Annotated in this window: 50 protein-coding genes and 1 tRNA gene; 23 read left to right on the top strand and 28 right to left on the bottom strand. The window is 64.4% G+C overall.

The annotated features are described in order from the left end of the window. Positions 1–300: 300 nt before the first annotated feature. From G404_RS20190 to G404_RS0115840, 4 genes are all read right to left on the bottom strand, one after another. The gene (locus tag G404_RS20190; RefSeq protein ID WP_084601399.1) at positions 301–966 is read right to left on the bottom strand and encodes a transposase; all 666 of its coding nucleotides are present in this window, start codon (positions 964–966) and stop codon (positions 301–303) included. A gap of 118 nt (positions 967–1,084) precedes the next feature. Further along, positions 1,085–2,143, bottom strand: coding sequence for an acyltransferase family protein (locus G404_RS0115850; protein WP_169719723.1), 1,059 nt, complete (start codon positions 2,141–2,143; stop codon positions 1,085–1,087). 431 nt (positions 2,144–2,574) lie between these two features. Beyond that, on the bottom strand, positions 2,575–4,377 hold the full coding sequence (gene lepA / locus G404_RS0115845; protein ID WP_028641951.1) for a translation elongation factor 4: 1,803 nt from the start codon (positions 4,375–4,377) through the stop codon (positions 2,575–2,577). Between the two features lie 59 nt (positions 4,378–4,436). Next, positions 4,437–7,187 (bottom strand): EAL domain-containing protein, encoded by a 2,751-nt coding sequence (locus G404_RS0115840; protein WP_084601395.1) that lies wholly within the window; start codon positions 7,185–7,187, stop codon positions 4,437–4,439. A 258-nt stretch (positions 7,188–7,445) separates the two neighbouring features. Here G404_RS0115840 and G404_RS0115835 point away from each other — a divergent pair, with 258 nt between their 5' ends. Next, entirely contained in the window at positions 7,446–8,288 is an 843-nt protein-coding gene (locus tag G404_RS0115835) for an alpha/beta fold hydrolase (RefSeq protein WP_051280838.1), read from the top strand. 92 nt (positions 8,289–8,380) lie between these two features. Next, positions 8,381–10,129 (top strand): N-acyl-D-amino-acid deacylase family protein, encoded by a 1,749-nt coding sequence (locus G404_RS0115830; RefSeq protein WP_028641948.1) that lies wholly within the window; start codon positions 8,381–8,383, stop codon positions 10,127–10,129. 10 nt (positions 10,130–10,139) lie between these two features. On the opposite strand, the gene G404_RS0115825 is transcribed toward G404_RS0115830, so the two are convergent. From G404_RS0115825 to G404_RS0115800, 6 genes are all read right to left on the bottom strand, one after another. Then, on the bottom strand, positions 10,140–11,567 hold the full coding sequence (locus G404_RS0115825; RefSeq protein ID WP_028641947.1) for a globin-coupled sensor protein: 1,428 nt from the start codon (positions 11,565–11,567) through the stop codon (positions 10,140–10,142). A gap of 110 nt (positions 11,568–11,677) precedes the next feature. Continuing rightward, entirely contained in the window at positions 11,678–12,796 is a 1,119-nt protein-coding gene (gene dnaN, locus G404_RS0115820; protein WP_028641946.1) for a DNA polymerase III subunit beta, read from the bottom strand. Between the two features lie 210 nt (positions 12,797–13,006). Next, on the bottom strand, positions 13,007–13,531 hold the full coding sequence (locus G404_RS0115815) for a hypothetical protein (protein WP_156906332.1): 525 nt from the start codon (positions 13,529–13,531) through the stop codon (positions 13,007–13,009). After that, on the bottom strand, positions 13,531–14,295 hold the full coding sequence (gene fabG, locus G404_RS0115810; RefSeq protein ID WP_028641944.1) for a 3-oxoacyl-ACP reductase FabG: 765 nt from the start codon (positions 14,293–14,295) through the stop codon (positions 13,531–13,533). Before fabG ends, G404_RS0115815 begins: the two co-directional genes overlap by 1 nt. A gap of 5 nt (positions 14,296–14,300) precedes the next feature. Next, positions 14,301–15,236 (bottom strand): ACP S-malonyltransferase, encoded by a 936-nt coding sequence (gene fabD, locus G404_RS0115805; RefSeq protein ID WP_028641943.1) that lies wholly within the window; start codon positions 15,234–15,236, stop codon positions 14,301–14,303. A 37-nt stretch (positions 15,237–15,273) separates the two neighbouring features. After that, a complete protein-coding gene (locus tag G404_RS0115800) occupies positions 15,274–16,104 on the bottom strand; it encodes an LD-carboxypeptidase (RefSeq protein WP_028641942.1) in 831 nt (276 codons plus the stop codon). 73 nt (positions 16,105–16,177) lie between these two features. Here G404_RS0115800 and G404_RS0115795 point away from each other — a divergent pair, with 73 nt between their 5' ends. Together G404_RS0115795 and G404_RS0115790 are read left to right on the top strand one after the other, a co-directional pair. Beyond that, the gene (locus tag G404_RS0115795; RefSeq protein WP_028641941.1) at positions 16,178–17,608 is read left to right on the top strand and encodes a glutamate ligase domain-containing protein; all 1,431 of its coding nucleotides are present in this window, start codon (positions 16,178–16,180) and stop codon (positions 17,606–17,608) included. A 139-nt stretch (positions 17,609–17,747) separates the two neighbouring features. After that, positions 17,748–20,582 (top strand): M16 family metallopeptidase, encoded by a 2,835-nt coding sequence (locus G404_RS0115790; protein ID WP_028641940.1) that lies wholly within the window; start codon positions 17,748–17,750, stop codon positions 20,580–20,582. Positions 20,583–20,633: 51 nt separating this feature from the next. Here the strand turns inward: G404_RS0115790 and gatB are convergent, their stop codons facing one another. The 5 genes from gatB to rpsU all read right to left on the bottom strand — a co-directional run bounded on the left by gatB (position 20,634) and on the right by rpsU (position 24,945). Then, positions 20,634–22,127 carry an Asp-tRNA(Asn)/Glu-tRNA(Gln) amidotransferase subunit GatB gene (gene gatB, locus G404_RS0115785; RefSeq protein ID WP_028641939.1) on the bottom strand — a complete coding sequence of 498 codons (1,494 nt, stop codon included), beginning with the start codon at positions 22,125–22,127 and terminating at the stop codon, positions 20,634–20,636. Position 22,128: 1 nt separating this feature from the next. Then, positions 22,129–23,613, bottom strand: a complete 1,485-nt coding sequence (gene gatA / locus G404_RS0115780; protein ID WP_028641938.1) for an Asp-tRNA(Asn)/Glu-tRNA(Gln) amidotransferase subunit GatA — start codon at positions 23,611–23,613, stop codon at positions 22,129–22,131. A gap of 1 nt (position 23,614) precedes the next feature. Continuing rightward, a complete protein-coding gene (gene gatC / locus G404_RS0115775; protein WP_028641937.1) occupies positions 23,615–23,917 on the bottom strand; it encodes an Asp-tRNA(Asn)/Glu-tRNA(Gln) amidotransferase subunit GatC in 303 nt (100 codons plus the stop codon). A gap of 74 nt (positions 23,918–23,991) precedes the next feature. Next, entirely contained in the window at positions 23,992–24,576 is a 585-nt protein-coding gene (locus tag G404_RS0115770) for an FKBP-type peptidyl-prolyl cis-trans isomerase (RefSeq protein ID WP_028641936.1), read from the bottom strand. Between the two features lie 162 nt (positions 24,577–24,738). Next, on the bottom strand, positions 24,739–24,945 hold the full coding sequence (gene rpsU, locus G404_RS0115765; protein ID WP_028641935.1) for a 30S ribosomal protein S21: 207 nt from the start codon (positions 24,943–24,945) through the stop codon (positions 24,739–24,741). A 250-nt stretch (positions 24,946–25,195) separates the two neighbouring features. Between rpsU and G404_RS0115760 the strand changes: the two genes are divergently transcribed. The 6 genes from G404_RS0115760 to G404_RS0115735 are packed head-to-tail and all read left to right on the top strand — an operon-like array spanning position 25,196 to position 29,176. Beyond that, entirely contained in the window at positions 25,196–25,606 is a 411-nt protein-coding gene (locus G404_RS0115760; protein WP_036521735.1) for a fluoride efflux transporter FluC, read from the top strand. After that, positions 25,603–26,934, top strand: a complete 1,332-nt coding sequence (locus G404_RS0115755; RefSeq protein WP_028641933.1) for an RluA family pseudouridine synthase — start codon at positions 25,603–25,605, stop codon at positions 26,932–26,934. Before G404_RS0115760 ends, G404_RS0115755 begins: the two co-directional genes overlap by 4 nt. 16 nt (positions 26,935–26,950) lie before the next feature. Next, on the top strand, positions 26,951–27,577 hold the full coding sequence (locus G404_RS0115750) for an FMN-binding negative transcriptional regulator (protein ID WP_028641932.1): 627 nt from the start codon (positions 26,951–26,953) through the stop codon (positions 27,575–27,577). Next, a complete protein-coding gene (locus G404_RS0115745; protein WP_028641931.1) occupies positions 27,577–28,242 on the top strand; it encodes an HAD-IA family hydrolase in 666 nt (221 codons plus the stop codon). The genes G404_RS0115750 and G404_RS0115745 overlap by 1 nt, the downstream gene beginning before the upstream one ends. Next, complete coding sequence (locus tag G404_RS0115740) at positions 28,239–28,457, top strand: hypothetical protein (protein ID WP_028641930.1); 219 nt, start codon at positions 28,239–28,241, stop codon at positions 28,455–28,457. The genes G404_RS0115745 and G404_RS0115740 overlap by 4 nt, the downstream gene beginning before the upstream one ends. Beyond that, entirely contained in the window at positions 28,454–29,176 is a 723-nt protein-coding gene (locus G404_RS0115735; protein WP_028641929.1) for an ATP12 family chaperone protein, read from the top strand. The genes G404_RS0115740 and G404_RS0115735 overlap by 4 nt, the downstream gene beginning before the upstream one ends. Here G404_RS0115735 and G404_RS0115730 read toward each other — a convergent pair. The 4 genes from G404_RS0115730 to G404_RS0115715 are packed head-to-tail and all read right to left on the bottom strand — an operon-like array spanning position 29,140 to position 32,655. Then, positions 29,140–29,739 (bottom strand): ABC-type transport auxiliary lipoprotein family protein, encoded by a 600-nt coding sequence (locus G404_RS0115730; RefSeq protein WP_036521724.1) that lies wholly within the window; start codon positions 29,737–29,739, stop codon positions 29,140–29,142. The two genes, G404_RS0115735 and G404_RS0115730, sit on opposite strands and share 37 nt — an antisense overlap. Before the next feature lie 14 nt (positions 29,740–29,753). Beyond that, positions 29,754–30,692, bottom strand: coding sequence for an MlaD family protein (locus tag G404_RS0115725; RefSeq protein ID WP_028641927.1), 939 nt, complete (start codon positions 30,690–30,692; stop codon positions 29,754–29,756). A 5-nt stretch (positions 30,693–30,697) separates the two neighbouring features. Continuing rightward, positions 30,698–31,546, bottom strand: coding sequence for an ABC transporter ATP-binding protein (locus G404_RS0115720; RefSeq protein WP_051280834.1), 849 nt, complete (start codon positions 31,544–31,546; stop codon positions 30,698–30,700). Continuing rightward, positions 31,543–32,655, bottom strand: coding sequence for an ABC transporter permease (locus tag G404_RS0115715; RefSeq protein WP_028641925.1), 1,113 nt, complete (start codon positions 32,653–32,655; stop codon positions 31,543–31,545). The genes G404_RS0115720 and G404_RS0115715 overlap by 4 nt, the downstream gene beginning before the upstream one ends. Positions 32,656–32,749: 94 nt before the next feature. Here G404_RS0115715 and G404_RS0115710 point away from each other — a divergent pair, with 94 nt between their 5' ends. From G404_RS0115710 to G404_RS20185, 5 genes are all read left to right on the top strand, one after another. Further along, complete coding sequence (locus tag G404_RS0115710) at positions 32,750–35,464, top strand: valine--tRNA ligase (protein ID WP_028641924.1); 2,715 nt, start codon at positions 32,750–32,752, stop codon at positions 35,462–35,464. Then, entirely contained in the window at positions 35,461–36,198 is a 738-nt protein-coding gene (locus tag G404_RS0115705; protein ID WP_028641923.1) for a 7-carboxy-7-deazaguanine synthase QueE, read from the top strand. Before G404_RS0115710 ends, G404_RS0115705 begins: the two co-directional genes overlap by 4 nt. Positions 36,199–36,371: 173 nt before the next feature. After that, on the top strand, positions 36,372–37,763 hold the full coding sequence (locus tag G404_RS0115700; RefSeq protein ID WP_028641922.1) for a cytochrome ubiquinol oxidase subunit I: 1,392 nt from the start codon (positions 36,372–36,374) through the stop codon (positions 37,761–37,763). Further along, positions 37,760–38,773 (top strand): cytochrome d ubiquinol oxidase subunit II, encoded by a 1,014-nt coding sequence (cydB, locus tag G404_RS0115695; RefSeq protein ID WP_036521721.1) that lies wholly within the window; start codon positions 37,760–37,762, stop codon positions 38,771–38,773. Before G404_RS0115700 ends, cydB begins: the two co-directional genes overlap by 4 nt. Then, on the top strand, positions 38,773–38,889 hold the full coding sequence (locus G404_RS20185) for a DUF2474 family protein (protein ID WP_084601393.1): 117 nt from the start codon (positions 38,773–38,775) through the stop codon (positions 38,887–38,889). The genes cydB and G404_RS20185 overlap by 1 nt, the downstream gene beginning before the upstream one ends. An 80-nt stretch (positions 38,890–38,969) precedes the next feature. Here G404_RS20185 and ssb read toward each other — a convergent pair whose 3' ends face one another. From ssb to G404_RS0115665, 5 genes are all read right to left on the bottom strand, one after another. Beyond that, the gene (gene ssb, locus G404_RS0115685) at positions 38,970–39,521 is read right to left on the bottom strand and encodes a single-stranded DNA-binding protein (protein ID WP_028641920.1); all 552 of its coding nucleotides are present in this window, start codon (positions 39,519–39,521) and stop codon (positions 38,970–38,972) included. 87 nt (positions 39,522–39,608) lie between these two features. Then, positions 39,609–41,465 carry a ferrous iron transporter B gene (feoB, locus tag G404_RS0115680; protein WP_028641919.1) on the bottom strand — a complete coding sequence of 619 codons (1,857 nt, stop codon included), beginning with the start codon at positions 41,463–41,465 and terminating at the stop codon, positions 39,609–39,611. Continuing rightward, positions 41,462–41,713, bottom strand: a complete 252-nt coding sequence (locus G404_RS0115675) for a FeoA family protein (RefSeq protein WP_028641918.1) — start codon at positions 41,711–41,713, stop codon at positions 41,462–41,464. The genes feoB and G404_RS0115675 overlap by 4 nt, the downstream gene beginning before the upstream one ends. A 64-nt stretch (positions 41,714–41,777) precedes the next feature. Beyond that, positions 41,778–42,434: a COQ9 family protein gene (locus G404_RS0115670; protein WP_028641917.1), complete on the bottom strand. Its 657-nt coding sequence runs from the start codon at positions 42,432–42,434 to the stop codon at positions 41,778–41,780. Between the two features lie 20 nt (positions 42,435–42,454). Beyond that, positions 42,455–43,051 (bottom strand): ankyrin repeat domain-containing protein, encoded by a 597-nt coding sequence (locus tag G404_RS0115665; RefSeq protein WP_036521733.1) that lies wholly within the window; start codon positions 43,049–43,051, stop codon positions 42,455–42,457. Between the two features lie 127 nt (positions 43,052–43,178). Here G404_RS0115665 and G404_RS0115660 point away from each other — a divergent pair, with 127 nt between their 5' ends. The 6 genes from G404_RS0115660 to G404_RS0115635 are packed head-to-tail and all read left to right on the top strand — an operon-like array spanning position 43,179 to position 47,236. Further along, positions 43,179–43,841 (top strand): SCO family protein, encoded by a 663-nt coding sequence (locus G404_RS0115660; protein ID WP_245584558.1) that lies wholly within the window; start codon positions 43,179–43,181, stop codon positions 43,839–43,841. Next, positions 43,829–44,326, top strand: a complete 498-nt coding sequence (locus G404_RS19385; protein ID WP_051280832.1) for a YcgN family cysteine cluster protein — start codon at positions 43,829–43,831, stop codon at positions 44,324–44,326. The genes G404_RS0115660 and G404_RS19385 overlap by 13 nt, the downstream gene beginning before the upstream one ends. Beyond that, positions 44,323–45,069 (top strand): M48 family metallopeptidase, encoded by a 747-nt coding sequence (locus G404_RS0115650; RefSeq protein ID WP_028641914.1) that lies wholly within the window; start codon positions 44,323–44,325, stop codon positions 45,067–45,069. The genes G404_RS19385 and G404_RS0115650 overlap by 4 nt, the downstream gene beginning before the upstream one ends. A gap of 32 nt (positions 45,070–45,101) precedes the next feature. Beyond that, complete coding sequence (locus G404_RS0115645) at positions 45,102–45,593, top strand: hypothetical protein (protein ID WP_028641913.1); 492 nt, start codon at positions 45,102–45,104, stop codon at positions 45,591–45,593. Between the two features lie 5 nt (positions 45,594–45,598). After that, entirely contained in the window at positions 45,599–46,564 is a 966-nt protein-coding gene (gene ribD, locus G404_RS0115640) for a bifunctional diaminohydroxyphosphoribosylaminopyrimidine deaminase/5-amino-6-(5-phosphoribosylamino)uracil reductase RibD (protein WP_028641912.1), read from the top strand. 36 nt (positions 46,565–46,600) lie between these two features. Continuing rightward, positions 46,601–47,236, top strand: coding sequence for a riboflavin synthase (locus tag G404_RS0115635; RefSeq protein ID WP_028641911.1), 636 nt, complete (start codon positions 46,601–46,603; stop codon positions 47,234–47,236). A gap of 90 nt (positions 47,237–47,326) precedes the next feature. Here the strand turns inward: G404_RS0115635 and G404_RS0115630 are convergent, their stop codons facing one another. Together G404_RS0115630 and G404_RS0115625 are read right to left on the bottom strand one after the other, a co-directional pair. Further along, positions 47,327–48,499, bottom strand: a complete 1,173-nt coding sequence (locus G404_RS0115630) for an amino acid aminotransferase (protein ID WP_028641910.1) — start codon at positions 48,497–48,499, stop codon at positions 47,327–47,329. Positions 48,500–48,626: 127 nt separating this feature from the next. Next, complete coding sequence (locus G404_RS0115625) at positions 48,627–49,418, bottom strand: DUF1134 domain-containing protein (RefSeq protein ID WP_028641909.1); 792 nt, start codon at positions 49,416–49,418, stop codon at positions 48,627–48,629. Between the two features lie 261 nt (positions 49,419–49,679). On the opposite strand from G404_RS0115625, the gene G404_RS0115620 reads away from it, so the two are divergent. Next, positions 49,680–49,771: transfer RNA gene (locus G404_RS0115620), tRNA-Ser, on the top strand. A 67-nt stretch (positions 49,772–49,838) separates the two neighbouring features. Here the strand turns inward: G404_RS0115620 and G404_RS0115615 are convergent. Together G404_RS0115615 and G404_RS19380 are read right to left on the bottom strand one after the other, a co-directional pair. Continuing rightward, positions 49,839–51,155 carry a PQQ-dependent sugar dehydrogenase gene (locus G404_RS0115615; protein WP_051280830.1) on the bottom strand — a complete coding sequence of 439 codons (1,317 nt, stop codon included), beginning with the start codon at positions 51,153–51,155 and terminating at the stop codon, positions 49,839–49,841. Beyond that, positions 51,152–51,577, bottom strand: a complete 426-nt coding sequence (locus tag G404_RS19380) for a DUF2231 domain-containing protein (RefSeq protein WP_036521718.1) — start codon at positions 51,575–51,577, stop codon at positions 51,152–51,154. The genes G404_RS0115615 and G404_RS19380 overlap by 4 nt, the downstream gene beginning before the upstream one ends. Before the next feature lie 376 nt (positions 51,578–51,953). On the opposite strand from G404_RS19380, the gene G404_RS19375 reads away from it, so the two are divergent. Continuing rightward, positions 51,954–52,457 carry an aspartyl/asparaginyl beta-hydroxylase domain-containing protein gene (locus G404_RS19375; RefSeq protein WP_245584557.1) on the top strand — a complete coding sequence of 168 codons (504 nt, stop codon included), beginning with the start codon at positions 51,954–51,956 and terminating at the stop codon, positions 52,455–52,457. Positions 52,458–52,479 lie beyond the last annotated feature (22 nt).

Genomic DNA, 52,479 nt, shown 5'->3' with positions numbered 1-52,479 from the left:
GCGGTGCCACGCGACCTATTCCGCCGTATTCTTGCCAACATCGCTGATCTGCGTTGTCGAGCACCGACCCAATGCTGACCGCAAGCTCTGAGCCCTGCATCGGCACCGACAGGCAAGTTGCGTCCGGCTTCCGTGAAAATCACGCTTTTTGCGCGGGCCGACCAGACCTATTGCCAGATTGGAGCGTCAAGGAGCGGCTGAAAGCGCCAGCACGCCAAAATCCGGTTGCGCAATGCCATCCCATACGGCAATCGTGCCCTCAATCGGCCTTCTCTTGGGGGCCATCTGGGAAATGTCGGCTTAATTATCCCTCGGTTTTGGCCCACGTTTTTGTGGTGTAGGATCGCGTCCAAGTATTGCTTCAACACGTTCAAGGAATGCGCTTGTTCCCAACGGACGACCGACCGATTCTGATCGCCGCAGCGCATCGGACAACTCCTGATCCTCGCCCGACGCCAGCAGCGCCGCAAAATTGGGAACCCGGTCCAGAACAGGACGAGTATCTGTCATGCCGTCACCACACTCGGGATCAAGCAAAGCGTGCACACTCGACCAGCGCCAGTCATTCGCGCGGGTAACCATCCCCGCCCGTACAGGGTTGAGCGCAACATAGCGCAACGCTGCCAGTAGATGCGGTTCATCCATCGCTACACAGCCAAAGCGCCCTCGCCAAAAATGTCCCGTCCGCTTTTCGCGCGCATGTATCCGGCCGGCATAAGTGCGATGCACTTTCGACAACGCACCGCGCAAGGCATCAACATGATCGGGAACCAGCACAAGATGCACATGATTTGGCATCAGCACCCAACTCCAAATCGCAACGCCGTGCGCAGCGCACTGCACCGCCAGCAAATCACGATAAGCCGCATAGTCCTCTGCCGTAAAGAAAGTCTGCTGCCGCCCATTGCCGCGCTGCGTCACATGGTGGGGTATGCCAGGAATTACATATCGAGCCAGTCGCGCCATGAACGCACCTTCTCACGCGCGAAACGACATGTCAATTAAGTGCAGCGTCACCGTAATTCGACATGTCAATTAAGTGCAGCGTCACCGTAATTCGTCACCGTAATTCGTGTTGAACTGATTACCTGCGGACCGGGCGTCCAAACCCGCCGACTGCAACCATATTTGTGCGTTCGGCGACCCAAAAAAGGAACAATGGCCCGCAAAAGCCGAATACCAGACAAACCGGAAACAGAACGAAGGGCGCGTAGACACCAATCATCCGCAAAATTGCGATCCTCGCAGCGGCGATGAAAAATATGTGGCTTATGTAGATCGGCATAGAATGGCGCCCAAGAAAGTTAAGTACTGTGTTTGAGCGAAAAGCCTGCGCCGCCGCAATCGTCGCAATCGTACCGGATATAGCGGCTCCCGTAGCTACGAACGAAAATGGATCAGGCTCTACTGACTTCGCCCACCAAGAAAGCGGAATAAGCAGGAGCGCCGCTCCAGCTCCAATAACACTAGGGACGGTGTATCGGACAAGCATTGGCCCGTAAGCGACCGCAATCGCATAAAAAATAAATAAATGAGCTAGTAGGTGGCAAAAAGGTGGCAGTGACAGGAGCGCGTCGCCGACCAATGTTATCAGGCCAAGTGCGATCATCACCAGCGGAAAACGGCCGATCATTGCGGCGATGAGGTGATAGGCTACCAACGCCCAAAGAAACCATAGCCAAGCAATGGGTGTCCACAACAGCGTGATGTCAACGACCGAGGTATCTACCGGATTGCGAACATTTTTTCCCAGCCACTCGGCAATCAAAATTAACGTGCCCCATAACAAATAGGGCCAGACAAGCGTCAACCCCATAGGCCTCAAAAACGCCACTACACCACGCTCAATTCGTGGCCTAACAAAGAGGCCGGCCAAAAACATAAATACCTGCATAGGAAATGATCGTAATATAAAAATTACAAATTGATAAAATTCTCCGCCATTTACAATTCTAGAATCTTGCAAATTCATCATAACGTGAACAAAAACTACTATGATTATGCCAATTCCACGCGAACTGTCAATCCACTCAAGTCTTATCGATTCGCTAGTGTTTTCTTTATTAAAACTATCGCCCATATTATCCCGTAAATAATCATGATGATTTGGCATAATATTACGTCCATATATCGGATAGGGCATGACGTGACCCCCAACCTTCATCCAGTTGCGATTAGAGCCTCTGCCTCGTTGTTGCGCGAGAGCGCGGGTGAAGCAAGGGGCTGCGTAGCGTAGCCTCCGGCTATGCGAAATTACCGTGACAGAAATTACCGTGACAGGTGCGAAAACCCCTAAATTTCTTTAGGTTTCGGTCCGCGTTGTTTGGGAATTCCGAGTACAGTATACGAAATAGATGCTCGAGCCCACTGTTGGGCTACACCTGCATGCCGGCGAGCGACGGGCTTGAGGGTGCGAAACTCCGGAAAGCTTAACAACTAGAATTGGGCGTTTTACGTCACCGACATCTCGTCATCGCGGACTGCAGTGTACGATCTGGCACCGCGCCCGGCCTCATTGCCCCTCCACCGCACTTCGGACGCTTCCCCGTTGCGGAGAGAACTGCCGGGCAATACCTATTCTTCGCCCATGCGCAGCGCCGCGATGAAGGCTTCCTGGGGGATCTGCACGCTGCCGTATTCGCGCATGCGTTTCTTGCCCTCTTTCTGCTTGTCGAGCAGCTTTTTCTTGCGGCTGATGTCGCCGCCATAGCATTTGGCGGTCACGTCCTTGCGCATCGCGGCGATCGTTTCGCGCGCGATCACCTTGGCGCCGATCGCGGCCTGGATCGGGATCTTGAACAGGTGGCGGGGGATCAGGTCTTTCAGCCGTTCGACCAGGCCGCGGCCGCGGGCATCGGCCTGGCTGCGGTGGACGATCATGCTCAGCGCGTCGACCGGTTCGTTGTTGACCAGGATGTTCATCTTGACCAGATCGCCTTCGCGCAGGCCGATCTGTTCGTAATCGAAACTGGCATAGCCGCGGCTGATCGATTTCAGCCGGTCATAGAAATCGAACACCACTTCGTTCAGCGGCAATTCGTAATTCACCTGCGCGCGGCCGCCCACATAGGTCAGCCCGGTCTGGATGCCGCGCCGGTCCTGGCACAGCTTCAGGATCGAGCCCAGGTATTCATCGGGGGTATAGATCGTTGCCTTGATCCACGGTTCGAACATCGTGTCGATCTTCACCGGGTCGGGCATGTCCGACGGGTTGTGCAGCGTCACTTCGCTGCCGTCGGTCATCGACAGGCGATAGACCACGCTGGGCGCGGTGGTGATCAGATCCAGATCGTATTCGCGGCTCAGCCGTTCCTGGATGATTTCCAGGTGCAGCAGGCCAAGGAACCCGCAGCGATAGCCAAAGCCAAGCGCCGCGCTGGTTTCCATTTCAAAGCTGAAGCTGGCGTCGTTCAGCCGCAATTTGCCGATCGAATCGCGCAGCTTTTCAAAATCGGCGGCATCGGTCGGAAACAGCCCGCAGAACACCACCGGTTGCACTTCTTTAAAGCCGGGCAATGCGTGCACCGCACCGCCTTTGACCGTGGTGATCGTGTCGCCCACGCGGGCCTGTGCCACCTCTTTGATCTGGGCGGTGATAAACCCGATTTCGCCGGGCCCCAGTTCGGGCAGCTGTTCGATCTTGGGCCGCATGCAGCCCACCCGATCGATCAGGTGTTCGGTGTCGCCCGCCATGAAACGCACCTGCAACCCCTTGCGGATCACGCCGTCGATGATGCGCACCAGGATGACCACGCCAAGGTATGGATCGTACCAGCTGTCGACCAGCATGGCCTTCAACGGGGCATTGCGATCGCCCTTTGGCGGGGGGATGCGGGTCACGATCGCTTCCAGCACTTCGGCAATGCCGATCCCCGCCTTGGCGCTGGTCATCACCGCCTGGCTGGCGTCAAGCCCGATCACGTCTTCGATCTGCGCCTTGACGCGTTCGGGTTCGGCGGCGGGCAGGTCGATCTTGTTGATCACCGGCACGATTTCGTGATCGTGTTCGATCGATTGATACACGTTGGCAAGCGTCTGCGCCTCGACCCCTTGCGCCGCATCCACCACCAGCAGCGCGCCTTCGCACGCGGCCAGGCTGCGGCTGACTTCATAGGCAAAGTCGACGTGGCCGGGCGTGTCCATCAGATTGAGCTGATAGGTCTTGCCGTCGTTGGCTGGATAATCCAGCCGCACGGTCTGCGCCTTGATCGTGATGCCGCGTTCGCGCTCGATATCCATGTTGTCGAGCACCTGCGCCGACATTTCGCGTTCGGACAGCCCTCCGGTAAACTGGATCAGGCGGTCGGCCAAAGTCGATTTGCCGTGGTCGATGTGGGCAATGATGGAAAAATTGCGGATCAGCGCGAGTTCGGTCATGCGCGCCCCGTTAGCAGGGCGTCGGGCAACTGTCATCCCGGCTCGACAGGCAAGTGCGATTACCCGGTACGGCGCTGGCCACTGTCGAGCGTTACCCCGGCTGCGGCGGCCGGCGCCCGGCGCGTGCGGCGCGCGCTGATCACCGCGATGCGCCCTTCTTCATCAAGTTCCAGCGGCTCGGAAAATTCGATGCCCATGCGATCCTCTTCGGACCAGCGCGCGGTGGCGCTGACCAGGTGACCATCGGCCATGTGGATGCGGAACACCGTGCCCGCCGGCACATTGCGCAGCCCTTCCAGCAGTGCGCCGGTCTGGCTGATGTTGCGCACGGTCACGTCATAGCGGTGCCCGCCGTGATCCAGCGACACCCGGCGCAGCAGCGATTGCCGCATCGCACGCGCCGCGCGCGGCCCGCGGGCAATCGCCACCAGCCCGCTGCCCAGCCGTTCGGCGGCGGCCTGTGCCGACAGCGGCCGTTCGTAGATATAACCCTGGACATGGCTGCACCCGAGCAGGCGCACCAGATCGAGCTCATCCAGCGTTTCGACACCTTCGGCGGTGGTTTCCATGTTCAACGCTTCGGCCAGGCTGACGATCGAGGCGATGATCGCGCCGTTGCGGCTGCCCGGCTGGGTGGCGCCGCGCACGAACGACTGGTCGATCTTGATCTTGTCGAACGGCGCTTTTTTCAGATAGCCGAGCGAGGAATAGCCGGTGCCGAAATCATCGAGCGCCAGCCGCACGCCGATGCGTTTGAGCGCGCGGAACATCGCCTCGTTGCCGTCATCGTCGTTGATGAACACGCTTTCGGTGATTTCCAGTTCAAGCCGGTCGGCATCGATCCCGGCCGAGGCCAGCGCGCTGGTCACAATGCCCGGCAGCGCGGGATTGGCAAATTGTAACGCGGACACATTGACCGCCACGCGCACATTGCCCGGCCAGTTTGCCACATCCTTGCACGCATGGCGCAGCGCCCATTCGCCGATCTGTGCGATCAGCCCGGCGTCTTCGGCAATCGGGATGAATTTGGCGGGCGAAATGAAACCGTGCTGCGGATGGTTCCAGCGCAGCAACGCTTCAAACCCGGTGATCTTCTCGGTCGTGGTCTGCACCACGGGCTGATAATACAGCTGCAACTGGCCATGCGCCAGGGCATCGCGCAAGTCTTCTTCCAGCTGGCGCCGTTCCTCGGCATCGCTGTGCAGATCGGGCGCATAGAAATGGAACCGCCCGCGCCCGGCATCCTTGGCCGCATACAGCGCCAGATCGGCATTGCGGATCAGCGCTTCGCTGGTCACCCCGTCATCGGGTGCGATCGCAATCCCGATCGAGGCGCCGATCATCACCCGGCTGCCATCAAGGTCGTACGATTGCGACAGGCTTTCGATGATATGCGCGGCAATCTGCGCCAGGATCGGCCGTTCGATGCGTCCGGGCAGGATGATCTGGAATTCGTCACCCCCCAGCCGGCCGACCCGGCCGGCCGAACCGACCCCGCGTTCAAGCCGCTGTGCCACCTGTTTGAGCAACTGGTCGCCGGCGGGATGCCCCAGCGTATCGTTGACCTGTTTGAACCGGTCGAGATCGATCAGGAACACCGCGCAGGCGCGCTGTCGCATTTGCGGCGCGATCAGGATCTTTTCGAGCGATTGCGACATGAAAAACCGGTTGGACAATCCGGTCAGCGAATCGAAATGGGCCAGGCGCGACACATGCTCCTGCGTGCGGCGTCGCTCGGTCAGATCGGCACCGGACCCGCGAAACCCCTGGAAATTGTCGAACGTGTCATAGATCGGCCGGCCGGTGATCGCCCACCAGCGTTCTTCGTTCTTGACCGCGGCGCGCACCACCAGATCGCTGAAGCTTGACCGGGCGGTCAGATGAAAGGTCAAGGTGCGCTCGCCGCGATTGCCCGACGCCGGGCCGCCATCGGCGGTAACCGCGTGCTGATCCTCGATCTGGAACAGGTCGGTCAGCGGACGGCCTTCAAGATCGTCGGGGCTGCGCCCCAGCAGTTCGGCGACGGGCGCCGAAATATACAGGATCAGGCCGCGGCGGTCGGTTTCCCAGAACCAGCCCTGCCCGGTCTCTTCATAATCGGCCAGGATTTCCTGCGCGCGGGTCTGTGCGCGCGCCTCGTCCTGCAGACGCCGGTATTCGGCCAGATCAATCTCGCGCTGGCGGCCATAGGCCATGGCCCCGATCGCGCCGCCGATGATCAGCGCCAGCACGCCGCCCAGCGGCGACACCACGCACGTGATCGCCGCCCACAGCGCCACCTGCCCGCACACCAGTCCGGCCAGCCGCGCCGACTGGATGATCGTGGCGAGCAAGGCAATGCTGACCAGCACCGCCATCGCCTGCAGCCACGGCACCTGGCCCGATTGGGCCCAGTGCGCGATGCCCCAGCCATAGCCGAACATGGGCAGGGCGATCATCATGCCGACCATCGCAGTGCGTTTGCCCGTGCCATGGCTGAAATGATCGAACCGCCCGATCGTCAGCGCGCTGAGCGACAGCAGCGCCGCCGCCGCCGCCACCAGCGGCGACAGCAGATCGCCAAAGGCCTGGTTGGCAAGGACCAGAATGGTCAGCCCCAACCCCATCGGCAGCGCAATCTGCCACCATTCGGGGGCGATCATGCTGCGGTGATGCGATGCGCCGAACAGGAACCCCGCCCCGGCCTGGTCGGGCGGAAACCCCGCCCCGCGTTCGCGACGCGGCCGGCTGCGCGCATAGGCATTTGCCCGCACGCCCGACGGTTCCCCCCCCGCCGGTGCTTCGATCCTGTCGCGTATGCCCTGATTCATCGCGCCACAAATGGGCCCGGCGGCTTTGAGAAAGCGTTAAGCCTGACCCCGGCAATGCGCGAAACTGCACGCGATGGTACGGTTTTCGCAGCAATTTGCGCAATCGGATCACATGGCGCCGCCCCGCCTTGGTCGCGCGTCCCGGAACGGCACATGCCCGCGCAGTCCGGCGATGACGGCGCGGCCTTGCAAAAACCGGTACCCGCAATCTGCTGCGGGGGGTATGAGCGCGATCAACCGCCCATTCCACAGGCCGCAATGACAGACCCCAACCACCACACGCAGCAATCCGCCAACCGCACCGGCACCGCCCAGTTCACGATGATCGGCGCTGCCGGACGGCGCCTGCGCGTGGGCCAGTGGCATGGCGATGCAGGCGGCACGCCGCTGGTCATGCTGGGCGGTATCGGCATGAACATGGAAATGCTGGAACCTGTCGCACAGCAATTGCCCGGTCGGCATCTGATCAGCATCGACATGCCAGGCATCGGCCAGTCGCCCGATCCGATCTTTCCCTATACCATCGCGCAGATGGCGCTGACTTTGGCCGCGCTGCTCGACAAGCTGCAGATCGATGTGGTCGACATGCTGGGGATCAGCTGGGGCGGTGCGCTGGCCCAGCAATTCGCGTTTCAGCATCGCGCGCGCATCGGCCGGCTGGTGCTGGCGGCAACCTCGGCCGGCAGCGTGATGGTGCCGGGCAATCCCGCGATGATCGGGCATTGGATGGATCCGCTGGAATACACCGTCGAGGCCGCGCTGCGCCGCAATCTGGCCACGCTCTACAACGGTGGCGGGTCGGGCAAAGTGTCGCTCAACGCCGCCACCGCCCCCACGCCTGTCGGCTGGGCCTGCCAGCTGTCGGCCTTTGGCACGTGGAGCAGCGCTGCGTTCCTGCCGTTGCTGTCGATGCCGGTGCTGGTCATGGCCGACAACGAAGACCAGCTGATCCCGGTATCCAACGCGCATTTTCTGGCCAGTGCGATCCCCGGCAGCACGCTTGTGCTGTTTGATGGCGGCGGACACCTGTTCATGCTGTCGCACCCGCAGGCGTTTGCGCGCGCACTGGTCGCATTTCTGGACGACACGCCTGGCGGTTGACCGGACCGGCGCGCTGTGACGTAATCGCACGCACAACGGCGATACCCGGCCGCATTGGCACGAGTCGGATACGCCCCCTGGGAGAGCGATCCATGGCCCATTATGACCTGATCCTGCGCGGCGGCACGATTGTCGATGGCACCGGCGCGCCGCGCCACACCGGCGATGTTGCCATCCGCGACGGGCTGATTGCCGCGGTCGGCACGGTAACGGGTACGGCGCTGCGCGAAATCGACGCCACCGGGCTGGTGGTGGCACCCGGCTGGGTCGACATTCACACCCATTACGACGGCCAGGCCACGTGGGATGCGGAAATGGCGCCGTCGTCGTGGCACGGCGTGACCACCGCGATCATGGGCAATTGCGGGGTCGGCTTTGCGCCCGCCGCGCGCGATCGCCACGACTGGCTGATCGGCCTGATGGAAGGGGTCGAGGATATTCCCGGCACCGCCCTGGCCGAAGGGCTGACGTGGGATTGGGAAACCTTTCCCGAATATCTCGATGCGCTTGAACGGCTGCCGCGCAGCATCGATGTCGGCACGCACGTGCCCCACGGCGCGGTGCGCGCCTATGTCATGGGCGATCGCGAACGCCCCGGCGCAGTGCCGACAGGCGACGACATCACGAAAATGGCCGCGATCGTCGAAGAAGGCGTGCGCGCAGGCGCGCTGGGCTTTTCCACCAGCCGCACCGTGATCCACAAATCGATCGAGGGCGAAGTCGTGCCCGGCACCACCGCCACCGCCGAAGAACTGGTGGCAATCGGCCGGGCGATGGGCCGCGCGGGCCACGGCGTGTTCGAACTGGCCAGCGACCTGCGACCCGAATGGCGCGAATTCGACTGGATGGGCGCGATCAGTCGTGAAACCGGCCTGCCGGTGGTGTTTGCCGCGCTGCAATCGATCGCGCGCGAAACCACGCTGGACGACCAGATCGCCGAAATGGCGCGCCAGAATGCCCGCGGCGCGCGGATCGTGGCGGCGATCGCGTTGCGCGGCAACGGCGTGATCATGGGCTGGCGCGGCACGGTGCATCCCTTCCGGTTTCGGCCGAGCTGGGCCGCGATCGAGGCGCTGCCCTGGGACGAACAGCGTGCCCGGCTGAAAGATGCGGATTTTCGCGCCCAACTGCTCGGCGAAGCCAATGTCTATCCCGAAAGCGACATCGTCCACCTGTTCCGCGCGCTGGCCGAAGGGTGGGGCCAGCTTTACGAAATGGACGACGATTTCGATTACGAACCGCAACGCCCCGCCAGCATCGCGGCGCGCGCCGCCGCGCGCGGCGTGACGCCTGCGGAATACGCCTATGACCTGATGACCCAGGGCGATGGCACCGGGTTCATCTATTTCCCCATTCTCAACTATGCCGACGGCAATCTCGACTTTCTCGAGCAACTGCAGGCGCGCGATGATTGCGTGAATTCGCTCAGCGACGGCGGTGCGCATTGCGGCACGATCTGCGATGCCGCCTCGCCCACGTTCATGTTGCAACACTGGGTGCGCGATCGCCCGCGCGGCGGCCGCCTGAAGCTTGAAACCGCGGTGAAACGGCAAAGCCATGACACCGCGCGGCTTTATGGCCTGGATGACCGCGGCGTGATCGCGCCGGGTGCGCTGGCCGATATCAACGTGATCGATTTCGACCACCTGACGCTCGAACGGCCGTGGCTGGCGTTCGATCTGCCCGCAGGTGGCAAACGCCTGCTGCAACGCGCAACGGGCTATCGCTACACGATCAAATCGGGCGTGGTTACCTTTGAAGACGGCACCTGGACCGGGGCCACCCCGGGCGGCGTGCTGCGCGGTCCGCAGCGCGCCGCCATCCTGGCCGCCGCGGAATAAGCCGCACCGGTCAGGCTGCGCGCCGCATGCCGCTGCCAATGCCGTCCGCCGCGGCATCGACGCGAAACATGTCAACCTGGCTGGTCAACTGGTCGGCGGTATCGGCCAGGCTTCGCGCGGCGGCGGTTGCCTGTTCGACCATGGCCGCGTTGTGCTGCGTCATGGTGTCAAGTTCCCTGACGGTTTCGCGCAATTCACCGATCTGGGTTGCCTGACCGCTGGCGGTGGCCGCAATCGTGCGCGCGAGATCGGCAATTTCGCCGACTTTGCCCACGATCCGGTCAAATGTGGCACCGGTCTGTCCGACCAGATCGACCCCGCGTTCAACCTGCAGTCCGCTTGCGCCGATCAGCGTCTTGATGTCGCGCGCGGCGTCGGCCGACCGTTGCGCCAACGCGCGGACTTCATTGGCAACAACCGCAAAGCCGCGCCCGGCATCACCCGCGCGGGCAGCCTCGACCCCGGCGTTGAGCGCCAGCAGATTGGTCTGAAAGGCGATCCCGTCGATTACCGTGATGATCTTGCCGATCTCTTGTGCCGAGCGATGGATGTCGGTCATCGCGGCCACCGCTTCGCCCACGACTTTGCCGCCTTCCATCGCATCGCCATGCGCCTGCTGCACCGAATCGTGCATATGCCCGGCATCGATGGCGGTCTGTCCGACACTGCCGGCAAGCGACGTCATGGCAGCCGAAGCCTCTTCCAGGCTGGCAGCCTGGTGCTCGGTGCGCATCGCCAGATCATCGGAGGCCTGACGGATTTCCTGCGCCCCGCTTTCAACCTGGCGCGCATTGTCGGCAACATAGCCCAGCGCGGTGCTGACCTTTGTCCGCATCGCTTCGAAATCGCGCTGCAAATCCTCGTAACCCGGCGGCAGGCGCTCCAGCCGCGTGACGAAATCGCCATCGGTCATCACGTGCAATGCATCGCCCAGCGAACTGATCACGCCTGCACGGCGTTCGGCTTCGACTTCAAAATACGTGGCCAGCGCGATTTCCATGTCGAACAGCGCCATCTTGACCAGGCTGCCGACCGTATGGCCAAGCCGCCTGCCCAGTGGACCGAAACTGTCGCGCACAATCGCCTTCAGCACATCGTCGAGCACCGCGGCATAGGCGCCGATGTACCAGCGCGGCTCAAGCCCGATGCGGGCATGCACGCGTCCGATCTTTTCCGCCGATGCAAAATAGGCCTGATCGGGCGCACCCGAAAACATGCGGTCCCAATGTTCGACCTGTTTGGCCCGGGCATGGTCGATAACCGCGCGCGAAGAAAACATGCGCGCCGTCTCGGGCGTCTGGCCGATCCGATGATACAGCCGATCCAGCGCATGCGCACCGTGCCTGCGCATGGCCTTTTCGATCCTGGCGAAGTGCCCGAAGTCTTTCGCAGCCAGGCCGAAAAAGGCGGCTTTGGCCGCGGTGTCCTGCTTATGCATCAGCGTGTGTTCCTATAACAGAATACACATGCGCTAGATGCAAGAGATGAAGTCGCGCAACCGGCGGTTATACGGGTCAACGCGTAACCGCCGTGCCACCGGCCCTGTCGTCAGACGCGCATCGGCATCAGCACGTACAAGGCTGCCGACTGATCATTCTTGCGGATCAGCGTGGGGGCACCCGCATCGGCCAGATGCAGTTCGACCAGATCACCGTCGATCTGGCTAAGAATATCCTTGAGATAGTTGGCGTTGAAGCCGATTTCGAAACCTTCCGCGCGATAATCGGCGGCGATCTCTTCGGCGGCGGTGCCGTTGTCCGGGCTGGTAACCGACAGCGTGACCCGGTCGTTGTCGAGCGCCATTTTCACCGCGCGGGTCTTTTCGGTGGCGATCGTCGCAACGCGGTCGACGCCCTCGAAAAACGCGCGCGGGTCAAGCCGCAGCAGCTTGTCGTTGCCGGTCGGGATCACCCGGTTGTAATCGGGAAATGTGCCGTCGATCAGCTTGCTGGTCAGCACCACGCCGAATTCGCCACCCAGCGTAAAGCGCACCTTGCTGGCCGACAGGTCGATCAGCACATTGGTGTCGAGCACGTCTTCCAGCAGTTTGCGCAACTCGGCCACGCATTTGCGCGGGATGATCACGTCGGGCATCGCCTCGGCTCCTTCGGGCCGCGCCAGCGTGTAGCGCGCCAGACGGTGACCGTCGGTGGCGGCCGCCTTCAGCACGTCATCGCTGACGTGAAAAAAGATGCCGTTGAGGTAATAGCGCGTTTCCTCGGTCGAAATCGCAAACCGCGTGCGGTCGATCAGTTCGGCCAGGGTGCGTGCAGGAATTTCAAAGCTGGTCGGCAGATCGCCTTCGACAATCACCGGAAAATCGTCGCGCGGCAGCGTGGGCAGCTGAAACCGGCTGCGCCCGGCCTTGACCACCATGCGGTTGTCGACCGTTTCCAGGCTGACTTGCGAACCGTCGGGCAGCTTGCGCGCGATGTCGAACAACAGGTGCGCCGACACGGTGATCGCGCCCGCGGCCTCGACACTTGCGGCGGGCATCGATTCGATCACCTGCAGGTCAAGGTCGGTCGCCATCAGCTTGACCGAGCCGCTGGCCGATGCATCGATCAGCACGTTGGACAGGATCGGGATGGTGTTGCGGCGCTCTACCACCGATTGCACATGGGACAGACAGCGCAGCAGTGTCGCGCGTTCGATGGTGGCCTTCATTCTCGTCTCGATCCCTCGGTCATGCCATCCCGGTCGCGTTCAGCCCCGCAGCGAAGCGGATTCGCGCAAGGTCTGTTGCGGTTTCGGACCACCTTCCATAACCACGCCGGGTGCCTTCGCAAGCACGGACCGTACCTTGGCGGTCGAAGTTGTGCATAAAATCGGTATCGCTGACGCGTGGCGCTGCCCGGGGCAGGCCTTGCGGCGCCGCTAATCGATATCGCGCAGGCCATCGAACATGTTGGCCGTGGCCACAATCCACGCCGCGATCAGGGCCCACCCGTCGGGCGTGATCGCCTTGGGGTCCTTGCCCGCATGCGCCATGGCATCGGCGACCATGCGCAGATCGCCCTGCGTCACTTTGTCGGCGGGGTTGTTGGCATTGCCCGGCCCGATATCGAGCGTGCGGTCGATCAGCGCAGACGACACGCCTGCCGCCGCCAGCCGCGCATCGATCACATCGCGACCCATCCGCCCCAGCACATAGCTGAAATAGGCATCGCGCTGCCTGGCATTGAGAAACTGGTCGGCAGCGCAACGGTCGGTCACCACGCGCAGATCATCGAGCACAGCCCGGCCTTGGGCAAAGTCATGGCTGACGATCACATCGGCAACGCGGGTATCAAGCCCCTGGGGTGCTGCCTGCAGCGCGCAGGCCAGCGCCTCTGGCGGGCGCGCCGCGGCCGGGCTGGCGCAGGCCAGCGCGGCGAACACGACGATCCCGCCACGCCGCATCAGGACAGCATCGCCATGCCGCCGTTCACATGCAGCGTCTGCCCGGTCACATAACCGGCCTCGCGGCTGGCGAGATAGGCCACCGCCGCGCCGATATCGCTGCCTTCGCCCATGCGGCCCATCGGAATGCGCGCATTCAGCGCATCCTTTTGCGCATCGGGCAGAACTTCGGTCATCGCGGTGCGGATGAACCCCGGCGCCACGCAGTTCACCGTGATGCCGCGGCTTGCCAGTTCCTGTCCAAGCGATTTCGACATGCCGACCAGCCCCGCCTTGGCCGCGGCATAGTTGGCCTGACCGGGGTTGCCGGTGGCGCCCACCACGCTGGTAACGGTAACGATGCGGCCATGGCGCGCCTTCATCATCGGGCGCGCGGCGGCGCGCATCAGGCGAAACGCGGCTTCCAGATTGACGCGGATCACCTGATCCCATTCGTCATCCTTCATCCGCATGATCAGGTTGTCGCGCGTGATCCCGGCGTTGTTGACCAGGATGTCGATCTTGCCCAGCGTGTCGATCGTGGCAGGCACCAGCTGTTCCACCGATTCCGCCTTCGACAGATCGCAGGTGATCTCGACATGGTCATGGCCATAGGTATCGTTCAGCTCTTCGCGAAACGCGCGCAGCTTGGCCGCGTTGGTGCCTGACAGCGCGATCCGCGCGCCCTGGCGTGCCAAGGCATGACAAATGGCCGAACCAATACCGCCGGCGGCCCCGGTGACCAGCGCGGTATGCCCGGTCAGATCGAAAAGACGGTGTTCCATATGCCTTACAGGTCCTTCAGCAATGCTTCGATATCGGCCATCGTCACCACGCTGGTCACCGACACATCGGCGACACTGCGCGAAATCATCGGGCCCAGCACTTTGCCGCCCAGTTCGACAAATTGCTCCACCCCGGCGGCGCCCATCGCGATCGCGCTTTCGCGCCAGCGCACGCGGCCCGTCACCTGTTCGACCAGCAGGCGCGCGATTTGCGCCGGATCGGTCACCGGCGCGGCGGTCACATTGGCATAAAGCGCCACCGACAGCGCGCGCGGCGCGGTGGCCGCAAACGCCGCAGCCATCGCATCGGCCGCGGGCTGCATCAGCGCGCAGTGGAACGGCGCCGATACCGGCAGCAGCACGCCGCGCTTGATGCCGAAATCCTTGACCAGCGCCACCGCGCGCTCGATCGCGGCCTTATGCCCCGACAGCACCACCTGGCCCGGATCGTTGTCATTGGCCACGGTGCACACGTCGCCCTCGGCCGCCGCCTCGGCCAGCGCGGTGGCCTTGGCAATGTCGGCGCCCAGCAGTGCGGCCATCGAACCCATTCCCACCGGCACCGCAGCCTGCATCGCCTGCCCGCGCAGCTTCAACAGGCGCGCAGTATCGGCCAGCGAAAATGCGCCCGCTGCACACAGCGCTGTGTATTCGCCCAGGCTGTGCCCCGCGACGAAATCGGCCTTGTCGGCAATCGCCATGCCGCCTTCCTTTTCCAGCACGCGCAGCACCGCGATGGCGTGCGCCATGATCGCAGGTTGCGCATTTTCGGTCAGGGTCAGCGCGTCTTCGGGCCCTTCGGCCATGATCTGGAACAGTTTCTGCCCCAGCGCTTCATCCACTTCTTCAAACACTTCGCGCGCAGCCGCACTGGCGGCGGCAAGCTCTGTGCCCATGCCGACCTTCTGACTGCCCTGCCCTGGAAAAACAAATGCTCGCATGGTCTGTGATATCTCTCGTTACACGTTGCCCGCGCGCTTATTGGCCTTGGTGCCGATGGGCAAGCCCGAACGGCACGATGCGGTTGTGCGCATCGTGGCCGATATCGGCCCGCCCAAGATAGGCGATGCCGGTGCGCGCGCACCAGTCGCGCACCATCTGATCCGGCTCTGCGCCAAACGGACGGTCGTTTTCAGGCACATCGCTGATCCGCCCCAGCCGGATGCCGGCAACCCCCATCGGCGCCAGCGCCGCGGTCACATGAAACAGCAGCCGGTCGACCGCATAAAGATATTCGGCCACTTCCTCGATCATCACCACATGCCCGCGAAGGTCGGGCATCAGCGGCGTGCCCGTCAGCATCGCCAGCGTCATCAGGTTGAACGCCGCCACCGGCGCCGTGCCGATGTCCGGTTCTTCGCCCGAACGATCCCCGGTCAACCAGCCCAGCACGCGTCGCACCGCCGCCTCGCCCCCCGCGCGGCGAATATCGGCAGGCATCGGCGCATGCACCGCGCGGCCGATCCCTGCACCATACAACGCGCCAAGCATCGTGCCGGCATCCGAATATCCCAGGTATGCCTTCGCGCGTGCTGCGGGGCCCAGCGCCGCGATGGCCGCGCCTGCAATCCGCACCGCGCCATAGCCGCCGCGCGCAAACCACACCGCATCGCCATCGGGATCGTTTGCACATTCCACAAACGCTGCCAGCCGCGCGGCATCGTCACCGGCGAAATGCCCGCAGGTTTCAAAACACTGCGGGTGGAAATCCAGCGTCAGGCCGGGATAGTCTGCGCCAATCGCCACGACGCGCGCGGCATCATCGCGGGAAAAAGGTGTGGATGGGGCGCACAGACGAACACGCATGATGCACGGCAATAGGCGAATGGCGCGGCCCTGCAAGTCTGGACTGTGCCACCATTTGCTGTAGGACCCTGCCGGCATGAGCCAGCCTGCCGACGCCTACGCCGCCACCCCCCAAGCCCACCCGTGGTTTTTCTGCGGCATCGGTGGGTCGGGCATGCTGCCGCTGGCGCTGATCCTGCGCGGGCTGGGCGCGCAGGTCGCGGGCTCGGACCGCAGCCGCGACCAGGGGCGCACGCCCGAAAAGTTTGCCTGGCTGGAATCGCTGGGCTTTGCGATGCACCCGCAGGACGGCAGCGGAATCACCTCGGCCGATCAGATCCTGGTCGCGTCTGCCGCGATCGAAGATACCGTGCCCGAAGTGGTGGCGGCACGCAGGCTGGGCACCGCGCGCCTGTCGCGCGCCGATCTGCTGGCCGCGCTGTTCAACCGCGCGGCGCTGCCGATTGCGGTGGCAGGCACCAGCGGCAAATCCACCGTGACCGGGATGATCGGCTGGATCATGACCGCCGCCGGCGGCGATCCCACGATCATGAACGGCGCGGTGATGAAGAATTTCGTGGCACCCGATGCCCCCTTTGCCGCGGCGCGCGTCGGCGCAGGCCCGGCATTCGTCGCCGAAGTCGATGAAAGCGATGGCTCGATCGCGCTCTATCGGCCGCGCATCGGCGTGCTGGGCAATGTCAGCCTCGATCACAAGAGCCTGGAGGAACTGCGCGATCTGTTTGGCAATTTCCTTGCCACCTGTCAGGCCGTGGCGATCAACGCGGACGACGCCGAAAGCATGGCGCTGGCGCACCGCGCCGGCCGGGTGCTGCCCTTCGGACTTGGCCCCGATGCAGTGATCGCAGCAGACCCGGCCACGATCGTTGAATCCGCCAGCGGGATCACCGCCGCGATCCACGACCGCCGCGACGGCAGCGCTTACCGTTTGACATTGCAAGTCCCCGGCCGCCACAACCTGATGAATGCGCTGGCGGCGCTGGCCGCCGCCACGCTGGCCGATGTGCCGCTGGCCACCGCCATCGCCGCGCTTGGCACGTTTGCCGGCCTGGCCCGCCGGTTCGACATTGTCGGCACCTCGCCCGGCGGCGTCACCGTGATCGACGACTTTGGCCACAACCCCGAAAAGGTCGCGGCCACGCTGAACACCTTGCGCGCGCACCCCGGCCGCGTGATCGCACTGTTCCAGCCGCACGGCTATGGCCCGCTGCGCCAGATGGGCATCGAGCTCGCACACGTCCTGGCCACGCACCTGACCCCGGATGATCGCGTGATCCTGACCGACCCGGTCTATTTCGGCGGCACCGTCGACCGCTCATATGGTTCGGACCGGATCGTTGCCCGGATCAATGCCGCCGGTGGCCACGCCGACCATATCGCCGCGCGCACCGACGCCGCCAAAACAATCGTGGGCATGGCACGGCAGGGCGACCGCGTGGTGATCATGGGGGCCCGCGACGATACCCTGTCGCAGTTTGCCGGGGAATTGCTTCGCCAGCTTGGCTGAACACAGACCGCCGCGCGCGCAAATCGACGATTGCACGACCCATTCGGGCACCAATCGACAGGTGGTTCATTTACCCCCTGTTCACGGATGCATTCCTTTGGAAAGAAAGGGGCATTGGAAACCACATCGGAACCCTTTCATGCGCCGCACCCTGCTTCTTGCCTCAGCCCTGCCCTGCATCGCCGCCATGCTGGTCCAGCCCGCCCACGCGCAGATGGCGCCGGCGCCGGTGGCCGATCTGGTGAAGACGGTGAACCTGCCCTACGACCGGTTCACGCTGCCCAACGGCTTGACCGTGCTGGTGCACACCGATCGCAAGGCGCCGGTGGTGGCGGTGTCGGTGTGGTATGCGGTGGGGTCAAAGAACGAGCCGCGCGGGCGCACCGGCTTTGCGCACTTGTTCGAACATCTGATGTTCTACGGGTCCGAACACAATCCGGGCAATTTCTTTGCACCGCTGACCGAAGTGGGCGCAACCGACGCCAATGGCACGACCTGGTTTGACCGCACCAATTACTTCGAAACCGTGCCGACCGGGGCATTGGACCGCGCGTTGATGATGGAAAGCGATCGCATGGGCTGGTTGTTGCCCGCGATGACGCAGGCGCGCGTCGATGCGCAACGGGCCGTGGTCAAAAATGAAAAGCGCCAGGACGACAACCAGCCCTATGGCCTGACCGAATACGCCCAGCAGGAAACGCTGTATCCCGCGGGCAATCCCTATCACCACGTCACGCTGGGATCGATGGACGATCTCAACGCCGCCTCGCTTGACGATGTCAAGGCGTGGTTCCGCGATCATTATGCGCCCGACAATGCCATCGTCGTGCTGGCCGGCGATATCGATCTGGCCACCGCCAGGGACAAAGTGACACGCTGGTTCGGCGCGATTGCACCCGGGCCCAAAGTCCAGCCGGTGTCGGTGCCGGTGGTGCCGCTGGCCCATCCGGTATCAATGACCATGAAGGACCAGGTTGCCACAACCCGCGTGATGCGGGTCTGGGCGATCCCCGGCCTCAACGATCCCGATTACCTGCCGTTGCAGATCGGTGCGACGATCCTGGGTGGCCTGTCGAGCTCGCGCCTGGCCGATCATCTGGTGCACGGGCAGGAAATTGCCACAGACGCCGGCGCATATGCGGGGATCTTTGCCCAAGGCGGACAATTCACCGCGCAGGCCGATGTCAAAACCGGGCAGGATGCAAAAGCGGTGGCGGCTGCACTCGATGCCGAAATCCACCGCCTGATCGAAGATGGTCCGACGGCCGACGAATTGCAGCGCGCCAGCGTCGCGGCGGTCGGCGGCACGATCCGGTCGCTCGAATCGGTCGGCGGCTTTGCCGGCCAGGCCCCGCAGCTGGCGCAAGGATTGCTGTATAACGGCGATCCCGACCATTATCGCACCGAGCTTGACCGCATTGCCCGCCTGACACCCGATGATGTGCGCGCGGCCATGCGCAAGTGGCTGCAAAGCCCGCCGTTGTCGCTGACGATCGAGCCGGGCACGCGCACCGAAGGCGGCGAAAACCACGGCGGCGACAATGCCCTGCCGCTGCCCGCCCCGCCGACCCCGGTGCCTGCCGGATTGAGGGCCTTGTCCACCGATGGCGATCGCAGCCATCTGCCCGCCGCGGCCGAGGTGGGCCCTCTGCCCTTTCCGGCGATCGAGCGCGCAATGCTGGCAAACGGCATCAAGGTCTATTTCGCGCGGCGCAGCGCGGTGCCGGTTGTGCAGGTGCGGATCGCGTTCGATGCGGGCTTTGCCGCCGATCCGGCGCAGGCGCGCGGTACCCAGGCGCTGTTGCTGAAACTGATGGACGAAGGCACGACCACGCTGTCGGCCACCGAGCTTGCGCGCGCGCGCGAACGGCTGGGCGCGGTGATCGGCGATTCATCGGGACCGGACCAGACCGCGTTCCAGCTGGATGCGCTGGCGGCCAATCTGCCCGCCAGCCTGGATCTGCTGCGCGATTTCGTGCGTCATCCCGGCCTGCGCCCGGCCGATCTGGAACGCGTGCGCGCCCAACAGCTGTCGGCGATCGATGCCGAAACGCAAGACCCCGATGGCGCGGCGCTGCGCATGCTCTATCCGGCGATCTATGGCGCGCAGCATCCTTATGGCACCGCACCCAGCGGGCTTGGCAGCAAAGCGGTCGTCGCGCATCTGACCCGTGCCGACCTGGAACAATGGCATCACGCCTGGTTGCGCCCCGACCGCGCCAGCATTTTCGTCACCGGCGACACCACGCTTGATGCGGTGCGCCCGCTGCTGGAAAAAAGCTTTGGCGACTGGCAGGCCCCTGCGGGCCCCGCCCCGCGCAAGGATTTTGCCCGCGCCCTGCCCGAAGGCCACGAACACATCCTGTTGATCGACCGGCCCGGCACGCCGCAGGCGCAGATTGCCGGGGGCGAAGTGCTCAACGCGCTGGGCACCGCCGATCTGCTTGCGCTGCGCACCGCCAACGAAGTGCTGGGCGGATCGTTCCTGGCGCGGTTCACGCAGAACCTGCGCGAAGACAAGGGCTGGTCCTATGGCACCTATACCGCGATCGGCGATCGGCAGGACCACGTGGCCTTGCGCATCTATGCCCCGGTGCAGACCGACCAGGCCGGCCCGGCGATTGCCGAATTGCGCAAGGAAATCGCCGGCTATCTGGGGGCCAAGGGCACCACGCCGGTTGAGCTGGGTCTGGCCGCCAAAGGTTCGGCGCGGCAATTGCCCGGTGCGTTCGAAACCTCGGGCGCGCTGCTCGACGGGATCGCCAAGATCGTCGAATTCCATCGCCCCGACGATTATTACACCCGCCTGCCCGAGCGGTATCGCGCCATGACCGCCGCCGATCTGGACGCCGCGGCGCGTGCCAATATCGATCCGTCGCGGATCGTGTGGGTGGTGGTGGGCGATGACGCCAAGATCCGGCCACAGCTGGCCAAACTGGGCCTGCCGGTGGAAGAGGTGAAGGCTGGGGATTGATCGCGATGCGTCACCCCGGATCACGTCCGGGGTGACGCATCGCGCAGGGATTTATCCCAGTTTTGCCTTGAGCACCTGGTTGACCAGCCCGGGATTGCCCTTGCCCTGCATCGCCTTCATCGTCTGGCCAACGAAGAAACCGAACAGCGCGTCCTTGCCGCCACGGTATTGGTCGACCTTGTCGGCATTGGTGGCCAGCACGGCATCGACCGCGGCTTCGATCGCGCCGGTGTCGCTGGTCTGTTTCAGGCCTTCGCGTTCGACGATCGCGCCCGGCGCATCACCGGTGTCGAGCATCTTTTCCAGCACCTGCTTGGCGATCGAGCCCGAAATCGTGCCGTCACCAACCAGCGCCAGCAGCTCTGCCCCCGCGTCGGGCGTAACCGGGCTGTCCAGCAGGGCCTTGCCCAGCTTGTTCAGCGCGCCGAACAGTTCGCTGGTCAGCCAGTTTGACGCGGCCCGCGCGACATCGCTTTCGCTTTTGCCCTGCAAGGCGGCGCTTTTGGTTACCAGCCGCTCGAACCAGCGCGCGGTTTCGGCATCGGCCGTCAGCACGCCCGCGTTATAGGCCGAAAGCCCCAGTTCGGTGGCATAGCGCAAGCGCTTTGCATCGGGCAGTTCGGGCAACGACGCGCGGCATTCTTCGATAAATGCAGCGTCAAGCACCAGCGGCAGCAGATCGGGATCGGGGAAATAGCGATAGTCGTGCGCATCTTCCTTGCTGCGCATCGACCGGGTGGTGCCGGTGTCGGGATCGAACAGCCGCGTTTCCTGGACGATCTTGCCGCCTGCTTCCAGCACGTCGACCTGGCGATTGGCCTCGTATTCGATCGTCGCCATCACGAAGCGCACCGAATTGACGTTCTTGGTCTCGGTGCGTGTGCCCAGCGGTTCGCCCGCGCGGCGCACCGACACGTTGACATCGGCGCGCATCGATCCCTGATCCATGTTGCCGTCGCACGATCCGACATAACGCAAAATGGTGCGCAATTTGGTCAGATAGGCGCCCGCTTCGGCCGGGCTGGTCATATCGGGGCGGCTGACGATTTCCATCAGCGCCACGCCCGACCGGTTGAGATCGACATAGCTCATCGTCGGGTGCTGATCGTGCATCAGCTTGCCCGCGTCCTGTTCGACATGGATGCGTTCCACGCCGATCACTTTGGTTTCGTCGGGCTTCTTGTCATCGGCCACGATCTCGATCGCGCCTTCGCCCACCAGCGGATGGTACAGCTGGCTGATCTGATAGCCCTGCGGCAGATCGGCGTAGAAGTAGTTCTTGCGATCGAACCGCGACCACGGATTGATCACCGCATTGATCGCAAGCCCGGTGCGCACCGCCTGGCGGATGCATTCGGCATTGGGCACGGGCAGCATGCCGGGCATCGCCGCGTCGACCAGGCTGACCTGGGTGTTGGGCTCTGCCCCGAAGGCCGTCGCCGCGCCCGAAAACAGCTTTGCCTGGGTGCTGATCTGCGCGTGGACTTCCAGCCCGATCACCACTTCCCATTCGCCGGTGGCGCCCTGGATACGATAGCTGCTCATCTTACCACCACTTTTCCGGACGCGCGGCAAACCCGGCGCGTCGCTCGATCGCGAGGCCGGCGTTCAGCACGCCCTGTTCGTCAAACGGCCGCCCGATCAGGTGCAGCCCCAGGGGCAGGCCGGACCGGTCAAGACCCGCAGGCACCGACATCGCCGGCAGCCCGGCCAGCGACGCGGGCACCGAAAACACGTCATTCAGATACATTTCCAACGGATCGGCGCTCTTTTGCCCCAGCACGAACGCCGAAGTCGGCGCGGTGGGGGTCAGGATCACGTCGACCCTCTGAAAGGCCTGTTCGAAATCGCGCGCAATCAGCGTCCGCACCTTCTGCGCCTGGGTGTAATAGGCATCGTAAAAGCCCGCCGACAGCACATAGGTGCCGATCATGATGCGGCGCTTCACTTCCGCGCCAAAGCCCGCGGCGCGGGTGGCGGCATACATGTCCTGCAATCCGGCGCCGTCGGGCAAGTCGCGCAAACCATAACGCACGCCGTCATAACGCGCGAGGTTTGACGAGGCTTCCGCAGGGGCGATGATGTAATATGTCGGCAGCGCGTATTTGGTGTGCGGCAGACTGATATCGACCACCTCGGCACCGGCATCGCTGAGCCAGGCGATCCCGTCGTCCCAGCTTTTGGCGACATCGGGGTCCATGCCGTCGAGCCGGTATTCGCGCGGAATGCCGACTTTGAGACCCTGAAGATTGTCGGACAATGCCGAGGACCAGGCGGGAACCGGCAGGTCAAGGCTGGTCGCATCCTTGGGATCGAACCCGGCCATCGCTTCGAGCATGATCGCGCAATCGGTGACATCGCGCGCCATCGGCCCGGCCTGATCGAGCGACGACGCAAACGCCACCACGCCCCAGCGGCTGCACCGGCCATACGTCGGCTTGATCCCGGAAATGCCGGTAAACGCCGCGGGCTGACGGATCGAACCCCCGGTGTCGGTGCCGGTGGCCGCGGCCACGATCCGCGCCGATACCGCCGCCGACGACCCGCCCGACGATCCGCCCGGCGCGCGCGCGGCGGTGTCGCCGGCCGCACGCCAGGGCGAGATCACATTGCCAAAGGCGCTGGTTTCGTTCGACGATCCCATCGCGAACTGGTCAAGGTTCAGTTTGCCCAGCATCCCCGCACCGGCGTTCCACAGCCGCTGGCTGACGGTCGATTCGTAGTGCGGGACAAAGCCTTCGAGAATGTGGCTGGCCGCGGTGGTCTGCACGCCCTGCGTTGCAAACAGGTCCTTCATGCCGATCGGCACGCCCGCCATGGCGCCCAGTGATTGGCCGGCAGCACGCGCCGCATCGACCGTGGCTGCCGCCGCCAGGGCATGATCGGGCGTGGTGACGATGAACGCATTGAGCGCCGGATTGGCCTCGGCCACCGCCGCGTTGAACGCGGTCGCCACTTCAACCGCGGTGAAATCGCCTTTGGCAACGCCGTCGCGGATCGCGGCGATGCCCAGATTGGTCAGGTCGGTCATGTTATTCGATCACCTTGGGCACGCCGAAAAAGCCGTGTTCGGCGGCGGGGGCATTGGCCAGAACTTTGTCGCGCACGTCGCCACCGGTCAGCGGGTCTGCGCCCACCACATCGGCGCGCAGGCGCAAAGTGTTGGGTATGACCGCGGTCATCGGCTCGATGCCGGTCACATCGACTTCGCCCAGTTGGTCGACCCAGGCAAGGATGCCGTTCAATTCGGGCACCATGGCATCAATTTCGGCCTGCGAAAGCTTGATACGGGCAAGCGAGGCGATTTTCGCCACGTCTGCGGGGGCGACTGACATGCCTTATGCCTTTCTGCAAAAACGTCTGGTGTGCGCACCCGGTCGCACCGCTGTGCAACCGGGTGCGGCTTCGATCACTGTGGCGGCGGCGCTGCGCCTTCGGCGCCGCCGGGGGCGGCCTCGGCGGCACCGGGCGCAGCCCCGCCGGGGGCCGCACCGCGCAACTGCTGTTGCAACTGCTGCATCATCAGGCGCTGGCGCATCAGTTCGGCAGCACTTTTGAAATCGATCAGTTCGATGTCGAACGTCAGGTCGGTGCCGCCGGGGATCAGCTGTTCACCCGTCTGCGGATTGGTCAGGCCATGTTCGCCATAGCCGAGCCGCGCCGGGATGCTGACGTGGTATTTGCCGCCCTTCTGCATCTTTTCCAGCGCCTGGGTGAAACCGGGCACCATTTCCTTCAGATTGAAGGCCGCGTGATCGTTGCGATCGAATTCCTTGCCATTGGCCAGGCGGCCGACATAGCTGACCAGCACCACATCGGTTGCCGAGGGCGAAGCTCCTGTGCCGGCCTTGACCGTTTCGACCTGCAACCCCTTTTGCCGCGTTTCGAACGCCACCGCACCGCCCAGCGCGACCAGCGCCACAACCGCGATCCACAGCTTGGTCAGCGCGCCTTTGGCAATCGGCTGCAAAGGAACGCGGGTGATTTCCGTCATGATGGGCCCTCTTGGGAAATATCAATGGTGCGAAGTCGATTCGCCGGGCCGCCGAAACAGCCGGACAAGCGAAAGGGCGCCGCATACACGGCGCCCTCTTGGCCCAGCGCGGGCTGGCTCGCAAGGGGGTAATGAGGAGGCCGGGTGACCTCCCCGGTTACCCTACTTGCCGCCGTCGCGTTCCACGCGCTTGCGTTCCAGCTTGCGGGCGCGGCGGACAGCCGCTGCCTTTTCGCGGGCGCGCTTTTCCGACGGCTTTTCAAAGTGACGGCGCAGCTTCATCTCGCGGTAGACGCCTTCACGCTGCAGCTTCTTCTTCAGCGCGCGAAGAGCCTGATCGACGTTGTTGTCGCGGACGAGAATCTGCATAAAAAACCACACCTCACGAATGATACAGGCCAGAACCCCGTATGCCGCACCCAGTTTTGACGGTGCAGACGAACCCGGGGGAACACCCGATAAAGAAAACAAAAATGGCCGATTCCCGAACGGGATCGGCTGAGAATGGAGGCCCATTATCACTTTGACCTGGGCTGCGCAAGCATCTGCCGAGGCTGTTGGACCCCGATGCAATAAAACCGCTTACCACTTTTGCGCGGCATGCTCTATGGACCGGCCCATGCAATCACCACCTTCTTTTCTCACGGCCTCGCTGCTGGTTACCGGCGGCGGCGCTTTCGGGTCATGGCTGCGCTTTGCGACGGCGCGTGCCTGGACCTTTTTCATCGGCCCCATCGCGGCCAGCGCCTTTCCCTGGGCAACGCTTACCGTCAATATTGCCGGATCGTTGCTGATGGGCATGCTGGTCGGGTGGATGGCGCGCCATTCAGCCGGCGGCGAAAGCTGGCGGCTGCTGCTCGGTGTGGGCGTGCTGGGCGGGTTCACCACCTTCTCCTCGTTCGCGCTGGAATTCGCGCTGTTTGTTGAACGGGATGCGCTGGGCATGGCCGCGCTGTATGTCGGCCTGTCGCTGCTCGCCGGGTTTGGCGCGCTGTTTGCCGGCCTTTCGCTGATGCGGGTGGCGGCATGAAGGCCCCCAAGACCACCGCCGCCGATGCGGTGCGCCAGTTCGTTGTCGGCCACGATGACGAAGGCGTGCGGCTGGACCGCTGGTTCAAACGGCACCTGACCGAAGTCGGCTTTGCCACGGTATCGCGCTGGGCGCGCACCGGGCAGATCCGCGTCGATGGCAAACGCGCCGATGTCGACACGCGGCTGGCCGCGGGCCAGACCTTGCGCGTACCGCCCGGAGGCGCGCTGCCCCCCGGCCCCAACACGCTGCGCGAGCGCGAGCCCCTGACCGAAGAGCAGATTGCCCAGGCCGAAGCGATGGTGCTGACCCAGGACCGTGCCGCAATCGTGCTGAACAAACCGCCGGGCCTGGCCACCCAGGGCGGCAGCGGCACGTTTGTCCATGTCGATGGCCTGCTCGATGCCTATGCCGCCGAAAAGGGACCGCGTCCGCGCCTGGTCCACCGGCTGGACAAGGACACCTCGGGCGTGTTGCTGGTGGCGCGTACGCCGGGCAGCGCTGCATATTTTTCACGTCACTTTGCCGGCCGTTCGGCGCGCAAGATCTACTGGGCGCTGGTGGTCGGTGTGCCCGCGGTTTATGACGGCCTGATCGAATTGCCGTTGTCCAAACAGCCCGGCACCGGCGGCGAAAAGATGATGGTCGATGAAAGCGGCGCGGGCCAGACCGCGCGCACGCGCTATCGCGTGATCGACCGTGCGGGCAACAGCGCCGCCTGGGTCGAACTGCAACCGCAGACCGGGCGCACGCACCAGTTGCGCGTGCACATGGCCGCCATCGGCCACCCGATCGTGGGCGATGGAAAATACGGCGGCCAGGCCGCATTCCTGACCGGCACCATCAGCCGCAAATTGCACCTGCACGCACGCCGTCTGGTCATCCCGCATCCCGAAGGCGACACGCTGGATGTAACAGCACCCTTGCCCGAACATTTTGCAACCGGGCTGGCGCAACTCGGCTTTACCGAATCCGAAGGCGACCTGCTGTTGCTGGCGCCACCGCCCAAGGACCCCAAAGTGGTCGAAAAGCGCGCGGCGCGAGCCCATTCAAAGGATGTGCGCCGCGAACGCAAAGGTGAACGGCGCAAACGCGGCGAAGACACCGGCGCCGAACGACCGGCGCGCAAACCGGTGCGCAAAGCTGGGGACAAACCTGTGGGCAAGGGTGGGAAACCCGGTGCAGCACCGCGTGGAAAACCTGCGGGCAAACCGGCAACGAGGGCTGCCGGGCCGTCGGCGCGCGCGCCATCGGGTCCGCCATCGCGTGCGCCTGCGGGCAAGCCGGTGCGGCGCGCGCCCGCACGTCCGCCGCGCCCGCCGCGTTGATCCGCGTTTTGCGCCGATGCATCCCAACCCCGCCTTTCGCGCCAAGGCCCCTGCGGACCAGACCGACGCACTCCATGCCAGCCTGATCGCCGAAGTCGGGTTCGGCATGGTGTTTGCCTCCACGCCCGATGGCCCGCGCGTCGCACACACCCCGTTGCTGCTGCGCGACGGCGGCCGGCTGGGGTTTCATCTGGCGCGCGGCAATGCCCTGACGCAGCACCTGGATGGCGCAAATGCGTTGATCGTGGTCAACGGTCCCGATGGCTATGTCTCGCCACGGTGGTACCAGGACGCCGACCAGGTGCCGACCTGGAACTATCTTGCGCTCGAATGCGAAGGTCGGGTGCGGCGGCTCGATCGCGACGGGCTGACCGACCTGCTGGCCGCCCTGTCGGCGCAGAACGAAGCGCGGATCGACGGGCCGGCCTGGACCATGGACAAAGTCACCCGGACAACGATGTCGCGATTGATGGATGCCATCGTCGGGTTCGACATCGACGTTGTCGCGTGGCGCCCCACGTTGAAGCTGTCGCAGAACAAGCGTGCCGAGGAACGGGCGCGGGTGATCGACGGGCTTGAAGCCAGTGGCCAGGCGGCGATTGCCGCGCTGATGCGTGGGCTGGTCAAGGACGGGGATCGCTGATGGTGCTGCGTCTTGCCATTTTCGATTGCGACGGCACACTGGTTGACAGCCAGGCCGACATCACTTTGGCAATGGAAGCGGCCTTTGCCGCCCATGCCCTGCCCGCGCCGCCGCGCGCGCAGATCCGCAGGATTGTCGGACTGTCGCTGGCCGAGGCGATCCGCAGGCTTAGCCCCGATTGCGACGCCGAAACCGGCGCCAGCCTGGTCCAGGCCTACAAGGATGCATTCCGCGCCCGCCGCGCCACGGGCGTGCTGGAAGAACCGTTGTACGATGGCATTGCCACCCTGATCGCCGATCTGGATGCTGCGGGCTGGTTGCTGGGCGTGGCCACGGGCAAAAGCGACCGCGGCCTGGCCCATTGCCTGGACCGCCATGGCCTGACCGGGCATTTCCTATCGCTGCAAACCGCCGACCGGCATCCGTCCAAACCCGATCCTTCGATGATCGAGGCCTGTCTTGCCGCAGCAGGCGCCGACCGCGCGGCCACGGTGATGATCGGTGACACCGCGTATGACATGGCGATGGCGATCAACGCCGGGGTCTGCGCGATCGGCGTGGACTGGGGTTATCACCCGCGCGACGAACTGTTTGCCGCAGGGGCACAGGCCGTGGCCGGATCGGTCGGGGAACTGCGCCTGTTGCTCAAGGCGCTGGAGGCATGAGCCGCGATCCGGCACTGCCGCGTTTCATGGCCTTGCAACTGGCCCGGCTGTGCGGCGCACTGATCGCGCTGGCCGGCGTGGTGATCCTGAGCCACGGCATCCGCGCCTTGGCCTTTGTGCCCGATGCGGTGGGTGACGGTATGATCGTGGCCGGCGCGGTGGTGTTCTTTGCGCTGCCGCGGCACCTCGCGCGAAAATGGAAAAGCAGGCAATGAAACGGTTTTATCGCGACGTAGCGGTGGCGCAGGCCGGCGCTGGCTGGCAGGTGCTGCTCGATGGCCGCGCCATCAGGACGCAAGGCGGGCGGGCCCAGATCGTGCCGACGCCCGCGCTGGCCAATGCCATGGCCGCGGAATGGGCCGATCAGGGCGAAGACATCGATACCGGCGCCTTCGTCATGCGCGATCTGGCCGACTATACGCTTGATGTGGTTGCGCCCGACCCCGAGGCGACGCGCACCACGCTTTGCGGCTTCGCGCAAACCGACACGCTGTGTTATCGCGCATTTCCCGACGAACCCTTTGCCGTGCGCCAACAGGCCGATTGGGAACCGCTGCTGGCCGCGGCCGAGACGCGGTTTGGCGTGCGTTTCATCCGCGTGGCAGGCGTGATGCACCGTGCGCAGCCCGATGCCACGCTGGCCGCGTTGTCGGCACACCTGGCCGGCTATGATCCGTTTGCGCTGGCCGCGCTGCACACGCTGACCAGCCTTGCCGCGTCACTGGTGATCGGCCTGACCGCCATCGCACCCGATGCGCCGCTCGACACTTTGTGGAACGCCGCCCATCTCGAGGAGCTGTGGCAGGCCGAACTATGGGGCAAAGAACCCGAAGCCGAAGCCCGCCGCGCCCGACGCCATGCCGATTTCCTGGCCGCGGCGCGGTTTGCGCGGTTGGTTCAGCCGATCCAGTCCGCAACCGCCTTGGCCACCTGATTGGCGGCTTGATTCAGCGCCGGGCCGACGTCTTCGACCCGCGCCCCGATATGCGGCACGCTCGCTTCGAACCGGCGGACATCGACGGTGCCGTCAGGATTGTGCCGCACGGCATCGAACCGGACCACGGCCGAGGCCGATCGCGCATCATACCCGCAATCGATCAGGCGGCCCGACAGGATCGGACCATGGGTCAGCCTGTCGCCCTCGGTGACCAGCTGTTTGCCCTGCGCGCGCAAGGTTTCTGCCAGAAGGTGCTGAAACAGCCGCGCGGGGCGTTCGACCCATTGCGCCTTTTTCAGATAGGCCACGCGCGAGGCATCGACATTGACCGCCACGCGCACCACCGCCAGTTCGGCAGCGCTTTCGGGTTCGATCACGCTCAGCGCGGATTGCGCCTGGCCGCTGGTGGTGCTGCCATCGACAGGTCTGGCCTGCGGCGTCAGGGTCAGCAGCGCCGGGGGCACTTTGGCATTGCCCAGCCCCAGGTTGATGCATCCGCCCAGCAGCGGGATCAGCAACAGGGGCAGCAAGGCGCGCGTTGGCATGGCGTGATACGACATTGGTGTCGGGCCCCTCATTGCTTGTAATCCGGCAATTGCGGGCCACCGATCAAGGTGCCGATGCCACGATCCTTCATCTGGTCGGTCAATTCGCGCAAGGCCTTTGTCGTCTGGGCCAGATCGCGGATCGCGTTTTCGGCCGCGGGCAGCGTGCGATCGTTCAGCTGGCGCATGCCGGGGCGCGTGTCGTCGGCCAGGGTTTTCAGCGAATCCGCTGCTGCCTTGGCCGATGTCAGCGTGTCGTGCATTTGCCTGATCAGGCCCTGGTGATCGTCGTTCAAAGCAAGGTTGGCCGAATCCGACAGCTTTTCAAAGCTGGCAAGCGTGTAGTTCGCCTGCCGGATCGTGCCCTGCAATTCGGTCAGCGTGGCTTTCACCTCGGGTCCTGCCGAAGCCAGGCTGTTGGTCAGCCGGTCGGTGTTGGCCAGAATGTTCGACAGTTCCTTCTGGTTCTTGTCCGACAGCACCGCGCTCAACCGGTTGGTGAGCTCGGTCAGGTGATCAAGCAGCACCGGCGCGCTCGACAGCAATTCACCAAGCCCGCTGGCCTTGGTCGGGATCTGCGGCACACCCAGCGGACCCGGCGCCGTGATCGGTGGCGCGTTCTTGATCGCACCGGCGAGCTGGATCGTGGTAACCCCGGTAAAGCTGCCCTGGAGGCTGGCGGTGGTGCCGATCAGGATCGGCACGCTGCGATTTACGCGGATCCGCACCCGCACATATTGCGGGTCTTTTTCCCACAGCGCGATTTCGGCCACCTGCCCCACCGGCACGCCCGAGAACGACACCGCAGAACCGCGCGCAACTCCGTCGACCGACTGCTTGAAAAAGATGTCGTACAAATTCTGCTCGGGATGGTTGATCCGCGCGATCCACACCACCAGCAGCACGACCCCTGCCATCAGCGCCAGCGTGACCGCCCCGACCCAGACGTGGTTTGCGCGCGTTTCCATCGTGTCTACGCCGTCCTTTCCGAAGCCCTGTGCCACGCCGCGGTTGCAGCGCGCCCGCGTGGTCCGTTGAAGTATTCCTGAATCCACGGATGGTCGAGCGCCAGCAATTCGGGGATCGTACCCACCGCAATCACCTGCCTGTCCGCCAGCACCGCCACCCGGTCGCAGATTTCGTGCAAAGTGTCGAGATCGTGCGTGATCAGAAACACGGTCAGCCCCAAAGTCTGCTGCAACCCCTTGATCAGCTGATCGAATGCCGCCGCGCCGATGGGATCGAGCCCCGCGGTGGGTTCATCCAGAAACAGCAGTTCCGGGTCAAGCGCCAGCGCGCGCGCAAGACCGGCGCGCTTGCGCATCCCGCCCGACAGTTCGGACGGATATTTCAACGTGGCATCACCCGGCAATCCGGTCAGCAGAACCTTGAAATGCGCAATTTCTGCCAGCAGCTCTTCGGATATCTCGGGATAGAATTCGCGCAACGGCACTTCGACGTTTTCCGCCACGGTCAATGTCGAAAACAGCGCCCCTCCCTGAAACAGCACGCCCCAATGCGAACGGATCGCGATATCGGCATCGTCGCGCACCGCGGTGATCGATTGGCCCAGCACCTCGATCGTGCCGGCGTCGGGGATCTGCAGTCCGATGATCGATCGCATCAGCACCGATTTGCCGGTACCCGAACCCCCGACCACGCCGATGATTTCGCCGCGCCGGACATCCAGATCAAGATTGTCGTGCACGACATAGGACCCGAATTCGTTGCGAAGCCCCCGCACGCGGATCAGACAATCGTCGGGCGAGGCCGCAGCATCGGTGGGTTCGGCGGGCGGAGTGTCGATCTCGGACGCGGTCATCCCCAACCCACTTCGGTGAAGAACACCGCAAAAAAGGCATCGAGCACGATCACCGTAAAGATTGCGAAGACCACCGCTGCGGTCGTGCGCGTGCCCACTTCTTCGGCATTGGCCTTGACCTGCATGCCCTGGTAACACCCCGCCAGCGCGACGATCAGGCCGAACACCGGCCCCTTGATCAGGCCGACCCACACGTCATAGGTGGGCACCACGAGCCGGATGCGGGTCAGGAACGTGAAAAACGGGATGCCCAGCGACACCTGCCCCAGAAATGCCCCGCCGATAATGCCCATCACCGCCGAGTAGACCCCCAGCAACGGCATCATCACCACAGTCGCCACCACGCGCGGCAGCACCAGCGCCTCCATCGGGGCCACCCCGATGGTGCGCATGGCATCGACCTCTTCGGTCAGCTTCATCGTGCCCAGTTCCGCGGCAAAGGCCGAACCCGAACGGCCCGCGACCATGATCGCGGTCATCAGGATACCCAGTTCCCGCAAAGTCAGCCGCCCGACCAGGTTTATCGTATAGACCTCTGCGCCGAACTGCTGCAGTTCCACGGCGCCTTGCTGGGCGATCACGATACCGACGAGAAAGCTCATCAATCCGATGATGCCCAGCGCGTTGACCCCGACCAGCTCCATCTGGTGAGTCAGCGCCTTGCCCCGGATTCGCGAGGGATGGCGCAGCAGCGTGCCCGCCGCGATCACCATCTGCCCGACAAAGCCCAGCACCCTGACCGCACCCGACAACAGCCCGACGACCGTATCCCCGGTGTTGGCCGGAACGCGCAGCCACACCGGCAACAACCGCACGGTTTGCGCCTCGTGGCCGTCATCAACCCTGTGCAGCGCGTCGATCAGGCGTTGCGCGCCGTCGCCTGCATGAACGATCGCAGCACCGGTGTCGCGTGACAGGCGGCAACATATCCACGCACCCACGGTATCGATGGCGTCGACACCCGCCAGATCGATCTGCGCAATCGGCGTGGTGATCGCGCGCAGTCGCACATCGAGCGCCCCCAGTGTCGACACCAGCATCGCGCCTGTCAGCACCAGCGTGTCACCACCCTCACCGGGGGTCAGCGTGAAATCGGGCTTGGTGCTCATCACTGCCTGTCATGCGGTAAATCGGGCGCAGCGGCAAGCACCTGACGCGCACAAGGTTGCAGGCAACGTCCCGGGATGGCAAGGCGGCGCGGTCATGACCGAAACAGCAGAACCCGCAACCGCCCCGCAGACCCTGGCCAAGACCTTTGAGCCGGCCGGAATCGAGGCACGATGGTACCAGCATTGGGAAAGCACCGGCGCGTTTCGCCCCGCGCGCCCCGATGCCGTGCCGTTTACCATCGTCAATCCGCCGCCCAATGTGACCGGCAGCCTGCACATCGGCCATGCGCTGGACAACACGCTGCAGGATGTGGTGATCCGCTATGAACGCCTGCGCGGCAAGGATGCGTTGTGGGTGGTCGGCACCGACCATGCCGGCATCGCCACGCAGATGGTGGTCGAACGCCAACTCGAGGCGCAGCAGGACAAGCGCACCAATTACACCCGCGAAACCTTTGTCGACAAAGTGTGGGACTGGAAGGCGCAAAGCGGCGGCACGATCACGCGCCAGTTGCGTCGGCTGGGCTGTTCGATGGATTGGAGCCGTGAACAGTTCACCATGGACCCTCATTTCACCCGCGCGGTGGTCAAGGTGTTCGTCGATCTTTTCAACCAGGGCTTGATTTATCGCGACAAGCGACTGGTCAACTGGGACCCGCGCCTGAAAACCGCGATTTCAGACCTTGAGGTCGAAACGCAGGAGATCAAGGGCGGCTTCTGGCGGTTCCGCTATCCGCTGGCCGATGGCGTGACGCGCACCGACGGGCTCGATTTCATCGAGGTGGCAACCACGCGGCCCGAAACGATGCTGGCCGACATGGTTGTGGCGGTGCATCCGGACGATGCGCGCTATGCCAGCGTGATCGGCGCGTTCCTCGAACAGCCGCTGACCGGCCGGCGCCTGCGCATTGTCGCCGACGAACACGCCGATCCCGAACTGGGCTCGGGCGCGGTCAAGATCACGCCCGGCCATGATTTCAACGACTTTGAAGTTGGCAAGCGCGCCGGGATCAAGCCTGCGGACATGCTTAACATGTTCGACGCCCAGGCGCAGGTGGTGCAGACCGCCGACGGGCTGGTGCCGCCGCAGTTTCTGGGACAGGACCGCTTCGTTGCGCGCCAGATGATCGTCGCGGCGATGAAGGACGCAGGGTTGCTCGTCCCCCATGTCGACAAGGACGGGGCGGAACACGACTGCGAACCACGCACGATCCAGACCCCGTTCGGCGATCGCGGCGGGGTGGTGATCGAACCCTGGCTGACCGATCAGTGGTATGTCGATGCGGCGGCCTTGGCCAGCAAGCCGATCGCGGCGGTGCGATCGGGCGCGATCGAGATCGTGCCCAAGACCTGGGAAAAGACCTTTTTCAACTGGATGGACAATATCCAGCCGTGGTGCGTGTCGCGCCAGCTGTGGTGGGGCCACCGTATCCCGGCCTGGTATGATGCCGAGGGCAAGGCCTATGTTGCGCACGATGAAGCGGCAGCCCAGGCCCAGGCCGGCGCAGGCGTTGCCCTGACACGCGACGAGGACGTGCTCGACACGTGGTTTTCTTCGGCGCTGTGGCCGTTTGCGACGCTCGGCTGGCCCGACGACGATGCCATGGTCAAACGCCACTATCCCAACGATCTGCTGATCTCGGGCTTTGACATCCTGTTCTTCTGGGATGCGCGCATGGCGATGCAGGGGTTGCAGTTCATGGGCGAAGTGCCATGGCGACGGCTGTACCTGCACGGCCTGGTGCGCGCTGCCGACGGGCAGAAGATGTCGAAATCGAAGGGCAATGTGGTCGATCCGCTGGTGCTGATCGATCAGTATGGCGCCGATGCCTTGCGGTTTTTCATGTGCGCGATGGAAAGCCAGGGCCGCGACGTGAAAATGGATGAACGCCGCGTCGAGGGTTATCGCAATTTCGCGACCAAGCTGTGGAACGCGGCGCGGTTCTGCCAGGCCAACGGGATCGGCGCATCGACGTCGATCACCGCGCCGGTTGCCACCCACGCGGTCAATCGCTGGATCATCGGCGAAGTGGTCGAGACGCTTGGCACGCTCGACCAGGCGATGGCCGATCTGCGCTTCGACGCGGCCGCCAACGTGGTCTACCAATTTGCCTGGGGCGCGTTCTGCGACTGGTACATCGAATTCATCAAAGGCAACTTTGATGACGAAACCCGCGCGGTGGCCGGCTGGGTGCTCGATCAGATCCTGGTCATGCTCCACCCGTTCATGCCGTTCGTAACCGAGGAGCTGTGGCATGCGTTGGCCAGCCCCACCCACCCGCGCGAAGCCGACCTGATCCTGGCCCGCTGGCCGCAGCCGGGCGCAGCAGTGGATGCAGCGGCCAAGGCCGAAGTCGAATGGCTGATCGCGCTGGTGTCGGGGCTGCGCACGGCGCGCAACGAACTGGGCCTGGCGCCCGGTGCCAAGCTTGAGGCGTGGCTGCCCGAACCGAGCGATGCCACGCGCGCGGTGATCGCAGGCAATGGTGCGGCCATCGACCGGCTGGCGCGGCTGTCGGCGATCCATTTTGCCCCGGCCCCTGCGGGCGCGGCCATGCAGGTGGGCGCAGGCGATGCCACGCTGATCGTGCCGCTGGAAGGCCTGATCGACATCGGCGCGGAACGTGCGCGGCTGGAAAAGGCGCTGGCGACGGCCGAGAAAGAGGCGGGTGCGCTTGCAGGCCGGCTGAACAACGCCAGCTTTGTCGAACGCGCCAAGCCCGAAGCCGTCGACAAGGCGCGCGCCGATCACGCGCACCACACCGCCGAGGCGGCGCGCCTGGCGGCGGCGTTGGCGCGACTGGGGTGAACCTGGTCCTTGCCACCACCACGCCTGGCGAGCCGGAAATTTTCGCCTCGTTGCAGGGCGAAGGCGCGTCGATCGGGCGGCCCAGCGTGTTTGTGCGCCTGTCGCGCTGCAATCTGGCGTGCCAGTGGTGCGACACCGCCTACACCTGGCGGTTTGCGGGCGACAACCGGCCGCACCGCGATGACCGCAGCTTTGCCCGCGGCGACAACCAGGTGTCGCTCGACCCCTGCGATGTTGCCGCGCGCATTCGTGCGTTTGGCGTGCCCCGTCTGGTGATTACCGGCGGCGAACCGTTGTTGCAGGCCGCGGGCCTGGTGCCGATGATCGCGGCACTGGGTCAAGGATTTCACATCGAGGTTGAAACCAACGGTACGGTCGCCCCTGCCCCCGCGCTCGACGGCATGATCCACCAATACAACGTCAGCCCGAAGCTGGCGCATTCGGGCAATCCGGCCGAGCTTGCGCTGATCCCTGACCGGCTCGACGCATGGGCACAGGACCCACGCGCGTTTTTCAAATTTGTCATCGCCAGCGCGGATGATCTGGACGAAGTCAAAGCGATCGCGCAGACATATGCAATCCCGCCCGGACGCCTGTTCGTGATGCCCGAAGGCACCGACAGCGCAACCTTGCGCGAACGGTCGCGCTGGCTGGCAGAGGCGGCGATGCAGGCGGGCTGGCGGTTTACCGACCGGCTGCACATCCATCTGTACGGCGACACGCGCGGGACCTGAACGACCAGTCACTGCGTACATGCCACAAGATGTCATCCCGCCGCCGATGCGGATACGATGCACCCCGTGAAAAAGCATGGTGAGACCGGCGAACATTGTGTTCGCTGGCCGCATTATGCATCCTGTATCGCAGTGGGGCCGTGTTGAACGGCCAAGTCCGGAACACACCCGTCATGACCGCGCTCATGCTTGCCCGTGCCCAATTTGCCTTTACGGTCAGTTTCCACTTCCTGTTTCCGGCTTTCACGATCGGGCTGGCCAGTTACCTGGCGGTGCTCGAGGCGCTGTGGTTGCGAACCGGATCGGGGGTCTATGCCAATCTCTATCGCTATTGGCTGAAAATCTTTGCGGTGGTGTTTGGCATGGGGGTCGTGTCGGGGCTGGTCATGTCGTACCAGTTCGGCACCAACTGGTCGGTGTTTTCCGACAAGGCGGGGCCGGTCATCGGGCCATTGATGGCCTATGAAGTGCTGACCGCGTTTTTCCTCGAAGCCGGGTTTCTTGGCGTGATGCTGTTCGGCATCAACAAAGTCGGGCGCAACCTGCATTTCGTGGCGACGCTGGCGGTGGCATTGGGCACGTTCATCTCGGCGTTCTGGATTATCGCGGTCAACAGCTGGATGCAGACGCCGACAGGCTACGAAATCAGCGCCGATGGCCGGTTCCTGCCGGGGCCAAGCTGGCTGGCGATCATTTTCAACCCCAGTTTTCCCTATCGCCTGGTCCACACCGTGCTGGCCGCTTATCTGACCACTGCGTTTGCGGTGGGCGGCGTCGGGGCCTGGCACTTGCTGCGCGATGCACACAATCCCGGCGCGCGGAAAATGTTTTCAATGGCGATGTGGATGGCAGCGCTGGTGGCGCCGGTGCAGATCTATGCAGGCGACGCGCACGGGTTGAACACGCTGGCCTGGCAACCCGCAAAAGTCATGGCGATGGAGGGACATTTCCAAAGCCATCCGCATGGCGCGCCGCTCGTGCTGGTGGGGTTGATCGATCAGACGCACCAACGGATTGATTATACGCTGGAAATTCCCAAGCTGTCGTCGCTGTTGCTCAGGCACGATATAAACGCGCCGCTGGCAGGGCTCGACACCGTGCCACCGGCCAACCAGCCGCCGGTGATCGTGGTGTTCTGGGCATTCCGAGTGATGGTCGCGATCGGGTTTGCCATGGCCGGGCTTGGCCTGTGGAGCCTGGTGGCGCGGCTGCGCGGGCGGCTGTTTGCCTCACCCTGGTTGCACCGCGCGGGTGTGGTGATGGGCCCGGCGGGGTTTGTGGCTGTGCTGGCGGGATGGACGGTGACCGAAACCGGGCGCCAGCCGTTTACCGTGTTCGGGCTGCTGCGCACCGTCGACAGCGTTTCACCGCTGGCGGCGCCGGTCGTGGGCACGTCGCTGGCGGCGTTTGCGCTGGTCTATTTCATCGTGTTCGGCATGGGCATTGCCTATCTGCTGCGACTGATGGCCAAACCTCCGCAAGCGCATGAAACCGCGCTCGATGGCAGCCCGATCCGCGCGGCCGGCATCACCCCGGCCAGCGGATTTGGGGAGCAAGCGGCATGACCCTGCTGGCGCACATCGACCTGACCGTGATCTGGGCCGTGATCATCGGTTTTGCCATCGTCGCCTATGTCGTGCTCGACGGGTTTGACCTGGGCATCGGCATCCTGTTTCCGCTGATCGCCGCGGGCAACGATCGCGACACCGCGATGAACAGCGTGGCGCCGGTATGGGATGGCAATGAAACGTGGCTGGTGCTGGGCGGTGGCGGATTGCTGGCGGCGTTTCCGTTGGCGTATGCGATCATCCTCCCCGCGCTTTATGCGCCGCTGATGGCGATGCTGCTGGGGCTGGTGCTGCGCGGGGTGGCGTTTGAATTCCGCTGGCGCGAACCGCGGCACCGGGTGTGGTGGGACCGCGCATTTGCCTTTGGATCAACACTCGCCGCGTTCATGCAGGGCGTGGCCCTGGGCGCATTGCTGCATGGCATCCGCGTGGTCGGGCGCGGCTTTGCAGGCGGCCCCTGGGATTGGGTCAGCGGGTTCAGCCTGCTGACCGGTGTGGCACTGGTGGCGGGCTATGCCCTGCTCGGGTCGTGCTGGCTGAACTGGAAAACCGATGGTCCGCTGCAACAGCAGGCGGTGCGTTATGCCGGGCGTTGCGGTGTCGCACTGCTCGTGGCGATCGGCGCGGTCAGCCTGGCCACGCTCGGCCTTGATGCGCATTATGCCGCGCGCTGGCTGACGATGCCGGGTATCGTGTTTACCGCGCAAGTGCCGCTTGCCACGCTGGTCGTGGCATTGCTGTTTTATCGCAGCCTGGCGCGCGGTTCCGAAATTCAGCCGTTCGCGTGGGCGCTGGCAATCTTTGGCCTGTGTATCGTCGGTCTTGGCATTTCGATCTGGCCCGATGTCATCCCGGCGCGGGTCACCATCTGGCAGGCCGCGGCACCGCCGCGCAGCCAGGCGTTCATGCTGGCAGGCGCGTTGGTGATGGTGCCGGTGATCCTGGCCTATACCGGCTGGGCCTATTGGGTGTTTCGCGGCAAAGCCGGTTCCGAGGGATACCATTGATGGCCGCCCCGCTGTGGCAGCGGCTGATGTGGATGGCAGCCATCTGGGCCGCCAGCGTGACAAGTCTTGCACTGCTAGCGTTGGTGATCCGGTTGGCGCTGCGCGCTGAACGCTGATCAGGCCCGCGCTGATGCGCCAAGGGGTGATCCGGCTGGCGCGAGCACGCCGAACCACCACAGCGCGGCTGTGTAACGGCTCAGAACGGGATGTCGTCGTCCAGATCTTCGCCAAACCCGCCGCCGGCAGGGGCGCCGCCGCCAAAACCGCCTGACGACCCGCCGCCCGACGAACCGCCACCCGATGCGCCGCCGCCAAAGCCGCCGCCCGAACGCTGGCCACCGCCACCGCCGTAGCCACCGCCCGATGCACCGCCGCGATCACCGCCACCGGCACCGGGCGCGCCATCGAGCATGGTCAGCACTGCGCCGGGGCCCTGCAGCACCACTTCGGTGCTATAGCGGTCCTGTCCGTTCTGGTCCTGCCACTTGCGCGTGCGCAGCTGGCCTTCGATGTAGATCTTCGATCCCTTGCGCAAAAAGCGCTCGGCCACACCCACCAGGCCTTCGGAAAAAATTGCCACCGTGTGCCATTCGGTGCGTTCCTGCTTGTCCCCGGTGTTGCGGTCTTTCCACGATTCCGAAGTGGCGATGCGCAAGTTGCACACTTTGCCGCCATTCTGGAACGAACGCGTTTCGGGGTCTGCGCCAAGATTGCCGACCAGAATGACCTTGTTGACGCTGCCTGCCATCGAATCGTATCCCTGTTGCGAACTGGCGCTCTGGCTAGCCGATCCGGCCCCCCCAGGCACGCCCTGCGACCGGCTTTTCCCCGATTTCTAACCCAATCCGGCAGCAACCGCGATCCAGTAGACCGCGCCTGCAAAAATATACGCCAGACCGAACAGATAGCCCAGCATGAACGCGGGCCATTTCCAGCCATTGGTTTCTCGCCGGGTGACAGCGATGGTCGACATGCATTGCGGCGCAAATACGAACCACGCCAGAAATGCCAGCGCGGTGGCCAGGCTCCAGTGCGATTTCAATTGCTGGCCCAGCCCTCCGGCACGCGCCGCTTCATCGGTCGCGCCAACGGCATAGGTCGTTGCCAGCGAACTGACCGCGACTTCGCGCGCGGCCATCGTCGGGATCAGCGACAGCGCGATATCGCGGTTGAACCCGATCGGTTCCACCACCACCGCCAGTCCATTGGCGATATGCCCCGCGATCGACGCATCGACCTGGTCGCGCCCCGGTTCGGCCCGCGGAAAATTCAGCAGCAGCCACAGCACGATCGCCACGGTGAAGATCATCGTGCCGGCGCGGCGCAGAAATATCCACGCGCGCTGGTACAGACCCAGCGCCAGATCCTTGACCGTGGGCAGCTGGTATTTGGGCAATTCCATGATGAAACCCGATGCTGCGCCGCGCGTGACCGAGCGGCGCAGCAGCAGCGCTGCCGCCATCGCACCCACGATCCCCATCCCGTACAGCGCAAACAGCACCAGCCCCTGCAGCCCGACACCGGGCAACACCTGCCGCGCCGGGATAAACGCAGCAATGATCACCGCATAGACCGGCAGCCGTGCCGAACAGGTCATCATCGGCGCGATCAGGATCGTGGTCAGCCGGTCTTTGGGATCGGTGATCGAGCGTGTCGCCATGATGCCCGGCACCGCGCAGGCAAAGCTGGACAACAGCGGGATAAAACTGCGCCCCGACAGCCCGACACCCGCCATCATGCGGTCCATCAGAAACGCGGCGCGTGCCATGTATCCGGTCGCTTCCATCACCAGGATGAAAAAGAACAGCACCAGGATCTGCGGCAGAAACACCACCACCGAGCCGACCCCGGCGATCACCCCGTCGGTCAGCAGATCGCGCGCCAGGCTGGCCGCCATGTGCGCGCGCAACCATGCCGACCCGCCCGAAAACAGCGCATCGAGCGAGTCCTGCACCGGTTTGGCCCAGCTGAACACCGCCTGGAACACCACAAACAGCAGCGCAAACAGCACCACAGGGCCCAACCACTGGTGCAACAGCACCTGATCGAGCCGCGCGTGCAGCCGGTGTTTTGCGGTTTCCGACAGCGTTGCGCCCTGCGCCATCGTGCGTGCCAGCATGCGCCGTTCGGTTCCCGACAATTGCGCGCGCGGCTTTGGCACAGACTGTTCGGCCCGGTTGCGTGCGGCCGCGACCGCTTGGGCCAGTTCAGCCAATCCGCGCCGGCGCACGGCCACCGTGGGCACCACCGGCACACCCAGCTCTGCGGCCAGGGCCTGGGCGTCAAGCACCAGGCCATCGCGTTCGGCCAGATCGACCATGTTGAGCGCGACCACGGTCGGACGGCCCAGCGCCAGCACCTCTTGTGCCAGCACCAGATGCTGTTCCAGGTTGGACGCATCGAGCACACAGACCAGCACGTCGGGCATGGCCTGGCCGGGCTGTTCGCCCATGATCACGCGCCGGGTCACTTCTTCGTCGGGGCTGGTCGCATCAAGCCCGTACGTGCCCGGCAGATCGACCAGTTCAAGCTGTTCGCCATTGGGCAGCACCAGGCGCCCGGCCTTGCGTTCGACCGTTACGCCCGGATAGTTGGCGATTTTCTGGCGCGCGCCGGTCAGCGCATTGAACAGCGCGCTTTTGCCGGCGTTGGGATTGCCGACCAGCGCCACCACGCCCGGCAGGCGGCTCATGCCGGCACCAGATGCGGTTCGACGTGCATCGCACGGGCATGGACCCGGCGCAGCGCCACGGTCATCCGCCCCACTTCGACCGCCAGCGGATCGCGCGTCATGAACACCCCGCGATAGGCCAGCCGCACATCGGCCCCTTCTTCCAGACCCAGCGCGCGCAGGCGGTGCGCCTCTTCGGGTACCAGCATCGGCCAGTCAACCGCGACGATTCGCGCAGGCGTGCCCAAGGGGAGTTGATCGAGTGTCACGGCTGTCGGGCTGCCACAGCACAACAGCAAATGCAAGTCATTCGCAATAGTTGATCTGGATCAATTACCGCGCCGGATACCGCAGGCGGCCGAACAGGCGCACCAGGCTGGGGCGTTCGCCTTTGGGATGCAGCATCTGGTGTTTGAATTTTTCAAACCGCATCACCCCGTCGATCCGGCGCGACAGGAATGCGCGCGTTTCGGCATGGTCTTCGCTGCGATCTTCGGCCAGCACCGCCAAGGTCGCGGCATAGATCGCGCCAAGCGTCGCGCGTTTGCTATAATGGTTGTAATCGGTCGCGGTATCGCCTGCCAGGCGCCACATCACATCCGCACTTTTCCATGCCAGCCGCGCAGCCTTTGCCACGTTGCCGGGACGCGCCATCACGATTAGCGCGCGACGCAGCGCCTCTTCCCGCCCGTCGATTGCAGTGATGCGGAACTCGATTAGCGCGCGGATGCGTTCGCGGATCGGCAAAGTGGCCAGCCGCTCGCTTGGCAGTGCGACCGCCATTTCGGCATCGATCGCGCGGGTCCAGGCCTCGATCATCGCCATCGCCTTGCCGCCAAAGACAAATTGCGCGGCGGCCGGATCGACCCCGGCAATTTCGGCCGCGGCCAAGACAGCCTGATCGGTCCACCCGTCAAAGGCCGCAGCATCGGCAATCAGTGGCGCCAGTTCAAGGCGAAAGCTGTCATCAGCGTGGTCGGTCGGGTTCATCTGGTGGGCTATCCCTCAGGTCAGAACGACGGTCCATATGTCTTGTGGGCCGCGTTGGTGCCGTGTTCCTTGGCCATGGCTTCGATTTCGGACAGGACCGGGCTGCTTTTGCCATCCAGCGTGGCATAATCGCGCGCGGACCGGCCCGAATTGTCGGGCCGGTCGGGGTTGGCCCCGGCCTTGAGCAGCGAACGCACCACCGCCAGATCGCGCCGGCTGACCGCATCGATCAGCGGCGTGCTGCCGGTGTTGTTGGTTTCGTCGACTTTCGCGCCGGCGCTGATCAGGAAATCGACCCCTTCGACAAAGCCGAGTTCGGCCGCGATTTCCAGCGCCGTTTCGCCCTTGGCATTGCGCGCGTTGACGTTGCCGCCCTTGCCGACGATGAACTGCATCCACACCAGATCGCGCCGTGCGGTCACGATGTGCAGCGCGGTTTCCCCGCTGGTCAGGTCGCGCGTGTTGACGATCTGGGTCGAAGGCTTGTTCAACATTTCATTGACGACATCGCCGTCCTTTTTGCGCACCGCATCAAGGAACTTGTAGCTTTCGGAAAACTGCGCCGCTGCAGGCTGCGGTGCGACCAGCGCGATGCTGGCGGGCAGCAATGCTGCCATGGCGATCGCCAGACGGGGGCGCGCGATGTTTGCGCGCAATCGCTGCAAGCCGGACATCGTATTCACGTTCATCGAATCCCTTGTTCTTGCCCTGGTCAGGCACTTGCCAGCGGCTGGTTAGCAGAGCATGAAGCGCAGCGCCATGCACCCTGAAGCACAGTTGTCCCGCCTTGTCCTACAACGCCGCCGCCGCGCATTCCCTGCGCTGTGGGCCGCCGGCTGTTTGGCGATCGGCGCGGCCGCACTGGCGGGATGTACGCCGTCTGCAACCCAGGCCGAGGCGCCGCTGGCAGATTCGCACCTGGGCGGCGATTTCACCTTGGTCGACAAGGCGGGCAAGACCGTGCGCTATGCCGATTTCGCGGGCAAGTGGCGCATGCTGTATTTCGGATATACCTTCTGTCCCGATGTGTGCCCGCTGGATGTGCAGCATATGATGCAGGGGTATCACGCCTTTGCCCACGCCCATCCCGATCTGGCCGCGCACACCGTGCCGATCTTTGTCTCGATCGATCCCGCGCGCGACACGCCCCGGGCCGTGGGACAGTTTGCAGCCGCGTTCGGCCCCGAACTGGTCGGATTGACCGGCAGCGACGCGCAAGTGGCAGTGGCCGCCAAAGCCTTTGCAGTCTATTACCAGAAACACCCCGGCACCGACCCCGGGTCTTATCTGATGGATCACAGCCGTGCGGCCTATCTGATGGACAGGTCAGGCAAACCGGTCGCGCTGTTGCCGGTCGATGAAAACGGCAAGGCCGTTGCTGCGGAGTTGGAAAAATGGGTCCATTGACCCCGCCTGCACACCGTTTCTGGGACAAGCCGATCGAGGCGATGAACCGCGAGGAATGGGAAGCGTTGTGCGACGGCTGCGGCAAATGCTGCCTGCACAAGCTGGAAGACGATGACACCGGCGATGTCTGGCGGACCAATGTCGCCTGCCGCCTGCTCGATCTGCGCAACGGGCGTTGTTCGGATTATCGCCATCGCAAGGCGCTGGTACCCGATTGCCTGCGGCTGACCCCGCGTTTGGTCAAGCAGGTGCCGTGGCTGCCCGAAACCTGCGCCTATCGGCTGCGCGCCGATGGTGATCCCCTGCCCGACTGGCACTATCTGGAATGCGGCGATCGCGATGCGGTGCACCGTGCCGGGCAATCGGTGGTGGGACGCGCGATCAGCGAAGTGATCGCAGGGCCGCTTGAAGAGCATATCGTCGATGCCGATGGCGCCCCGCTGTATGGCGAGCCCGCGGACGATTTTGCGGACGATCTGCCGTGATCGAATGGCTGCGCCGCGCAGTGGTTGGCACGATGCCTGCCGCCGACCCGGTGCCGCAACTGCGCATTGGCGATCGCGTGCTGCCGATTGAATTGCGCCGCTTGCGCCACGCGCGCCGCATGACCTTGCGCCTGGCGCCCGATGGCAGCGCGGTGCGGATATCGTTGCCGCCGTGGGTGCCGGCCAGCGATGCGCTGGCCTTTGCGCGGGCGCGCGGCGAATGGCTGGCGGCGCAGGCCGCGCGCCTGCCCGTTGCACGGCCTGTGGCCCCCGGCAGCACGATCGCCTTTCGCGGCGCGCCGGTCACGGTGGTGTGGAATGCCAGCGCCGCGCGCCGCCCGCAACACGTCGACAACCGGATCGTGATCGGCGGGCCCGAGGCCGGCCTTGGCACCCGGCTGGCGCGCTGGCTCGAGGCCGAGGCACGCCGCGAACTTGCGCAGGATCTGGCCGATTACTGCAAGCGGGCCCGGCGCCCGGCCCCAAACCTGGCGTTGTCGCGCGCGCGGCGGCGCTGGGGCAGTTGTGCGGCCGATGGCACGATCCGGATCAATTGGCGCCTGATCATGGCGCCCGACGCAGTGCGCCGTTCGGTCGTGGCGCACGAAGTGGCACATCTGGTCCATTTCGATCACAGCCCGGCATTCCACGCCTGCCTGGCCGATCTGTTCGAAGGCAGCGTCGATGCGGCCAATGCCTGGCTGAAACAGCACGGCCCCGGTCTTTACGGGCCGTTTGGCTAGCGCATTGGCGCGACAATCCCTATGATGGCGCGATGAAGGAATTTTTCAGCAACGTGTCACCGCGCCGCGCGGTGACGGATCTGTGGAAGGTGCTGGGCGCGCCAAGCGAATTTCGCTGGCGCGGCATGCTGCTGGCGGCGGTAGTTTCGGGTTCGATCATCTATGGCCTGGTCGGGCACGAGGAACGCGCGCTGCCGCATTTGCCCAAGATCATCTATATCAATTCGTGGCGCGCCGATCGCAGCGAGGCCGAAATCATTGCCGGCAACATCGCCGCCTCGCGCAAGGCACACGCCGAGGCCGCCGCCGAAGAACGCCAGGCGGCCGACATCCGCCACATGTACAAAGTGGTGGGCGCCGCGACCGGGCTCGACACCGAGACGATGGACAAGAAGGGCCAGGCCGAACGCCAGGCCGAAGACCGCGCCCGCGCCGCGCATGACAAGGCGCTGCTCGATCGCTATCTGCAAAAAGGCGAAAAGCCGGTTGTCGATCCCGCAGCACCGCCTGCCGCCGCGCCCTGACCGCGATGCACGGTGATGACGACTGGATGACTGCCGCAGCGGCGCTGGCCGCGCGTGGTCGTCCGCTCAGCCGTCCCAACCCTGCCGTGGCCGCAGTGATCGTGGCCGGCGACCGCGTCGTCGGGCGCGGGTTTACCCAGCCCGGCGGGCGCCCCCATGCCGAGGCCGCAGCGCTGGCCATGGCGGGCGCGGCGGCGCACGGCGCCACGCTTTATGTCACGCTGGAACCATGCGCGCACCGCAGTGCGCGGGGGCCGGCCTGCGCCGATCTGGTGGTGGCGGCAGGCCTGGCGCGGGTGGTGATCGGCTGTACCGATCCCGATCCGCGTACCGCGGGCGCAGGCATTGCCCGCCTGCGGCAGGCAGGGATTGCGGTCGCTGTGCTGGATCATGCAGGCGCGCGCGCGTCGTTGGCCGGATATCTGCTGCGCCAGGCCGACGGCCGGCCGCATGTCACGTTGAAACTTGCCACATCGCTCGACGGGCGCATCGCGCTGCCTTCGGGCGAAAGCCGCTGGATCACCGGTGCCATTGCGCGCGCACATGTCCACGCCTGCCGTGCGCGCGCCGATGCGATTGTGGTGGGGGGCGGCACTTTGCGCGCCGATGCGCCCCGGCTCGACGTGCGTCTGCCGGGCCTGGCCTCGCGCAGCCCCGAACGCTGGGTGCTGACGCAAGGGTCTGCGCCCGAGGGATGGCGCGCGGTGGCCGACATCACGGCGCGCAATGCCTTTGGCACCGCGCAATATCTGTATGTCGAAGGCGGGGCGGGCGCTGCGGCCACGTTTCTGGCCGCCGACCGGGTCGACCGGCTGATGGTCTATCGCGCGCCGATCGTGCTCGGCGCGGGGCTGGCGAGCGTTGGCGATATCGGGCTGGATCGGCTTGACGCCGCGCATGGCCGATGGTGCCATGTCGCGCAGGCAGACCTTGGCAGCGACACACTCGACATCTACGACCGCATTCGCTGAATCACGAAAACAGACCCAACAGGAGGCAGGCCGCGCATGTTTACAGGCATCATTGTCGAAGTCGGCAAAGTGCTGGCCGTGGCCCGGACCGGCGACACCCGCGTGACCATCGCCACGCGGCGCAACCAGTGCACCATCGCGATCGGGGCGTCGATCGCCTGTTCAGGGGTGTGCCTGACCGTCGTGGAAAAGGGCACCGGGTTTGACGGCCACCCCGACACCGGCTGGTTTGCAGTCGATGTCTCGGGCGAAACCATTCGCCGCACCGCGCCCGCGCAATGGCTGGCCGGTGCCGCGCTCAATCTTGAGCCGGCGTTGAAAGTCGGCGACGAACTGGGCGGTCATATCGTCACCGGTCATGTCGATGGCATCGGCGAAGTCGCGGCGATCACCGCCGAAGGCGCATCGTGGCGCGTCGATGTCCTGGCCCCTGCCGACCTTGCACCCTATATCGCGGCCAAAGGCTCGATCACGATCGACGGGGTGTCGCTGACCGTGAACACCGTGACCGACGAGGCCGATGGCCGCGCACGTTTCACAATCAACATGATCCCGCACACCGCCGAAGTCACCACGCTGGGCACGCTGGTTCCGGGCGCGCCGGTCAATCTGGAAATCGATGTGCTGGCGCGATATCTGAAGCGCATGCAAAGCGTTGCGCGCGAAGCGTAAGGCAATCGGGCCGTCGATCCGATCGCGCCACGGGCCGCGCAAACCTGCGTTCACGCGCCCGGCGGGGTATGCCCGCCGGGCGTTTGGCAATCAGACCGTGACGGCGCGCAACGCGTCGATAAAGGTATCGATATTGCCGCTGGTCAGCCCTGCAATATTGATGCGGCCCGATCCTGCCATATAGATGCCGTGATCGGTGCGCAGCGCCAGGATCTGTTCCGACGACAGCGGCAGCATCGAAAACAGGCCGTTCTGGATGCCGAGCGGGGCCATCGGGATCGTGCCCACCTGCTGTGCCGCGGCCAGGCGGTCGCGCACTTCGCGCATGCGATTGCGCATGTCATCCAGCTCTGCCAGCCACATCTGCGTCATGTCGGCGTCGTCGAGCACCAGCCGCACCGCGGCGGCGCCGTGGTCGGGGGGCATCGACCAGCTGGCGCGTGCAATGCTTGCCCCGTTGGCCATCGCGCGGGTCAGCGCATCGGCATCGCCGGTGACCGCATAGAACGCGCCGACCCGATCGCGATACAGCCCGAAATTCTTGTCGCAGCTATAGGCCACCAGCGCCTCGGGCACTGCGGCCAGGACGGTGCGCAGGCCATAGGCATCGGCCTCCATCCCCGCGCCCAGCCCCTGATAGGCCAGATCGAGCAGCGGCAGCACGCCGCGCGTGGCGATCATCGGCGCAATCGCATCCCACTGGGCACAAGTGTAATCGACGCCTGACGGATTGTGGCAACAACCATGCAACAGCACCGCATCGCCCGGGCCCGCTTCGGCCAGTGCCGCACTCAACGCATCAAGATCGGCGGTGCCTTCGGCGGTAACATGGCGAAACGTCACCAGTTCCATGCCGCTGGCCGCCACGATCTGCGCATGGTTGGGCCACGACGGCGTGCCCATGACAATGCGGCGCACACCGGCGCGCCTGGCCACTTCGATCGCCAGCCGCACCGCGCCGGTGCCGCCCGGCGCCTGCATCCCGTCGACGCGCGACAGATCGAACCCGGCGCCGAACACATACGGGATCAACGCGCGGACAAAGCCCATGTCGCCTTCGGGGCCGAGATAGCTTTTGCTGTCTTGCGTGGCGATCAGGCGCGCTTCGGCCGCCTTGATCGCCTTGAACACCGGCGTAGCACCGGTGGCGGTGCGATAGACGCCCACGCCCAGGTCGATCTTTTCGGGCCGCGGATCTGCATTATAAAGCTTGATCAGCCCCAGCAGGGCATCGGCGGGCTGCGGCGCAAGGGCTTCGAGCATCGGTGGGGCTTTCCTGGCAATGGTCGTGTGCCGGTCGTAAAAACCCGCGAAGGGATTTCGACGGCGGCGCCCCAATGCCCCCCTCGCGCCGGGGGTGCAACCTTTTTTGCCGGTCAGGATGTCCTGGTCAGAACGGCACCCATTTCTGCTTGTGCGTGAAATTCATGTAGCCGGCGCTGACCCCCAGGCGCAGCCCCCCGCCCATCCGCACCGGGATCACCACCAGATCGCCGCGCCGCAGGTATGATACGTTGAACCCGCCCAACAGATAGGCCTGCCCCTCGCCCGCCGCGATGCGGTGGAACAGTTGCTCGGTATCATGCAGGTTGTAGATCAACACGAACGTGCTGGCGACGCTGCCGCCAAAATCCGGTCCGATCGACGGGCCGGTCCAGAACACCGGCATTTCGCCCTCGATCTTCTGGTGCAATGTTCCCTTGCCATAACGCAGGCCGACCACCACCGCGCCGCCGCCTTCGCTGCCGGTGATATAGCCGTCGGGTTCGCCCTGCTTTTTCAGCAGATCGCGGATCATCAGCGCCAGGCCGCGCGCGCCTTTGCCGAACACACCTTCGGCCGCGTTGACCAGTTCATTTTCGTGATACGTGTTGTCGCCGCCCGCAGGTACCGCGCTCGGGCCGCCAACCGGGCCACCCGACGGCGCCGCCATCGGCGCGCCTGGTGCGGCCTCGGTCGCGACGGGCGGCGCGCCCTCTGTCGGGGCAGCGGGCTGTGGCGACGGCACCGGGGCCGGCCGGGTTGCAGGGGCTGTCTGCGGCCCGTGGTTGAGATCGGAATCGATCGCAGTGTTGGGATCGATTGTCTGGACTTGTGCATGCGCCACGGATGCCAGCCCAAGGACCAGCACACCTGCGGCAAGCGGCAAGCCCCGCATCCGCCAGCGCTTGTGATCAATCATCTGCGCACACCTCTTGTATCGTGCCTGTGTCGGCATCGTCTGAACCTGCATCATGCCCACCACACTTGTCGCCCCCCCGCCGTCTGGCAAGGCCAACCCGTTTCCTTTTGGTGGACAATTGCCCGCCGGCAATGAACCGGCGATGAGCCGAGTCGATTTTGCGCCCGAATGCCCCGCGATTGCGCATCCCGGAAAAAAATCCACGCCCCCTTGCCGCATGTAGCAAGCGAAGCTATAGGCCGCGCTTCGCCGCTGCGGTCCGGAGACGTGGGTGAGTGGCTGAAACCAGCGGTTTGCTAAACCGTCGTGCCCTGAATGGGGCACCCCGGGTTCGAATCCCGGCGTCTCCGCCAAACCATATGATTTGAAACATTTTTCCCGGCAGGGGAAACCACGCCTTGTTACATCGGCGCCGGCGCGTCAGTGGGCGCCACCGCTTACGCGCCAGACCACGTTGCCGACATCGTCTGCCACCAGCAGCGCGCCACTCCGGTCAAGCGTTACGCCAACCGGACGCCCGCGCACCACTTTCTGGCCGGGGGCAAGAAAGCCGGTCATCACCGGGATCGGCGTGCCGGCAGGACGCCCGTTGGCAAAGGGCACGAAGACAACCTGATACCCGTTCAGGGGGACCCGGTCCCAACTGCCATGTTCTGCGACGAACACGCCATCGGCAAAGCGGGGTGACACTGTTTCGCCCTGGCTGAATGCCAGGCCCAGCGCAGCGACATGCGAACTCAATCCATAATCCGGCTTGATTGCCTTTGCCACCATCGCGGGGTTTTGCGGGTGCACGCGCTGATCGACGTGCTGGCCCCAATAGCTGTAGGGCCAGCCGTAGAATGCGCCATCCTTCACCGACGTCAGGTAATCCGGCACAAGATCGGGCCCGATTTCGTCGCGTTCGTTCACCACCGCGAACAGCTGACCCGTCCCTGGCTGGATCGCAAGGTTGGTCGGATTGCGCGTGCCCGAGGCAAAAATGCGCTTGGTGCCGGTCAACCGGTCGACCTCGTAGATCGCGGCGCGCCCCTCTTCGGCGGCCATCCCGTTTTCGGTGATATTGCTGTTTGAACCTACCCCGACATAGAGCTTGGTGCCATCGGGTCCCGCAACCATCGACTTGGTCCAGTGGTGATCGATCGGACCCGCCGGCAAATCGGCAAGCTTTGTACCAGATGCCGTAATCCGCGTCTGCCCCGGGGTAAATGGAAACGCCAGGATCGCATCGGTATTGGCGACATACAACGTTCCCGCCACCCATGCGACACCGTAAGGCGAATGCAGATGATCGACCAGCACGGTGCGCAGTTCGGGAACACCGTCGCCATTGGTATCGCGCAACAAGGTGATGCGATTGCCGCCCTTTGCCGCCGCACCCGCCCGCGCCTTGATCTTGCCCTGGATATAATCTTTGGGCCTGAACGGCTCGGTTCCGGGGCCGTTGCTTTCCACCACCAGCACATCGCCGTTGGGCAAGGCATAGACAATCCGCGGATGCATCAATCCGGTTGCCATCGCCTGGATGTGCATGCCGGCTGCAACTGTCGGCATCTCGCCCGGCTGCCAGCCCACGACTTGCGGCACGCTCATCGGCGGCAACAGATATTGCTGCGGCTCAGGAAGCCATGGGTCCGGCCCGTACTGCCGCGCGGGATCACCACCCTTGGTGTCGCAGGCGCCCAGCGCCGCAACCAGCACCAGCGTCACGGTGGATTTGACAAGCGTCCGGATCATACTGTGCCCCGCGTTCGTATCGCCCGAATTTCGGTGACGCGCCAGCCGCGCAACCCCGCGATCAGCAGCAGGACTGCGACCAGCCACGACAGGACGATCCCGGATGGCATGACCGATGTCCATGCATCGCGTGTGTGTACGAAGACATTGAACAACGACAGGATCGCAGCCGCACCCAACAGCACCAGATCGGGCAAGCGAATCCTTCCAGCACGCCCGAACAGACCATCGATCAGCAACATGATCGTCGCCAGCAGCGCCAGCACAAGCCCTGCCGCGATCAGCCACGCTGAAAAATTGGCCCATTGCATCAACGAATTGCTGACATACATCGCATCGGTAAATGCAGCGGCGATCAACAGCGCACCGCCCATCCCCACAAAGAACGGGTGGAACAAAGGCATGCCCGGGCTAGTGGTCATGGGCCTTGGCATATCAAGTTCTCCTGCACGCCAGGTCCGCGCGATGAAATTGCCGCAATTTGCTGGCAGCCTGTAAACGATTGCCGCCGCGCGTTGTTTCCGCGCCGGCAATTGGGCGCGAAAAAAACATGATCGCGGATCGTCCACCCAAGAACCCGGCGGTTCATGGCACGCGGTTCCCCACTTCTTGCCGCCTGGCGCAACGCAAGCGCACCAGCGGGTACAAAATCGGGGCCGGCGCGCCCGAACGCGCTTTTCATGCATTCCATTGCCTTGGCGACGGGCGGTGGCGCCCGTCGCAAACAGGGAGCATGCAATGCAGCAAGACGCGTCGCATCATCAAACGGGCGCAAACATTGGCCAGACCAAACGACCGTTGACCATCCGGATCGGCAAGAAGCTGTTGCCCCATGTCGATCAGCTGATGGCCCCGTTTTCGCTGGTCGAGACCGAACCGGTGCTCGATCCGGCACAGTTCGCGTGGGCCGCCGCATTGCGCAACGACTGGCAGGCAATCCGCGATGAGGCGTTGGCGGTAACGCGCATTCCCGATGCCGTACCGGCCCTGTCGAACATTTCACCCGATCACCAGCTGGTCGCCGCCGATCAGGGCTGGCGCAGCTTTTTTCTGATAGGATACGGCGCGCACATCCAGCGCAATCTTGAACGCTGTCCGGTTACCGCCCGCGCGCTGCAACGCGTGCCCGGGCTTAACAGCGGCTTCTTTTCGATCCTGAAGCCCGGCACGCACATTCCACGCCATACCGGCGTGACCAAAGGCCTGATCACCTGTCATCTGGGCCTGGTCGTTCCTGATGGCAATTTGCGCATGAATGTCGGCTGTCCCCCGTCAGCGCCTTTGGCACAGATTAGGGGTTGAGATTTGAGGAGGGTTGGGGCTT

Origin of the sequence: Novosphingobium acidiphilum DSM 19966, assembly GCF_000429005.1 — a bacterium.
Classification (GTDB): domain Bacteria; phylum Pseudomonadota; class Alphaproteobacteria; order Sphingomonadales; family Sphingomonadaceae; genus Novosphingobium; species Novosphingobium acidiphilum.
Note: the sequence above shows the minus strand (reverse complement) of the source record. Positions and strands in the feature narration are given on the sequence as shown.

Bases quoted from the DNA above. Each gene is read 5' to 3' on its own strand.
- G404_RS20190 (WP_084601399.1), bottom strand. From the start codon at position 966: ATGGCGCGACTGGCTCGATATGTAATTCCTGGCATACCCCACCATGTG.
- G404_RS0115850 (WP_169719723.1), bottom strand. From the start codon at position 2,143: ATGCCCTATCCGATATATGGACGTAATATTATGCCAAATCATCATGAT.
- lepA (WP_028641951.1), bottom strand. From the start codon at position 4,377: ATGACCGAACTCGCGCTGATCCGCAATTTTTCCATCATTGCCCACATC.
- G404_RS0115840 (WP_084601395.1), bottom strand. From the start codon at position 7,187: ATGAATCAGGGCATACGCGACAGGATCGAAGCACCGGCGGGGGGGGAA.
- G404_RS0115835 (WP_051280838.1), top strand. From the start codon at position 7,446: ATGACAGACCCCAACCACCACACGCAGCAATCCGCCAACCGCACCGGC.
- G404_RS0115830 (WP_028641948.1), top strand. From the start codon at position 8,381: ATGGCCCATTATGACCTGATCCTGCGCGGCGGCACGATTGTCGATGGC.
- G404_RS0115825 (WP_028641947.1), bottom strand. From the start codon at position 11,567: ATGCATAAGCAGGACACCGCGGCCAAAGCCGCCTTTTTCGGCCTGGCT.
- dnaN (WP_028641946.1), bottom strand. From the start codon at position 12,796: ATGAAGGCCACCATCGAACGCGCGACACTGCTGCGCTGTCTGTCCCAT.
- G404_RS0115815 (WP_156906332.1), bottom strand. From the start codon at position 13,531: ATGCGGCGTGGCGGGATCGTCGTGTTCGCCGCGCTGGCCTGCGCCAGC.
- fabG (WP_028641944.1), bottom strand. From the start codon at position 14,295: ATGGAACACCGTCTTTTCGATCTGACCGGGCATACCGCGCTGGTCACC.
- fabD (WP_028641943.1), bottom strand. From the start codon at position 15,236: ATGCGAGCATTTGTTTTTCCAGGGCAGGGCAGTCAGAAGGTCGGCATG.
- G404_RS0115795 (WP_028641941.1), top strand. From the start codon at position 16,178: ATGAGCCAGCCTGCCGACGCCTACGCCGCCACCCCCCAAGCCCACCCG.
- G404_RS0115790 (WP_028641940.1), top strand. From the start codon at position 17,748: ATGCGCCGCACCCTGCTTCTTGCCTCAGCCCTGCCCTGCATCGCCGCC.
- gatB (WP_028641939.1), bottom strand. From the start codon at position 22,127: ATGAGCAGCTATCGTATCCAGGGCGCCACCGGCGAATGGGAAGTGGTG.
- gatA (WP_028641938.1), bottom strand. From the start codon at position 23,613: ATGACCGACCTGACCAATCTGGGCATCGCCGCGATCCGCGACGGCGTT.
- gatC (WP_028641937.1), bottom strand. From the start codon at position 23,917: ATGTCAGTCGCCCCCGCAGACGTGGCGAAAATCGCCTCGCTTGCCCGT.
- G404_RS0115770 (WP_028641936.1), bottom strand. From the start codon at position 24,576: ATGACGGAAATCACCCGCGTTCCTTTGCAGCCGATTGCCAAAGGCGCG.
- rpsU (WP_028641935.1), bottom strand. From the start codon at position 24,945: ATGCAGATTCTCGTCCGCGACAACAACGTCGATCAGGCTCTTCGCGCG.
- G404_RS0115760 (WP_036521735.1), top strand. From the start codon at position 25,196: ATGCAATCACCACCTTCTTTTCTCACGGCCTCGCTGCTGGTTACCGGC.
- G404_RS0115755 (WP_028641933.1), top strand. From the start codon at position 25,603: ATGAAGGCCCCCAAGACCACCGCCGCCGATGCGGTGCGCCAGTTCGTT.
- G404_RS0115750 (WP_028641932.1), top strand. From the start codon at position 26,951: ATGCATCCCAACCCCGCCTTTCGCGCCAAGGCCCCTGCGGACCAGACC.
- G404_RS0115745 (WP_028641931.1), top strand. From the start codon at position 27,577: ATGGTGCTGCGTCTTGCCATTTTCGATTGCGACGGCACACTGGTTGAC.
- G404_RS0115740 (WP_028641930.1), top strand. From the start codon at position 28,239: ATGAGCCGCGATCCGGCACTGCCGCGTTTCATGGCCTTGCAACTGGCC.
- G404_RS0115735 (WP_028641929.1), top strand. From the start codon at position 28,454: ATGAAACGGTTTTATCGCGACGTAGCGGTGGCGCAGGCCGGCGCTGGC.
- G404_RS0115730 (WP_036521724.1), bottom strand. From the start codon at position 29,739: ATGTCGTATCACGCCATGCCAACGCGCGCCTTGCTGCCCCTGTTGCTG.
- G404_RS0115725 (WP_028641927.1), bottom strand. From the start codon at position 30,692: ATGGAAACGCGCGCAAACCACGTCTGGGTCGGGGCGGTCACGCTGGCG.
- G404_RS0115720 (WP_051280834.1), bottom strand. From the start codon at position 31,546: ATGACCGCGTCCGAGATCGACACTCCGCCCGCCGAACCCACCGATGCT.
- G404_RS0115715 (WP_028641925.1), bottom strand. From the start codon at position 32,655: ATGAGCACCAAGCCCGATTTCACGCTGACCCCCGGTGAGGGTGGTGAC.
- G404_RS0115710 (WP_028641924.1), top strand. From the start codon at position 32,750: ATGACCGAAACAGCAGAACCCGCAACCGCCCCGCAGACCCTGGCCAAG.
- G404_RS0115700 (WP_028641922.1), top strand. From the start codon at position 36,372: ATGACCGCGCTCATGCTTGCCCGTGCCCAATTTGCCTTTACGGTCAGT.
- cydB (WP_036521721.1), top strand. From the start codon at position 37,760: ATGACCCTGCTGGCGCACATCGACCTGACCGTGATCTGGGCCGTGATC.
- G404_RS20185 (WP_084601393.1), top strand. From the start codon at position 38,773: ATGGCCGCCCCGCTGTGGCAGCGGCTGATGTGGATGGCAGCCATCTGG.
- ssb (WP_028641920.1), bottom strand. From the start codon at position 39,521: ATGGCAGGCAGCGTCAACAAGGTCATTCTGGTCGGCAATCTTGGCGCA.
- feoB (WP_028641919.1), bottom strand. From the start codon at position 41,465: ATGAGCCGCCTGCCGGGCGTGGTGGCGCTGGTCGGCAATCCCAACGCC.
- G404_RS0115670 (WP_028641917.1), bottom strand. From the start codon at position 42,434: ATGAACCCGACCGACCACGCTGATGACAGCTTTCGCCTTGAACTGGCG.
- G404_RS0115665 (WP_036521733.1), bottom strand. From the start codon at position 43,051: ATGGCAGCATTGCTGCCCGCCAGCATCGCGCTGGTCGCACCGCAGCCT.
- G404_RS0115660 (WP_245584558.1), top strand. From the start codon at position 43,179: ATGAAGCGCAGCGCCATGCACCCTGAAGCACAGTTGTCCCGCCTTGTC.
- G404_RS19385 (WP_051280832.1), top strand. From the start codon at position 43,829: ATGGGTCCATTGACCCCGCCTGCACACCGTTTCTGGGACAAGCCGATC.
- G404_RS0115645 (WP_028641913.1), top strand. From the start codon at position 45,102: ATGAAGGAATTTTTCAGCAACGTGTCACCGCGCCGCGCGGTGACGGAT.
- ribD (WP_028641912.1), top strand. From the start codon at position 45,599: ATGCACGGTGATGACGACTGGATGACTGCCGCAGCGGCGCTGGCCGCG.
- G404_RS0115635 (WP_028641911.1), top strand. From the start codon at position 46,601: ATGTTTACAGGCATCATTGTCGAAGTCGGCAAAGTGCTGGCCGTGGCC.
- G404_RS0115630 (WP_028641910.1), bottom strand. From the start codon at position 48,499: ATGCTCGAAGCCCTTGCGCCGCAGCCCGCCGATGCCCTGCTGGGGCTG.
- G404_RS0115625 (WP_028641909.1), bottom strand. From the start codon at position 49,418: ATGATTGATCACAAGCGCTGGCGGATGCGGGGCTTGCCGCTTGCCGCA.
- G404_RS0115615 (WP_051280830.1), bottom strand. From the start codon at position 51,155: ATGATCCGGACGCTTGTCAAATCCACCGTGACGCTGGTGCTGGTTGCG.
- G404_RS19380 (WP_036521718.1), bottom strand. From the start codon at position 51,577: ATGACCACTAGCCCGGGCATGCCTTTGTTCCACCCGTTCTTTGTGGGG.